Consider the following 57,198-nt stretch of genomic DNA (forward strand, 5'->3'; position numbering starts at 1 on the left):
GACAACCAATTGAGCCGCCCATAGCCCGAAGCGGTGCAAATAACGAACAACCCCTTTAGAACGCAGCTCATAATCTACGTCCCAAACTAGGGGCCGACCGCTCAACAAGGCGCCCATCGCAGCAAAAGCAACACCCTTGCTACTTCGAAACCAAACGACATCGCCGTTGTTGCGTTGGATACAACGCAACACCGACCAATGCTGCCGAACCATTGCCATCATCACGCGGCACCTAAAGACCACGCCCGTGCCAAAAAGTCCTTGCTGTTGCAAAGCGAGCAATCCACTAAGCGGAAACTGAGCCGCGGCATGGCCTTGCGCCTTCGCTGCATCAGAAAGCTCGCTATCAGGATGAGCGACGATACACACACTGACGTGATTTCTGCGCAACGCAGAAGCTAAAGCAAGAAGACGTTTGGGGCCGCCAGTTATGCGGCCAGGCTTTATCATAAATGCGATGAGTTTCACGAAACCCCTATATTCTTTAAGCGCATCTAAGCAGGATCTTGAAAGCGCATGCGGCCATCAACGCGAACCAAGAAAGAGAGCAAGATAAATACTGCTGGCACCGCAGCGTGGAAAAATCCGTATATTGACGGCGTATGTGGCTGCAAATAAAAAAGGACGTATACGAAGAGAACAAGAATAATGGGATGATTCGAATTAGCCCTAAACATTGCTGCAAGAGCCTTTAGAGATGCCCCATAAAGCATAAATACGAAGACGACTCCCACATAAGAAAAGTTCCAGTACGCCTCGCCAACTGCTTTCGGCGGAATAGCGTTTAGCGGATTGCCATAAACTCTAGTCGCATTGAGCTTCCCTGCTGCATCCGGTTTATCACCCCAGACAGCACTGGGCACGAAAACAAATGGAATGGATAGATAGGATTCGCCCAATAGATACGGCACTTGAGTCGGCACTTTGCCGAGCACCGCTAGCTGGCCATTATTTTCACCAGCACCACCCTCCATCTCGTTCACCGCTTGACCCATCCACTGCATAGGGCCGCCTTGCACCGCCACTCCACCGAGATTTTCTGCGTCCATCGTCGCCTGTCGGTACTGTCCCAATCCACCGACGAGCACAAGTGCCACGATGATTCCTGTAAGCACAACGGAATAGGGAATGTTGCGACTCTGGAGAACATAAACCGCGCCGATTATTATCAACGGAACAATGGCCCCCCCACGGGAGCCTGTGGCCGCAAATTTGATTACAAGCGCAGCGGCCAAAATCGCCCAGAACAAAGGATTTCGAACAGCGCGACGATCGCACACGAGCCAAACCAGAGGCGCAACAACGCCCGTTCCTGCGAGAAAACCCCATTGGCCGCCAACTTGCGCGCCAATACGCTGATCAGAAGCGATCCCCCGCTGCATCAACACTTGATCGAGGCCGCCGCCGATCGTTGCCAGCATCACGACGCCAAGGCCAGCGATACCGAGCCAAATAATGCTTTTGACGGCAGGCCATCTCGCTACCGGGACCGCCAGCCGGGGGACCCGGAAGTTCGGCGCCAAGAGATATCCGGTGTACAGAAAAACGAGCGCCGCTGCGTCGAGCAGAAATGATTCAGCGACTAGGGCATTTAAATCCAAGGCCGCGGAGCCACTCAAAGCGCGGTGGTAGTCCAGCCCCGTCACGGGCAGCGCCATTTCTCCGCGCAAAAGCCCTTGGATGCCGACCCATACGACATAAAACACAAGAGGATGGAAGACCCCCGGTGTCCACTGTCGAAAGATGAAAGGGACTGAAAGCGCGAATAGATAGGCAACAAAGCCCCCGTAGAGCAACAGACGACTGCTGGCCTCGGCAGCGATGGCGAACGGCATTGTCATGAACCCCATAAGAGCCAACAGCCCGACAAGCGCCACCCGCTCCGCGACCGTCATCGAAACGAAGGGCGAGATTCGTGAGCGGTGGAGCCAGGATTTCATCCCGACACCCTTGTCAGGGCGTCCAGACGTCGCCTTTCAGCCGCAAAGCTCCGCGCCAACTCGTCGACGAACGCGTCACTCAGCGCCTCTTTAGGCCGAGGCCGCTCGTTGAAGTGCCCAAGGCCGAGACCGCGGTTGATTCCCAAAGCCAGACGTGCTCGTCCACCAATGCGGAGCAGCTTCTGAATCGTGGCACTGCGGTGCCCGCGCGCCTCGTTTGCGGGCGGAAAGGTGCTACGTCGATCGTCCGTCACGCCGAGGAAGTCCTGCACGTGCTGATACGCCCGCCCAGGGTCATGCTGCAAGCGCGACAACGGCACATGCAGAATCCGCTCGGCCGACACCTGTTGATACAAGCGCTCTAACTGAGAGCCAAGACTGCACACCTCCCGGTATTGCAGAAAAGCGGGCTCTCGACAAGAGCGAGGAATGCTGTTCCCGGCCGAGCGTTGTCCTTGCTGCCCCCAGGCCAGCTGGAAACTCGGCTGATCTTCATGCAGCACACGCCGATTGTGGTGATATAACGAATGCGCCATTTCCTTAGGGTCACGCGTCAGCACGATATATAACGCATGCGAATATTCGCGCTCGATCGTCGGGACGGCCTCTCGTGAATACAGGTACCAAGTCGACGCCTCACCTACAGCAAGATGTTCGTCGCCAGCCTCTCTAAACAGGCGTTCGTAACGCCGGCGGCTTGTTACAGAGCCGTTCGCTAGATCCGTTGAATAGAAATGCGGCTCCTTGATTGGCGACATAAAAATTCGCGGATGCTCTGCCAGCCACCGCGCCAACGAGGTCGTGCCGCACTTGGGCGCGCCTATAATGAAGAAATTCGGCAACCTCATTGCTGAGTGTCACGCGTTAGGCGATTGCGTGCGAATTCGCGCAATTTGGATGAAATAAGCCAAGGCACCGAAATTCGCACAATATTCGAAGGGCTCAATCCCTCATTTCGCCGCAGCTCTGGGAGCAGGCGCAACAGCGCGCTCGGCGTGCGATCAAAGGCGGCTTTTCTAGTCAACGGGCCGCAGATAAGTCGAACTCGGCTATGCGTGTCAATCAGTGCCCGATTGCGCAAATACCAGTTCCAGGTGTAGTCAAATCCCCCTGGGCGGCTTAAGCCCTCCCCAGGTCTCATCCACCGTTCGCACACCACGTCTGGCGCGACGATTACAGGTAGCTCACGCCCCGCCTGTAACAGCCACTCCCAATCTTCGTGGCGCTCCGCGTCCTCGTTGAACGGATAACGCCGGAAAGCGGACGTTGGCGCAAGCAAGGCTGACGTATGCACACCTCGCCCACCGAACAACATCTTCACCGCAGCAACAGGCTCGCCGTCCGCCCCAGGCGGACGAAGGTGCGTACGACCATTACTCAGGTGAACGCGCTCCTGTCCGGCAAGAATAGCTTCAGTGTGCCCGGACCCCTCAAGCGTCGAAAACTGAGCTTCCAGTTTTCCCGGAAGCCAGACGTCATCGTCATCCAGGAGCGCTACCCAGTCACCACGCGCATAACGAATACCGTGGTTCCTAGTTGCCGACGCGCTGCCACGACGGACCGCTTCAAGAAACCGTATCCGCTCATCACCCAGCTCTGCCAAAAGCCTAGCTTTTCTGCCATCCGGGCCATCGTTGACTACAATCACCTCCAGCGGTGCAAGCGTCTGGGCCAGGACGCTGCGCGTTGCGCGCACGACCTCGTTATAACGCCTGTAAGACGGGATAACAGCGGAAATAGCGGGCCTTGTTAGCGAACTATAAACGTGAACACCAGCAAGTTGCATCATCCTTGCCTCACGTCTTCACGCTGTTCCGGATCCCAGTGACCCAGATCTCGCCCGGTCAAGTATTCCAGAAGACGAATATCCTCCTCGAAAGAGCTGTACAACTCTCGCCGCAGTTTGTCCGAAAGCGGCTCTCGCGGCACTTCCCGATGAGCGTACCGATTAAGTGCTGCACGAAGTCCCAACCCAGGTAGACCAATTTTTGACCGAAACCGGCCGGCCGCACGCATGGTTCGGTTGATACGTGGAAATCGGTTCTGCTTGGAACGATTCTTCGACGTAAAGTCGGTTCTCTGATCCCCACTCAGATCCAGAAAACCCAGCACATCGCTATATACTCTAGGCGTATCTGTCGCGAGATCCTCAATGAAGATCCAATGAATACGACTTGGCGGCACGTAACTTAATAATCCCTGCAACGCGTGGCCTAACAATGCTTGTTGACGATAATCGAGCATTTTCGGGTTATTACACGCGAGGGGCACACGTCTTCCCCTCTGCCTATCTTCCTGCAATTGCCATGCTTCCCAGAAGGACGGCTTGTTCTCGCTTCCTCCAAAGAGGGACTCTGAATGCAATGAATACGCCAGATCAATAGGATTTCTCAGCATTACAATAAATTTCGCGTCCGAACGATAATTTACGATCTGCTCAATCGCTTCCGGCATCGTGAAGTAGCTTGTGGACGCATCGATACGCGCTTTATGAGCTGGTGAGGCACCAAGAAATAACCTCTCGTATTCACTAAGGCTCATTTTCTTGCGCAGAAAATCGCCAAAATAATGCGGCTCTTTCTTGGGGGATACATAACACTCCGGATGCTGAGAAAGCCAATAAGCCAGTGATGTGGTCCCACATTTTGGCGCCCCAGCCAAAAATACGTTCGGTTTCCGCTCTGAATTCATAAGTCGCTCCATGGCAATGGCCCTGTAGCGAGTGTCTCTAACCCAAGCCGCTTTATGACAGCGCGCCTGAGCAGGATATTCCACCAGATTAGCGTCAATACACTAGCCGCAGCTGCGCCCTCCATCCCGAAAATCGGAATAAGCGCAAAGTTCATCACAACATTGGCAGCCGCTGCCCAGGCGATGCCACGCATTGTGTCCCGCTCGTGTCCTGTCATATTCAGCAGCATGCCGACAGACCCCATGGCAGAATTAAATAATTGTCCTACTGCCAACACTCCAAGGGTTACCGCGCCGGTGCGGAAAGCGTCACCAAAAACCCAAGCGAGAAGGACCTCTCCGGCTATGAGGAATAGCAGGACTGGCGGCAACGCCAGCGCCAGAATGACTCGCGCACTCAGCGTTACGAGTCGCTGCAGGCGATGATAGTCGCCGCGCTGATAGAGCCTGGCAAAGTGCGGTTGCAGCACCTGATTCATGGCTTGCAAGCCAAAAACCACTAGCAGGGTCATCTGGAAGACGGCTCGATAGACGCCTACCTCTTCATCCGCGCGGAAAATACCGAGAACAATAAGATCTGCGTAGTTGTTGATGAGCTGCAAGCCGGTAATCAGCGCCAACGGAATGACGGCCTTAGCCCATGCCCGATGTTGGTATACGGGCCGTGGCGCGGTTGAGAGGACAGACGGCCGGAACCGCCGCAACAGCCAGGCGCCGATGCCGAACGCCAAGATTGATGCGACTGCGTAGAGTGCCATTGCTCGCTCGGGCCGCATCGTGTTGCCGGGTCCAGCCAAGGCGGCCCACGCACCGACCAATGCGAGCAACACGGCTGGACGGATCACGCTTTCAGGGAGCTGCCCCTGCACGACCTTGCGCAGCCCGCGCAGGCTCGCGCCTCGCACCTTGGCCAGCGCGAGCAAGGGAATCACTGCCAAGCCGACCGTAAGCGTTGCCGCTCGGGGGCCGTCGCCGCCGATATCCGTCAATAAAACAACGCCACTCACAGCCAACAACGCAAGTACGGAGAGAATCGCGACAGCGGCGTTGCCCCAGCGCCACAGTCCTCGCATTAGGCCCCAGTCCTCGTCCGCCTGTGCCGTCGCCGTCTCGCGCACGACAAGCTGAGGTACACCAACCTGTGCGGGGATAGCAGTCACCATCAGCAAAGCAAGGGCGAAGGAATAAACGCCGTAGCCCTCCGGACCAAGGACACGAGCCAGCACCACGGCCACGGCGAAACCAAGAATGGCGTTTGCTGACTTGATTGCCAGGCTGCCGATGCCGCCACGCAAGAGCTGGGCCCGTAGGCCGTCTCCGCTCAAGCGTCGGCCTACACGCCGAGATAGTCCGATCACATGTCCACTCATTTAGTGTCTACGGGGAAGGTCATTCCTGTCTTCCCGGTACTTTCCACTGCTTGTTCCCATCACTTACGGCACATCGCCGGCGCAAACGCTCTACACAAAGTTCACCCAAGGGGAGTCGATACGGCTACACGGACTGCTGCTGTAAAAAACAAGACCGGCTCACGGAAATCCTAGAGCTCGTTAATTCACTAACTTGGAACGGACTGGCAGCTATTTTTTGTACTCGTACCGGTAGTAGCTGTAACCACCCGCATAATTCTCATGTTTCTTCTGATAGGCATTGAATACAACACCCGCCACCTTGTGATCGGCGCTGGCCAGCCGTTTTGCGGTTTCTTCCAGTTCGCCCATCGGATGCCGGCCCGCGGCGGCCACCATGAACGTGACAACGCCGGGCAATGACGCTCTGATGATGGCCGCATCCGTAACCGCGAGCACCGGCGGTGCGTCCACCAGCACGATGTCGAACCGCTTCTTCAGACGCTCGAGCAACTGCGGGAATGTCTTGCGCATGAGCATCTCGGAAGGGTTCGGTGGCAACTGCCCCGTGGTTAATACGCTGAACTCGAGATCCTCGGACGTGCGTAGCGCATCGTCCAATTCAACGTGTCCCGTCAGAACCTGCGACAGACCCGGGGCGCGTTGCCGGTCCTTGACGAATTCGTGTATCCGCCCCTTGCGCAGGTCGGCGTCGACAACCACGACGCTCTGGCCGACCTCTGCTAGCAGATAGGCCAGGTTCATGCTAACGAACGACTTGCCGACACCCGGCGTCGGCCCGGTCATGAGGATAACGTTGCTATCGGCCTCCGTCTGGGCGAAATACAGGCTGGTGCGCATACTGCGCAAGGCCTCGACGGCGACTTCCTCGGGATTATCGCGAGCAAGCAAAGGCAAGGGCTGGCGCCTTCTACGGGCCCGTGCCGACTGCTGTTCCAGCCAGTTGCTGAACGGCACAACGGCATATACCGACAGGCCAAGGCGGTTCTCGATTGCCTTCGGGTCGTCCACGCCGCGGCGGACCGCGGCCTGCACGAAAACGAAGGCTACGCCGAGCAGGCCGCCCAGTACGATCGCCAGCGTCAGCACCAGCACGGTTTTCGGGCCGATGGAGCCCATCGGCTGTACGGCGTGGTCGACGATGCGGACATTGCCGACCGTCCCCGCCTTGATCACTCTGAGTTGCTGCGCGCGGTTGAGCAAGGCGGTGTAGAGCTGGGTATTGACCTCGACGTCCCGTCGCAGGCCGAACATTTCTTTCTGGGCGCCCGGCAGGCCGCCGATGCGCTCTTCCAGCTGCCGCTTTTCCTGCGCGAGTTGTTGCATCTGCTCGCGCGCCGCTTCCAGCGCCGGGTGCTGGCCGGTATAGGTCTGGCGCAACTCGGCAACCCTGAGTTCGAGTTGCGAGCGTTTATCCTCGATCGCAACCATCTGGTTCAGCAATGCCTGGCCTTCCTTGCCCAGGTCGATGGTGTCGTTATTCTGCTGATACTGGGTGAGCCTGGCTTCGGCGGCCTCGAGATCGGCCTTGAGTTCGGGCATCTGCTCGTTGAGAAACTCCAGGCTTTTTTCCGCCTCCGCGGAGCGTGCTTCGACGTTCTGGCGCAGATAATTGTTCGCGACCGCGTTGACGATATCGGTGATTCGGGCCTTGTCCTTGCCTTCGAGCGTGACCCGTACGATGCCGCTTTCATCGCCCTCCTCGGCCACACGGAGCTTGTTCTGCAGTTCCTCGACCACGGCGAGCGCGCCCCGACGGGTGAGCCTGAAATCGGTCGGCGGGTCACTGACTGCGATGTCGCTGACAAATACGCCGACGGCCGCGCCCCTCGATGTCTCGCCTTCGGCCACTTCGCCGACGGTCCCTTCCAGGATCCTGTCGCCTTCCGGGCCGAACAACAGATACTGGCCACCGCCCAGCGCACGCAAGGTGAATGCCTGTCCCAGGAGGTCATCCGGTACGTTCATCCGCTCCACGGTCGCGTGTACGGGCTGCCAGGCGTAGCGCCCGAACCATGATTCGGCGTCCGGCGGAACGGCGCTCGAGGCGAGCGGGCCGAGCTCGCGGCGCTCGGCCACGGCCTGGCCGATTACAGGGAAATAAGCCGGTGCGCTCACCGTTTCCAGCCCGAGACCCTCGACCGTATCGCCCAGCACCGTGCGCGACTTGATGATCGGGATTTCCGATTCGGCCAGCGTCGTACCCTTACCCGCAAGCTGCTTGAGGTCGTTGGTGACACCCTGCAGGGGTTGCGAGCCCTCGTCTTCTATCTTGAGCAGTGCGTCGGTCTGATACGTCGGTTGCACCACAAACAGATAGAACACGGCGCACAGCAATGCGACAACGACAAACGCGACGATCTTCCAACGCCCGCCCCACAGCAGGTTCCATAGCTGCGCGAACTCGATCTCGTCATCCCGCCCCACGGCGTTCGATTGACTGGGGTCTGTGCCCCCCTGATGCGATTCGGTCATTGGATGTATCGGTTATGACTGATTGTTGGCGTTGCTCGACCACCCCCAGCGCGGGGCAACCGGGAACAGGATATTCGGCCAGAGCGTGGGCTGTGCCAATGCGCGGTTAGCGCTCCGAAGACAGATAACGGCTCAACCACGACATCCCGCGGCTGGAACTGGAACAGCCTGGCCGGCAACGGGCTATTCACCGAACCGGCATCGGCTTTGCAGACGCAAGCCTGACGGTTATCGGCACATCCTGTTCCAACTTGAGGGTATATTGCTCGCGCCTACCTGCCGGATGGCCTGAAAACGAGCCGGCAATGGGCGTGAGGATCGGCTCGCGGCCGATTTGCGTGCTCGGCGCGCCACCGTCGTTGCCGGCCAGCCCGCTGCCGCCCGCGAACAGAACCCCGGCTCGCGCGTCCGCGCAAGGGGACGGAGAACCCGGCGACACGCCTGCCCTGAAGACAAGCCCACCGGTCAAAATCGCGGCGTACGTTATTGGCGCTGCGCGTGGCGCGGCGGCCACCGGCTTCGCTGCTTTACTCGTCACAGTGCCTCCCCCGGAAGCGATGTCGCCACGCGGCCTCGTCCCGCGTAACGATCTTGAAGGCGAGTGCTTGCTGCACCTCCAAGAAGCTGGCGCACAGTATGCCCCACACTTGGTCCATCTGTCCCAAAATTTTTGTATGGCGTTAAGCGCTTCCGCGATCCTACCAGCGCTTCGACCAGCACCCATTGGTAACGCCCCTGTCCTCGACGGCCTCCGTTACCGGCCGATGCGCGGCTCGAACGGCTTCGCCGATGCTCCGGTGGATCGACGGACCGCTCCATCACGCAACTCGGGCCTGCGACGCGTTTTCCATGTCGCCGGCTCTTGTCTCATCGCTACATGAATCGTGCGACCGAGTGCCCTGCCGCCCGCCGCGGGGTGAGAACCAGGCATATGTATTGAACAGCGGCGCCGCAGCTCCGGGCATCGACGAAGAGCACCCCCTTTGACAGACCGCCCCTCGTCATCGTCACGCCGACAGGCTTTTGTGTACTTCGGCGACCGCGCGTAGGCGGCTGGCGCCTCTGCGGATACATGGCGTCCGCCTGAGCCCTATCGTTCCCGCATGCATGATCGAGCCCGGCGCTACCGTTACCTTACCCCGGGCGTTCACAGGCACTTGCCGGTGGCCTCGCCGCATTTCGTCATCCTGTGGCCGCGGATTCGATGTCGCTACGGGCTTGTCCCGAGGCCACGACGCCCGTTGTCGGTCTGACTGCTGCCGTACCGTACTCTCGCCCAACGAGGCCCGGCGACGACACGATGCGATGAGCGCCCGATCGGCTGACCGCCGCAGGGACACGCGGCGTGGTATCGGTACAGATCCATACCGCTCAAGCGCGGATTGTTCGACGCGCCGATTCTCGCGGTCCAGCTGAACGCCGAAGTGGCCTGCCCTGCCAGCCGACCCAGTCGGCGCACCATGAACGCGTCCGGTCGGTTATAACGACCGGACGGCCGGCCTGTCATCCGCATGCCCGGCGCGCGCGTACACGGCCCACTTCGCACACGCATTGATAGGCGAACTTCGATGAAAAAACGCGCAATCGTATGGTTTCGGCGTGATCTGCGGCTGGCCGACAATCCGGCTCTGTGCGCCGCCCTCGACGGCGATTTCGATACCGTCCTCCCCGTATTCATCGAAGCGCCCGACGAGCTCGGCGACGAGGCCCCGGGCGGCGCGCAACGCGTATGGCAGCACTTTTCGCTCGCCGCACTCGCGGCCGATCTGGAGGCCCTGTGCTCGCGTCTGATCATCCGCGGGGGGCCGAGCGCCGACGCGCTCGATCGGCTCATCGAGGAAAGCGGCGCCACGGCGGTCTACTGGAATCGGCTCTACGATCCGCACACGATCGAACGGGACAAGCGCGTCAAGGCCCATCTGGACGACCAGGGCATCGAGACCGCCAGTTTTCCCGCGCATCTGCTCTACGAACCCTGGACGGTCTCGACGCGGCAGAATGCCCCCTACAAGGTGTTCACCCCCTTCTGGAAAGCCGTGCGGGACCGGCCGGTCGCCACGCCGCTGGCCGCGCCGTCCGAACTGCCGGCGGTCTGGGACCGCATCGGCTCGGAATCGCTCGACGCGCTCGGCCTGTTGCCCGAAATCCGCTGGGACGACGGCATTCGCGAGGCCTGGACGCCCGGCGAGGCCGGCGCGCACGACCGGCTCGATCACTTCGTGGACGATGTCCTCGGGCGTTACGCCACCGACCGCGATCGGCCGGCGGTCCTCGGCACCTCGTATCTGTCGCCGCATCTGCACTGGGGCGAGATCGGGCCGCGCCAGGTCGTGCATCGCGTCGAGGAATGGCTGGCCGAACACGGCCGGGACGGGGATCGCGCGGACGCGAATACGTTTCTGAGCGAGATCGGCTGGCGCGAGTTCGCCCACCACGTGCTCTATCACTTCCCGGAGACGCCCGAGCGACCGCTGGATACGCGGTTCGAGTCGTTCCCCTGGTCGGGCGACGACGAGGGCCTGGCGCGCTGGCAACGCGGCACCACCGGCATACCGATGGTGGACGCCGGCATGCGCGAACTCTGGGCGACCGGCTATATGCACAATCGCCTGCGGATGACCGTGGCGTCCTTTCTGACCAAGAACCTGCGCGTGGCCTGGCAGCATGGTGAGCGCTGGTTCTGGGACACGCTGGTGGACGCCGATCTGGCGAACAATACGCTCGGCTGGCAGTGGGCCGCCGGCTGCGGCGCGGATGCGGCGCCCTTCTTCCGCATTTTCAACCCCGCCCGTCAGGGCGAGCGCTTCGACCCCGACGGCCATTATGTGCGCCGCTGGGTGCCGGAGCTGGCGAACCTCGACGCGAAGCATATCCACGCGCCGTGGGCCGCGCCGGGCAAGGCGCTGGCAGATGCCGGCGTGGTACTCGGCGACACGTATCCGGAGCCCATCGTGGACCTGAAGGCCTCGCGGCGCGAAGCTCTGGCGGCGTTCGATCAGGTCAAGAAGTAGCCGATCATTCCGGCCACGAACCCGGAACGCCGCTCAAAAAAAAGGCTCCGTGAGGAGCCTTCAACTGCGTTCCCGTGCTTGTTGTTTTTGGTCGCCACCTAAGGTGGACATCGCGGGAAGCTCATCTTTTAACCGGCCTGCGCCGGTTCCTCCGAAAGGCCTCGCCTGTTGATCGGTCGAGAGCCACAGCGCCCTTGTTGTTCTTTGTGCTGCAGTATCGTTTTTAGCACGCCCCAGCGGGACCGTCAATTAACCGACGCCCCAGCACGCCGCCCGGATCAGACCTGGAGCAGTGTATTCCGATAGTAGGACAGCTCCTCGATCGAGTCGCGGATGTCGTCCATCGCCAGATGACTGGACTGCTTGGTGTAGCCCGAGGCCACCTCCGGCGCCCAGCGCCGCGCGAGCTCCTTGAGCGTGCTGACATCGATATGCCGGTAATGGAAGTAGGCTTCCAGCTTCGGCATGTAGAGCGCGAGAAAACGGCGGTCCTGGCAGATGCTGTTGCCGCACATCGGCGAGGTCTGCGCGGGCACGTGCTCGGCCAGAAAGGCCAGCGTCCGCGCCTCGGCCGCGGCCTCGTCGATGTCGCTATCGCGCACTCGCTCGACCAGCCCGGAGCCGGTGTGCTGACGGGTGTTCCAGGCGTCCATGCCGGCCAGACGATGCTCCGGCTGATGAACGGCCATGACCGGGCCTTCGGCGAGCACCTGCAGATTCTTGTCGGTCACCATCGTGGCGATCTCGATGATCCGGTCCTCCGTGGGGCTCAGGCCCGTCATCTCGAGATCGATCCAGATGAGATTGTCGTCGGCGTAACTCATGGCATTGCTTCGTGGATGAGGCCGCATTGTGCGACGCCGCGGCCGATCGCGCAAAAGCGCGACGACTGTTAATACCGTCGCGTACGGGTGTTATCGTCGAGTGGTCATTTACCTACAGGACACCGCCATGACCGAACTAGCCGAGCGCCATTGCGCGCCCTGCGAAGGCGGAACCCAGCCCATGAACGCATCCGATGTATCGGGCCGGCTTGGCCAGCTCTCCGACCGCTGGACGAGCGATGGCGACGCGAAGATCGTGGGGCAGTTCAAGTTCAAGAACTACTATCACACGCAGGCCTTCGTGAACGCCGTGGCCTATATCGCGCACTGCGAGGACCACCATCCGGACATTACCTTCGGCTACAACCAGTGCACGATCGAACTCACCACGCACGCCATCAACGGCCTGTCCGACAACGACTTCATCAGTGCGGCCAAGATCGACCGGCTGGTCGACTGACCCGGCTGCGGCTGCACCGCGGGGCCTCGACGCCCCGCGGCAAACGGCTGCTGCCCCGCGCCGATCGACTGTCGCATCGGTTGGTGAGCGATCTCCCGCGGCTACGCGGACCGGGGCGCCGATCGGCAGAGCCTAGAGATATTGCGGCACGCGGCTCGTACCGGGTCGCGATCGGTGTCGGTCGTCCCTCGGAGCCACCGAAGACGCGATGCGCTGTACCCGATCTCGTTCAGACCGGCCGCCGACCGGAAAACGCCTGACTGAGGGTGCCGGCGTCGACATATTCCAGCTCGCCGCCCACCGGCACGCCGTGGGCGATCCGCGATATGCGGGCGCCGTTCTGGCGCGCCAGGTCGCCGACGTATTGGGCGGTGGCCTCGCCTTCGACCGTCGCGCCCATGGCGAGAATCAGTTCCTCGACCGCGCCCGCCGCCAGGCGCTCGCGCAGAATGCCGAGGCCGAGCTCCTCCGGGCCCACGCCGTCCAGCGGCGACAGTTTGCCCATGAGCACGAAATAACGACCGCGATAGTCGGTGTTCTGCTCGATGGCCATCACATCGGCCGGGCTCTCCACGACACAGACGAGCGCGGGATCGCGGCGTTCGTTGGCGCAGATCTCGCAGCGTTCGCCCTCGGTGAACATGCGGCATTCGCTGCAATGGCGCACGGTGGCGATGGCGTGTTCCAGCGTGGTCGCCAGATGCCGCCCGCCCTGGCGCTCCCGCTGCAGCAGATGAAACGCCATGCGCTGGGCGCTCTTGGCGCCCACGCCGGGCAGGACCCGCAGGGCGTCGATGAGCTGGGTCAGGGCCGGTGAAAACGCCACGGTCAGCCCGACGCCATCCGCCGCGCGGCGCCTGTGTCCAGATACCGAAGGGTGCGTGCCATCGCGCTCAGAACGGCAGGTTCATGCCCGGCGGCAGGTCCATGCCGCCCGTGAGCTCCGACATCTTCTCCTTGCTGGCGGCATCCACGCGCTGGACGGCGTCGTTGATCGCCGCCGCCATCAGATCCTCCGCGAATTCGCGATCCTCCTCGAAGACGCTCGGATCGATGATCACGTTCTTGACCTCGTGCTTGCCGGTCATGACGACCTTGACCAGGCCGGCGCCGGACTCGCCCGTGATCTCCATCTTGGCGAGCTCTTCCTGCGCCTCCTGCATCTTGCCCTGCATCGCCTGGGCCTGCTGCATGATCTTGCCTATGGAACCTTTCATCGCTCTTCTCGCTGTTGCGCCGCCGCGCTGCGGCGGTTGGGCTTGATGGTATCGGCGCGGAGCTGCGCGCCCAGCCGATCGCGCAGCCGATGCACGAACGGATCGTTCTCGATCGAGGCGATCGCGTCCCGCTGCCGCGCCTCGGCGTCCTGCTCCTGACGCTGGGCGGGCGTGTCCCGGGCCTCGTCCACGAACTCGACCGACAGCTTCGGTGCCGGCTGCGGCGCCCAGTACGCGGCGAGCGCGGCCTCCAGCTTTCGCTTGGCGCCGGCTGTCGCGAGGAACTCGTTGCTGCGCGCCAACTCGAGCACCACCTGTTTCTCATCGAGATGGCGACAGACCCCGTTGTTTGCAAGCTGCGCACCGAATCCCGACACCTCCAGCCGCGGGACCAGCGCGTGCCAGTCCTCGGGGTGATCGCGGCCCGCGGCGTCGTCACCGGTCGACGATTGCTCGACGTTGCTGCCGGCGGGCTCGGCCGGTGTCGCTTCAGTGGCTGGAGCGGGCTCGGCCGCTGGCGCCGCTTCAGATTCCGTTTCGCGTTCCGGCTTCGGTTCGGCAACCGGCGTAGCCTCTGTCGGCGTCGGCGTCGGCGTCGGCGTCGGCGACGGTGCAGTAGCCGCATCCGGTTTCGACTCGGTTCGCGGTACCGCTGTACCCGGCTCGGCGTCCTCCGCCGGCGGTTTACTCGAAACGGCCGGGGGCGGCGTCTCCGGCGCCGGCTCCGGCGGCTCGGGCGGCGAGGAATCGGCGGCGGGCACCGTCGACGTTTCCTGCGGGGATGAAGGCCGCGCAGCGGGCTGCCCGTTCGGTTCGCCCGCCTGTCCGTTCGCCACCGGCTCTTCGGCCGTGGCCTGCGGCGTCGCGGGCGTGTCGGCTTGATGTGATCCGGTCGCGGTCGAGCGCCCCAGCTGCTCGCGCAGCGCGGCGGGGCCGCTGCGGGCGGGCTCGGCGCGAGGCTTTGCCGGGCGCTCCGATCCGCCGGGTGCGTTCGAATGACCGGTGGCCGCGCCGGCCGGCACGAAGGCCAGCATCCTCAGCACCGTCATCTTGACGCCCACCAGCGGATCCGGCGCGTGCGCGAGATCGCGCACACCGGCCAGCGTGATGTCGTACAGCACCTGAACCGTCGCCGCGTCCGCCCGGGCCGCGGTCTCGCGCCAGGGCTCGGCTTCCTCGTCGACCACGTCACCGACGATCTGAATCGTGGCGATGTGCTGCCAGGCGGTGGCCAGCGCATCCAGCAGATAGCGCATGTCGATGCCCTGGGCGTAGAGCGCGGCGAGTGCCTCGAGTGCCGTCGCGGCGTCCGCGTCCACGATCGCCGTGACCAGTTCGGCGACGCGGGCCTGGCCGAGCGTGCCCAGCATCTCGCGCACGGCTTCGGACTCGAGCCGGCCGCCGCCGAAGGCGATCGCCTGGTCCAGTAGCGACAAGCCGTCGCGCATGCTGCCGTCGGCCGCGCGGGCGATTTCGGTCAGTGCGCCCTCTTCCACGCTCAGCGATTCGGCGTCGACGACGGTCTGCAGCTGGGCGCTGATCTCGGCCACCGGCAGCCGCTTGAGCGGGAACTGCAGACAGCGGGACAGGATGGTGACCGGGATCTTTTCCGGTTCCGTCGTGGCGAGCAGGAACTGCACGCGCGGCGGCGGCTCCTCGAGCGTCTTCAGCAACGCGTTGAAGGAATGCTTGGACAGCATGTGCACCTCGTCGATGAGATACACCTTGCTGCGGCCGCGCGTGGGCGCGTACTGGACGTTGTCCATGAGGTCGCGGGTGTCGTCGACACCGGTACGCGAGGCGGCATCGACCTCGATCAGGTCGACGAAGCGCCCTTCGTCGATCTCACGGCAGGTGCCGCAGGCGTCGTCGCCCCGACACGGATGCGCGGTGACGCCGTGCTCGCAGTTCAGGCACTTGGCGATGATGCGCGCCAGCGTCGTCTTGCCGACGCCGCGCGTGCCCGAAAACAGCAGCGCGTGGTGGAGCTGGTCCTGTTCGAGCGCGTGGGTGAGCGCACGCACCACGTGCGTCTGCCCCACGAGCTCGTCGAAGCGCCGCGGGCGCCAGGTTCGGGCGAGCGCCTGGAAACTCATGCGGCTGGGCCAGAGCGTGCCGTGTCGGCCGCGAGGATATGCACCATGATCTGCCTGATGGCCGGGCGGTCGATTGATCCGCGAACACACACTATCGCGGCCCGCCGGTGGAGTTTCAAGCCGCCCGATCGCCCCATCCCGATTCGCGCGATGGCCCGGCCTGCGCGTGCCACGAGGCCGCGCCGCGCAAGAACAAGGGTGGCGGCCCGCACCAGCGACACCCCGGCGCCCGAGTCCGCCGCTACCGCTGCTCCCTTCCGGGCCTGACGGGATTTGCGGCATGTCGTCGCGGGGGCACCGACACGGGCCACCATTGATTGGTCGGCGCGCGGCCAGGGCCGCCGCGCCATGTCTGGCGGAGAGGGAGGGATTCGAACCCTCGGTACGGGGTTACCGCACACACGCTTTCCAGGCGTGCTCCTTCGACCGCTCGGACACCTCTCCGTAGAGCGCGGCATTGTAACGCATGTGATCGGCCTCCGGGGATGCGGGAAACAATCCGCCCCGCGACCGAAGCTGGCGAACCCCGAAATCGCCGCGCCCGGATGACAAGCGGCATCCCATAAGCGCCTTCACCTGGGGCCCGGTGTCCGATGCGGCAAGTAATCGTCTCGCGCGCTCGATGGCCTCGGCGCCCAACGCCAGGCCCGACACTCGCGATCGGGCGGCCAGCCCACACACGGCATACTTATAGAGACAGCGGCATCGGCGGACGGCAGTCCACGCCCCGCCCCAAGATTTGGACGACGGTTGACCATGCCGGCGGCATCAAGCGCGTCGATTCAACACGTTAGCCAAGCCGCCAACGGCGGTCATGGCAGGCGGCGTCGCAACGCGGGACGTTAGCGCCGCGCGTGTAGCCACCCAACCCGTGGACTGCCCGAGATCAAATCGCGCCATCCATCAACCGCCGCATTGCGACGGCACCCACTGAACCGCGTTCAGATCATGCGTCCACGAAACGCACAGCAGCGAGCGACCGGCGCTCTCAGCGTCGAGCCATCGCCGGGGGCGCAGTGAGACAACGTGCTGCGGGATCGTCAGCATCCGCGCCCCGCGGCGTCTCGGCATAGGTGCCGACCGGCCCATCGCCGACCTCTGGTATCGTCATTGCCGAGTCCGGCTCGGGCACTTCGAGTCCGGGCGGACTTTTCAGCGGCGGGAAGCTCTGCGCATCCATATACGCCTGGTGATCCAGGCAGTCGGGCGTTGTACTGCAGCCCGAGACGATGGCTGCGGCCACCGCGATACCCAATAGTCGTATTCGCATCCGTCACCCGTATCGTCGGAGTTGGCTCACGCGAGGCGGACGGCGCCTCACGTACCGCGCTAGCGCCTGCGTTGGAATCAGCGCCGACCGTTCGTGAAGTTGTCCCAGTAGCGCTCCGGCTCGCGGTCGCTGGTCAGATCGTAGAGCTGGTAGCGCCGATCGAGCATCTGCCCACCGTCACGCGTGAGCGGCCGCCACAATATACCAGTGCGGTCACGCGTGGAGGTCGTGTAGAACACATCCAGCGGCATCGATAGATAGATGCCCTTGTCGAAACTGCCCTCGCCGAAGGAGTCGCCCGCGTCGGTAAGCGTCGCGAACGCACCGATGCGCACCCCCGAGTCGAACGTGCGTGACAGATCCAGCGTCGCGCCCACATCCTTGGCCAGATAGCGTCCGACGCTGAACTTCGCGAGCACGTCCTTGATGCCGGTATCCACGTAGGCCGTGGCGTGGCCGGTCCAGGTCGAGTAATCGCGCAGGCCGAACTGGGTATCGAATTCGCGTTTCTTGACCCAGTTGGCATTGAAGCCCAGCGCCAGCGGGCTGTTGAAGGGTCGATACAACACCTCACCGCCGGCGCCCGCGAACATGCGCTCGAGATAGCCCGCATAGCCCATGGCGAACCAGTTGCGGCCCAGCCGGGCCGTGCGCGTGTACTGCAGATTGTAGATGCCGAGCTCGGTCTGCTCGATGTAATCCACCGTATTGGTGCGAACACGCGGCAACTCCGAGGGCCCGACGTAGTCGAAGTTGTCGAGATTATCGAACAGGCCGTAACCCAGCGTGCCGGACAGCCATCCGTTCTCATCGGTCTTGAACTCGGTGTCCAGGCGCGCGTAGACCTCGTACAGGAAGCCGTCCGGTCCGCCGTAGTTGTAGTTGAGCGCCGGCGACAGGTTCCACGAGAATCGATTGTTCAACGCGGAGTGGAGCACTTCGGCGTCGGCGCCATCGGCCGGCTTGTCCTGACCCGTCACCGCGATATCGTCGCGATAGTCGTCCTCGATAAAGGGATCGTCGAGCTCGAGGAACCTCGGGTTCTCGGGCAAGGGCGCACGCGGCAGACTGTCCTGCCGGAGATAGAAACCACGATTCTTCCAGCGGTAACGGAACGTCGTTATATCCGCACCCGCGACGTTATGGAGAATCCGATTGCCTCTGAGCTCGGCTTCCGGCAGATCGCTGTAACGCTCGGATGTGCCCTCGACGATCAGCGCGTCATCCTCGCGCTTGATCGAATTCACGCTGATACCCGCGTTGCGCGCGAGCGTACCGGCCACACCGTTCCAGCTGATCTCACGGTCGCGGGTGGCATCCTCGAAGGAGCGGACCGGTACCGGCGGCTGATCGGATTTCGGCTGCGTGATATCCGCCAGGTTCACGCTCAGCGTGGCCCCGACCATTGCGGTATTGCCGCGCTGCCAGGCGGCGGACAGTGTGAAATAGTCGTTGACCCGATACCGCGCGCCGATGTTGACCGGCAGATCCTGCTCCTGGTCGTTGCCCAGCGGCTCGCTCTCGTAGTCGTTGCCGTCGTACTCGAGCTGCAGCGTCAGCGGTTTGAACGGCGTGCGGTACTGAATGCCACCGAACAGGGCGGGACGACCGGTGAACAGGCCCTTGAAGTCGAATTCGCCGCCCTGATCGCCGCCGCCTTCTTCCCGGCGCTCGTCGAAACGCTCGCCCAGTGCACTCAGCGGGTTCGATATGTTCTCGCTGGAGCCCAGATAGCCCCAGGCGATACCGAGACTGAAGTCGAAATCGAACCAGCGCTTGTTGGCGACCACGTACTCGCTGCTGAAAAGCCCCGTGCCACCCACGTCGCGAAAGCCCAGCGATACCTTCGGCAGAACACGGGTCTCGTCCAGCAGTGCGAATTTCATGTCGATACCCTTGTCCAGGTAATCGAGCTCGCCTTCGGACGCAATAAACGGCTGGCCATCGATCTTGGTGTACCGAAGCCCCAGCTCGAACCAGTCCAGCGGCTGCAGACTGAACGCGTAATGCCGGTAGGGATCGGTCTGATCGTAGGTGAAGGAGAACTCACCGACGTCCACCATTCGCGCCGTGGGCGTCTGCAACAGTCCCACGCCGCCGTAGTCCGACTGGAAGCGCGGGAGGCTGTAGTTGTCCTCGGCCCGAATCCGAGGGGCGTTGAACTGGAGGGCGACACCAGCCCCGACAGCGAGCAGTATCACGCCACGTGCATGCATACGAGTCATGTTCCTAGTTCGCCCCGGCCGCGGGCTCGGCGACGATCTCGCGGCAGTCGTCGCCGGGCTTCGAATGGGCGAGGAAATTGGCGATGGCCGACCGCAACCACGGGACGACCTGGCCGTCGAGCGGCAGTTCCGCCACGATGCGTGCGCCCGGCGGAAGCTCCGCATCCGAGAAGTTCCACGCCTGAACACCGTACTCGGTCACCTCGCCGTAAAGGCCGACGACGCTGACCCGGGCGGCGCCCCCGGTATCGACGGCCTGCTCGCCGTGTCTCAGATCCGACAGGGCGAGCCCGCCCTGCCACGGGATCCGCCGAATGCCGGCGCGGTCCCATATCTCGATCCAATCCGGCACTTCACAGGCGCCGAGCGCCTCGACGTGTCCGACCTCGGGACGACTCGCGGGATGCGCCATGAGCCAAGCGGGCGAGAAATCACCGGGCACTCTGACCTCGGTGGTCTGGGCGACACGTTCGTGCCAGGCGGCCACGGTCTCGTGCAGTGCCGTGTAGTTGGCGTCGTCGAGCCGCCAGCGAAGCGCCTCGAGCTCATCGAGCAATTCGCCGCGATCCGCGGTGCTCACGATGTCCCCCGGATGCGCGCGGATGTATGCGTAAGGCCAGGCCACACGCGACAGCCCGGGAAAGTCCAGCCACCAGCCGATCAGCGAATCGGGCGCGCCCTGAGATTCGGCCGCCCGCGCGGACGATGCGCCCGCGGACGCCGCGAGCAACGCCGCCAGAACGAGACAGCCCCGAGCCACTCGCATCGGCCCGGCAGACCGGCGGGCGCCACCGATTGCGATCATTCTTGATTCATCCGTGTCATCCAAAGGCGTGGCTACCACCAGCGGCGCGCCACGTCCCACTCGACCTCCGGCCCGTCCGGCCAGGCGGTCGTCCGTGCCTTCCATATCCTGCGCTTAGCGGGCGAGCGCCAGTAGGTCGAGTAGGTGGTCGCGCCGTCGGCCCACGACAGGCGTTCGTCGCATCGTTGCAGACCGAGTGTACGCAGCGTCAATTCCTGTGACTCGATCTCGGCATGGCAGACCATCGTCGCATCGGCCGCGGCGCTTTGCGTTGAGCCGTCCTCCAGTGTCCACGCACGCGTCACGCGGTAATCGCGCGTCACGCCGGCCTCGGCTTCCCATGGCATGGTATCCGCGGCCGAAGATGGCAGGGTCAACTCCGTCATCTCCAGCGCGTTCGGCATGCCGTTGGTCGAGACGAAATACCCATCACGCAGAACCACGGTCTCGCGCTGGCCCGATTGCCAGAACGTCACCCCGTCGGACTGTTCGGCGAGCACGATCAGACCGCCCCGCCCGGCAATCGAAAACCGGAGCGACGCGTAGGGAATACGCTCAGCCTCCGCGGAGACGTCGCCCGTGCCCGGTATCAAAGCGCCGACCGTGTCGATCAACGGGTTATTGTTGTATGCGAACTCGCACCCCGTGAGGAGCAGCAGCATACAGGCGAGGGATACAGGACAAAGAAAAGCCGCCCCGAGGCGGCTTTTCTTCGACCCGGGTGAAACGCCGGGACTCTTCATGTAACCAGCGCGCCGTTAGGTGCCGGTGGCAGTGCCCGTACCGGTACCAGTACCCGTGCCCGTGCCGGTACCCGTTCCAGTACCGGTGCCGGTGCCAGTACCCGTGCCACCATCGCCGTTACCGTCGTCTCCAGTGCCGGTACCCGTACCGGTGCCGGTTCCGCCGCCCAGATTGACGTCGGCGCCGCCACCGCCGGCGGCGGCGAGCGCGCCGCCGATAACGGCCGCGGCACCGGCCGCAGCGAGCGCGGTATGCGTGTTCACGGCGGCGCTGTCAGCGCCAGCCGCCGGCGCAGCGCCCGCCGCATCGTCGTTATCGTTGCTGCTGTTCTGCGCGAACGCCATCGGCGTAAGCACATACAGCGCGATGCTGGTGGCTGCGAGGAATTTTTTCATAGCTGTCTCCCTGAATGGGCGCATGCGTCAGATTAGACCTGATCCTATAACGCGCCCGCACGACTTGCAAGCACCAATGATGCTGAGTGATGCCGTCTAATCAATCAATTCCAGCGTTCTCAGCGCCTCCCGCACCGGCTCGTGGAAATGCTCGGCCAGTGGCGTCATCGGCAGGCGGATGCCGGGCCCGATATAGCCCATCTCACCGAGCGCCCACTTGACCGCGATCGGATTGGGTTCGAGAAACAGTGCGTTGTGCAGCGGCAGCAGCTCGGCGTCGAGTGCCTCCGCCCGCTCGCGGTCGCCGGCGACCGCGGCCTCGCACATGTCGTGCATCAGGCGCGGCGCGACGTTCGCGGTGACCGAAATGTCGCCCTTGCCGCCGACGAGCATGGTCTCCATGGCCGTGCCGTCGTCGCCGGAAAAGATGCGGATGTTGTCGCCGACCTCCTCGATCAGCGCATGGATCCGTTCGATGGAGCCCTTGGCCTCCTTGAGCGCGACGATGTTGTCGATCTCGGCCAGGCGCCCGACCGTCTCGGGCAGCATGTCCACGCCCGTGCGGCTCGGCACGTTGTAGAGCACCTGCGGAATGTCCACGGCCATGGCGATGGCATGGAAGTGCCGGTACAGGCCTTCCTGCGTGGGCTTGTTGTAATACGGACAGACGAGCAGACAGGCATCGGCACCCACGCGCTTGGCGTGGCGCGTCAGACGGATGGCTTCGTCGGTGGCGTTGCCGCCCGTGCCGGCGATCACCGGAACACGCTTGTCCACGATCTCGACCGCGCGCTCGATGACCTCATCATGCTCGCGAAAGCCGAGCGTCGAGGATTCGCCGGTGGTGCCGACCGCGACGATGCCGTCGGTGCCCTCGCTGATGTGCCAGTCGATGAGCCGTTCGAAACTCTCCCAGTCGACACTGCCGTCGGCGTGCATGGGCGTGACGATGGCGACCATGCTGCCGCCCAGTTCCTGATTGCCTTGTACCACGTTGTCTCCTGTCGTACCCGTGCACGGGCCGCGGATTGTAACCGCGTGTGCGCGTGCCTTGTAGTGCTAACATAGCCGGCTTTTCCAGTCGCCGACGTTCTTCGAGCCGAGCTCTGCCCATGCCGGAAATCAAGAAGTATCTTTCGATCGTGGCAGTAGGCGCGAGTCGCGACAAGCTCGCGCGCGATCTCGTCGACGCCGTCGTGCAGCGCGGCTGCGAGATTTCGGAATGCCGCATCACCCCGCTGGGGGATCAATTCTCGGCCGCGCTGCTGCTGTCGGGCAACTGGAGCGCCATGGGCAAGATGGAGAGCGCCCTGCCCGGTCTGGCCGAACAACTCGGTCTGGCGATCCAGTCCCGGCACAGCCGGCCTGCGGCACCGGAGACCGCGTACCGCCCCTATGCCGCCGAGGTCGTCGCGCCGCAGCAGACACGGCTGCTCGGCGAGCTGCTGGATTTCTTCGCCGAGCAGGAGACCCGCGTGGTCGAGATCAGCGCCCAGGCGTACGAATCCGGGCTGACCGGCGCGCCGATGTGCACGCTGCATATCGCGCTGCAGGTGCCGCTGAACCATCATCCGCAGACGCTGCGCGATGCCTTCATGGATATGTGCGACGACCTGCATGCCGACGGCCTGCTCGACCCGGTCAAGACCTGACGGCCCAATCGCGACAGCCACCATCGCGACATCCAGAGGAGACCCGCCGATGACCGCCGAAACCGGGGCGCAAGCGCCCGATTTCTCCGCTCCCGCGACGGGCGACAAGACACTGTCGCTGTCGGACTTCGCCGGCCGCACCCTGGTGCTGTATTTCTATCCGCGCGACAACACGCCCGGCTGCACCCAGGAAGGCGAAGCGTTTCGCGATGCCTACGACGACTTTCGCGCCGCGGGTGCCGATATCGTGGGCGTCTCCCGCGACTCGCTGCGCAAGCACGAGAATTTCCGCCGCAAGTATGACTTCCCCTTCGATCTCGTCAGCGACCCGGACGAAAAGCTCTGCCGCGCCTACGATGTCCTCAAGGAGAAGAACATGTACGGGCGCCGGCACATCGGCATCGAGCGCAGCACCTTCGTGATCGACGGTGACGGCGTCATTCGCCACGTCTGGCGCGGGGTCAAGGTCGCCGACCACGCGCAGGAAGTGCTCGACGCGGTGCGCGCCCTGGCCGCTTAGCGGCGCAAATCGCTGCTCTGTCGCGACAAAGGCGGCATCGGCCGACGCCGTCTTCCGATAACACGGCCCGGCCGAGCCCGGGTTCCACTCGTCCGACCGGATCGCTCCATGTCCAAACGAGTCTTTGTTCTCGACACCAACGTGCTCATGCACGACCCGACGGCGCTGTTTCGCTTCCAGGAGCACGACATCTTCATCCCGATGGTCGTGCTCGAAGAGCTCGACGCCGGCAAGAAGGGCGTGTCCGAAGTCGCGCGCAACGTGCGCCAGGTCAGCCGTTTTCTCGACACGCTGATGGCGCGCCACACGCACGCCGAGATCGACGCCGGCCTGGCACTCGACCAGGGCGTCGAATTCGCGGCCAGCGCCGACGAGGACGCCCCGCGGGCCAGCGGCCGGCTGTACTTCGAGACCCGCCCGGCCGAGGGCAGCCTGCCGACCATGCTGCCGGGCAACAAAGCCGACAACTCGATCCTGCTGTCGGCGCTGTCGCTACGCGGCGTGTTCACCGGCGCCGAGGTCGTGCTGGTGTCCAAGGACATCAACCTGCGGATCAAGGCGTCGGTGATCGGCATCGAGGCCGAGGATTACATCAACGACAAGGTGCTCGAGGACCTCGACCTGCTCTACACCGGCTACGCCGAGCTGCCGGGCGATTTCTGGAGCACGCACGGCCAGAACATGGATTCCTGGCAGGAGGCCGGGCGCACCTTCTACCAGCTCAGCGGCCCGGAAGTCACCGACTGGCATCTCAACGAGCTGCTCTATTTCGGCCGCGAGAACGACATCGAGCTCATCACCCGCGAGCTCGACGGCGACGCCGCCACCCTCGAACTCGCCGACGACTACCGCACCGGCAAGGGCTCGGTCTGGGGGGTGAACGCGCGCAACCGCGAACAGAACTTCGCGCTCAACCTGCTCATGGACCCGGAGATCGATTTCGTCACCCTGCTCGGCGCCGCGGGCACCGGCAAGACGCTGCTCACGCTCGCCGCGGCGCTGGCGCAGACGCTGGACGAATCACGCTATCGCGAGATCATCATGACCCGCGTGACCGTGCCGGTCGGCGACGACATCGGCTTTCTGCCCGGCACCGAGGAAGAGAAGATGACGCCCTGGATGGGCGCGCTCATGGACAACCTCGAGGTGCTCACCGGCAACGGCGGCGGCTCCGACTGGGAGCGCGCGGCCACCAACGAGCTGCTGTCCAAGCGCATCAAGATCCGTTCGGTCAACTTCATGCGCGGTCGCACCTTCCTCGAGCGCTTCATCATCCTGGACGAGGCCCAGAATCTGACCCCCAAGCAGATGAAGACGCTGATCACCCGCGCCGGGCCGGGCACCAAGTTCGTCTGCCTGGGCAACCTGGCCCAGATCGACACGCCCTATCTCACCGAGACCACCTCGGGCCTGACCAACGTGGTGGACCGGTTCCGGAACTGGCGTCATGCCGGCCATGTGACGCTCGCACGCGGCGAACGCTCGCGTCTGGCCGACTACGCCTCTGATAAACTCTGAATCGAATCAGGCTTCAAGAACCGCTTGCAGCGCTCACAGCGCGCGCAGGCGCCAGGAGTTTCCATGGCCCATGCCGATCTTGCCGCGTCGACCGAGCAGGCGCTCGGTGGCGCGCCCCGGAAACAGCAGCTCATCGAGCGGCTCACGGCGGAGTTGCCCGCCGATATCGTGCTGCACGCGGACGAGGATCTGCGCCCGTTCGAATGCGACGGCCTGTCGGCTTATCGCCAGGTGCCGATGATCGTGGTGCTGCCGTCGACCATCGCCCAGGTCCAGACAACCATGCGCATCTGCCACGCCAACGACGTGCCGGTGGTCGCCCGCGGCGCCGGCACCGGCCTGTCGGGCGGCGCGCTGCCGCTGGACGACGGCGTCCTGCTGTCGCTGGCCAAGTTCAACCGCATCCTGGACATCGACACCGACAACCGACGGGCCACGGTCCAGCCCGGCGTGCGCAACCTCGCGATCTCCGAGGCGGTATCGCATCTCGGGCTCTACTATGCGCCCGACCCGTCCTCCCAGATCGCCTGTTCGATCGGCGGCAACGTGGCCGAGAATTCGGGCGGCGTTCACTGTCTGAAATACGGCCTGACCACCCACAACATCGTCCAGATCGAGATCGTGACCGTGGAGGGCGAGCGCCTGACCATCGGCAGCAGCGCGCTGGACAGCCCCGGTTTCGACCTGCTCGCGCTGATGACCGGTTCCGAGGGCCTGCTCGGGGTGATCGTCGAGGTCACGGTCAAGCTGCTGGCCAAGCCGGAGCTGGCGCGGGTCGCCCTGGTGGCCTTCGACGACGTCCGCAAGGCCGGCGACGCCGTGGCCGCGATCATCCAGGCCGGCATCGTGCCTGCGGGCCTGGAGATGCTGGACAACCCGGCGATCGTGGCCACCGAGGAATTCGTCCACGCGGGCTACCCCAAGGACGCCGCCGCCATCCTGCTCTGCGAGGTCGACGGTACCGAAGCCGAGGTGGAGGAGGACATCGAACGCGTGCGCGAGGTCGTCGAGCGCGAGGGCGCGACCGAGGTCCGCATCTCGCGCGACGACGCCGAGCGCGCCCTGTTCTGGGCCGGACGCAAGGCCGCCTTCCCGGCCATGGGCCGCATCTCGCCGGACTACTACTGCATGGACGGCACGATCCCGCGCAAGGCTCTCGCTGAGGTGCTGATCGGCATCGGCGAGCTGTCGGAAGAATACGGCCAGCGCGTGGCCAACGTCTTCCACGCCGGCGACGGCAATCTGCATCCGCTGATCCTCTACGACGCCAATCAGGAAGGCGAGCTGGAGCGCACGGAAGCCTTCGGCGGCGCGATCTGCCGGCTGTGCCTGGAGCACGGCGGCTCGATCACCGGCGAGCACGGCGTCGGGGTCGAGAAGATCGACCAGATGTGCGTGCAGTTCCCCTCGGCCGAGCTGACCCAGTTCCATGCGGTCAAGGAAGCCTTCGATCCGAAGGGCCTGCTCAATCCGGGCAAGGCCGTGCCCACCCTGCACCGCTGCGCCGAATTCGGCGCCATGCATGTCCACAACGGCGAACTGCCCCACCCCGAACTGGAGCGACTGTGAGCGAGCACGCCGATCTGAGCCGGGAGCTGAGCGAACGCGTCGCCGACGCCGCGGCCCGCGAGGCGCCGCTGGCGATCCGCGGCGGCGGCACCAAGGCGTTTCTGGGCGAGCGCGCCGAGGGTGAGGCGCTGGACGTGACCGGGCACCGCGGCATCGTGTCCTACGAGCCGGGCGAGCTGGTGCTCACCGCGCGCGCCGGCACGCCGCTGACCAAGATCGAGGCCGCGCTCGCCGACGCCGGTCAGATGCTGCCCTTCGAGCCGCCACACCACGGTGCGAACGCGACCCTGGGCGGGACCATCGCCGCCGGCATGTCCGGGCCCGGCCGGCCATTCTTCGGCGCCGCCCGCGATCTCGTGCTGGGCACGCGCATCGTCAACGGCCGAGGCGAGGATCTGCGTTTCGGTGGCGAGGTCATGAAGAACGTCGCCGGCTACGATCTGTCGCGGCTGATGGCCGGCGCCCACGGCACGCTCGGCGTGCTGCTGGAGATCAGCCTCAAGGTACTGCCGGCCCCACGTGCGCGCGCCACGCGGGTGTTCGAGCACGACGCCGCCACGGCCATCGAGCAGATCAACGCCTGGCAGCGCAAGCCGTGGCCGATCACCGCCGCCTACTGGGAGGACGGCCGCACCTATCTGCGGCTGGCCGGCGCACAGTCCTCGGTGGACTCGGCCATCCGGGCGCTCGGCGGCGAAGCGCTGACCGACGACGGCACCTTCTGGCAGAGCGTGCGCGAGCAGACGCGCGAATTCTTCGAAGGCGACGACCCGCTGTGGCGCTTGTCCGTGGCCCCGGCCACACCCATGATGGATCTTGAGGGGCCGACGGCGCTCGACTGGGCCGGCGCCCAGCGCTGGCTGCGATCGGCCGCACCCGCGGAGACGGTCCGCGCGGCGGTATCGAGCCACAGCGGCCACGCCAGCATTCATCGCGGTGACGCGTCGCCGCGTTTTCATCCATTGCCCAAGGCGCTGATGGCGCTGCATCGGCGCATCAAGCAATCCGTCGATCCGGCCGGTATTCTCAACCGCGGCCGGCTCTACCCGGACTTCTGATATGCAGACATCGATCATCCCGCAACTGCGCGACACCGCCGACGGCCAGGAGGCCGACCGCATCCTGCGCGCCTGCACCCACTGCGGCTTCTGTACCGCCACCTGCCCGACCTACCAGCTGGTCGGCGACGAGCGGGACGGCCCGCGCGGGCGCATCTACATGATCAAGCAGGTGCTGGAAGGCGAAGAGCCGACCGAGAAGACCCAGCGTCATCTCGACCGCTGCCTGACCTGCCGCGCCTGCGAGACCACCTGCCCGTCGGGCGTGGAGTACGCCAAGCTCGCCGACATCGGCCGCGAACTGGTCGATCAGAAGGTGCAGCGGCCGCTGCCGCAGCGGGTCGTGCGCTGGCTGCTGCGTCATATCGTGGCCTACCGAAACCGTTTCGGTTTCGTCTTCGCGCTCGGCCATTTCTTCAAGCCGCTGCTGGTGGGGCCGCTGGCGCCGCTGCGCCAGAAGATGCCACCGAAACAGGAGCGCATCGACTGGCCGCAGGCGGACAACACCCAACGCACCATGCTCGTCCATGACGGCTGCGTGCAGCCGGTGGCCGCGCCCAACACCAACGCACACGCCGCGCGCATTCTCTCGAAGCTCGGCGTGCGCCTGATCGCGCCGAAGGCCAGCGGCTGCTGCGGCGCGCTGTCCCAGCATCTGAGCCACCGCGAGGAGGCGCTGGATTTCGCGCGCGCCAACATCGATGCCTGGTGGCCGCATATCGAGGCCGGCGCCGAGGCGATCGTGATCACCGCCAGCGGCTGCGGCGCCTCGGTGGCCGAGTACGGCTACATGCTGCGCAACGACCCGGTGTACGCGGACAAGGCCGCGCGGGTATCGGAACTCACACGCGATCTAAGCGACGTGCTGGCGCAGGAGGACCTGACCGCGCTCGGCGACATCGGCGACGGCCGCAAGGTCGCCTATCATCCGCCGTGCACGCTGCAGAACGCCCCCGGCCTGCACGACAACGTCGCCGAGATCCTCACCCAGGCGGGCTATCAGCTCACCCACGTGCAGGATCCGCATCTGTGCTGCGGCTCCGCGGGGACCTATTCGATCCTGCAGCCGACCATGGCCAACGAGCTGCGCGAGAACAAGCTCGCCTCGCTCAATGCCGGTGCCCCGGACGTGATCGTGACCGCCAACATCGGCTGCCAGCTGCATCTGGAAGCCGCCGCCGGCATCCCGGTGCGGCACTGGATCGAGCTGCTGGAACCGCGGATGGCCCAGCCCGCGGCGGCCTGAGGCCGCCGCGTCTCAGCCGGCCCGCAGGCCGCGCGTCTCGGCCTCGGGCGGCACGTATGTTCGCGGCCACGCCTTGATCACGGCGTGGACGACGGTCGCCAGTGGAATGGCGAAGAACACGCCCCAGAAGCCCCACACGCCGCCGAAGAAGAGCACTGCGGTGATGATGGCAACGGGGTGGAGGTCCACCGCCTCCGAGAACAGCACCGGCACCAGCACGTTGCCGTCGAGCATCTGGAGCACGATATAGGCGACCAGCACGTACAGCGTCTGGGCCTCCATGCCCCACTGCGCATAGGCGACCAGCATCACCGGCACGGTCATGCCGAACGCGCCGATGTAGGGTACGAGCACCGAGAACCCGACCAGGGCGGACAGCAGCATCGCGTACTTGAGCCCGAGCAGCGTGAACGTCGCGTAGGCGGCCACCCAGACTATGGCGATCTCCACTGCCTTGCCGCGGATGTAGTTGCCGAGCTGGGCGTTGACATCCCACCAGACCGACTGCACCAGCCCGCGATTGCGCGGCACGAAACCCGCGATCCAGATCAGGATCTGGTGCTTGTCGCGCAGCATGAAGAACACCATCAGCGGCACGAGCAGAATATAGACGCCGAGATACAGCAGCCCCACCCCGACCACCAGCGACCGCGTGACCAGCGACTGGCGCCAGGAGGCGACGTCGATCGTGGTGGTGTTCAGCAGCGCATCGATCTGCTCGCCGGTGATCAGCGCCGGATAGCGCGAGGGCAGCGACGCGATCCACGTCTGGATACGATCGATCAACGCCGGCAGTTCCTGCACGATCTGGCCCGCCTGACGGGTGAGCAGCGGCAGCAGCGCAAAGCTCACCCAGACCACGCTCAGCAGCAGAGCCGTCGAGAGCAGCGCGGCGCCCACCCAGCGCGGCACCCGCAGCCGCTCGAGCCGACAGACCGGCCCGTCGAGCAGATAGGCGACCACCACCGAGGCCAGCACGGGCGTGAGCAGCCGGCCGAAGAGCATGAGCAGGACGAGGCCGCTGAGCAGAATCAGCGCGAGCGCGACCACCTGCGGATCGGAGAAATGCCGGGCGAACCAGGAGCGGATGATGTTCATGCCGCGAGCCCGTCGACGAGACGCGGTCCGCCGGGGCCACCCCCCGGATGACGCGGTCCGCCGGGGCCACCCCCCGGATGGTGCCTGTTGTGCTGTTGAACCACTCTGTCTCCTTGTCTCGCATCGATGCAGGCGCTTCGCGGGCAGTTTAATGGAATGAACGAATCACGCTAACCTGAGTCTCACTGGGACCGATGTCGGAAAGACTCTTCGTGCGCGCGACCCCCATCCTCGTCCGCTGGCTCGCGGGCTGCCTGGCGTGTTTCATTGTCATGGCGACCGCCAGCGCGGCACGCGACTATCAGCTGCCGACCATCGGTCAGCCCGCCGATGCGTATATGTCGCCGGCCAAGGAGGACAAGCTGGGGCGGCAGGTCGTTTCCGAACTGCTCGGCCGCGGCATGATCATCGAGGACACGCTGCTGTCCGAATACGTCAATCAGGTCGGCCGCCGGCTGGTCAGTCACACCTCGGGCGACGCGGGCGACTTCCAGTTCTACGTCATCGACAGCGCACAGGTGAACGCCTTCGCACTGCCGGGCGGCTATGTGGGCATCAATGCCGGCCTGCTCACCGAGACCGACAACGAGAGCGAACTCGCCGGCGTCATGAGCCACGAGATCGCGCACGTCACCCAGCGCCACATCGCCCGCCAGATCGAGGCGACGTCGGGCATGGGCTGGGCGACCGCCGCAGCGGTCCTGCTCGCGGCCGTCGCCGGCGGCGGCGACCCCGACGCCATCTCGGCCGCCGTGGCCGCCGGTGTGTCCAACCTCGGCCAGCAGCAGACCAACTACACCCGCTCGCACGAATACGAGGCCGATCGCCTGGGCATCCGTACGCTGGCCGCGGCCGGCTACGACCCCGATGCCATGTCGAGCTTCTTCGCGAAGATGCAGCGTCGTGCCCGTCTTTACGGCACCCAACTGCCACAGATTCTGCTCTCGCATCCGGTGAGCAACACGCGCATGGCCGAGGCCGAATCCCGAGCCGCCGACTACGGCGCGATCGACGTTCGCGAGTCGCCCGAATACGCCCTGATGAAGGAGCGCGCGCGCGTGCTCGCCGGGCGTCAGCTGGGTGATCTCGCGCGTTACTACGAGGATCGGCGCGACGACGGCCGCCCGGCACCCGCGCTGGACTACGGCTACGCCCTGGTGCTGAACCGACTCGGCCGCAACCAGAAGGCGGCCGAGCTGCTGCAGCCGCTGGCGCGGGCCCATCCCGACATGCTCGCCTATCGACTGGCCCTGGCGCACACCTATTCGCGCGCCGGCCAGCTCGCCACGGCACGGCGCCAGCTCGACGCCATCCGGGCGGATTTTCCCGACAGCGCGGCCGCCAAGCTGGATTACGCACGCACACTCATCGAGGCCGGCGAGGCCGACGCAGCGCGCGATTACCTGCTCGGCGAAACCGAACTGCTGACCAGTGCCTCGGAAGCACAGGAGATGCTCGCGCGCGCCGCCGGCAAGGAGGGGCGACTCGGCGAGGCCTACTATCGCCAGGCCCGGTTCCATGCGATGCGCGGCGCCTACGCACCGGCCATCAACCAGCTGCGCGCCGCGCTGCAGACCGCCGATCTGAACGCCTTCGACGAAAGCCGCCTGCGCGCACAGCTCGATCAGATCGTGCGCGCCTGTCACGACGCTTGGTCCGAGCGCGAATGTCGCGAGCGCGTCAATGAAGACGCACGGCCCGGCTCGACGCGCCGCGGTTCCGCGCGATGATTCAGCACGCAGCGCACGGCGGGCACTTCTAGAGCCCCCGTTGACACCTCATGCGAACGCCGCGTTGGAGACCGCCTATCGTGGGCGGCAAGACGCGATTCGCCGATCGCGGCGAGCGACGATCAATACTCGCAACGCCGCAGAGGGCCCGTGATTGTTTCATGCGCGTCCCGACCCGTAGGGCCGAGCGCTGTCGTACAGCAATCCAGCGTTGTCGCGCGCTTGCGCCGACCTACTGCGCGGCGCTTACTGCGCCTTGTCTTGCCGCACGACAGCGCTTGGCGCGGGCTCATGAGTGTCAACAGGCCCTAGAGCAGGCGGGCACTCCGGGTCGGCGCTGTCTCGCCGGGACGCACATCCCGCACGGGCGTGACCGTATTCCACTGCCGGCAGCTCGGACACTGCCAATGCAGGTAGCGCCCCGCGAATCCGCACTGCCCGCAGTGATAGAGCGGCTGACGTTCGATGATGCGGCCAAGCGACTGCCGCAGACTGTCGAGCGGGCCGGTGAGATTGCTGCGCGTCTGCGACCAGGTCAGGTCGAGCAGATGATAGAAGCCGATCCAGTTCGGTTCGGATTGCAGATACTGCGAGATGTGCGCGATCGCTTCGTCGACGCGACCCTGGCGCTCCAGCAGGCGCGCATAGGCCACATGCGGGTGCGCCCCATCGCATAGCGGCATCAGCTCGCGCAGGAACTGGGCGTAGCCGCGCTCGTCATGCAGTGCCGCATGACAGCGCCGCATCGGCTCGACGATTTCGGAGACGAATGCTGCGTCCTGGCGCAGGATCTGGCGGCAGGCGCGAATCGCGGCCCGGTGTTCGCCGCCCTGCTCCGCGACCGCGCCCGCGATCAGGCTCGCCCGGGCACAGTCCCGAAAGGAATGGCGCGCGGCCTTGAGATGGCGTTGCAGCGCCTCGTGCGCGCCTTCACTGCGGGCCTGCTCCGCCAGCTCGCAGAAATACTGCGCGATCACCGGGCGCAGCGAGGTTCCGCGTACCGTCTCGAGGCGACGCGTCGTCTCGATGGCCTGTGACCAGTCCCGCTCCTGCTCGTAGATCGCGATCAGCCCGGTCAGGGACCGGTCCAGAAACAGGTTCTGGTCGGCAAGCTCGCGGAACAGATTCTCCGCCCGATCGAGCACGCCCGCCCGCAGATAATCCTGGGCCAGTTCGTAACGCGCCTGATTGCGATGCGCCGCTTTCAGATTCGGACGCGCCACCAGATTCTGGTGAACACGCAGTGCCCGATCGACCTCGCCCTGGCGACGAAAGAGATTGCCGAGCGCGATATGGGTCTCGGCGGTATCGTTGTCGACGTCGAGCAGGCGCACGAAGGCGGCGATCGCGCGATCCGCATCGTCGTTGACCAGATGGCTGATGCCGCGCAGATAGTCGGCGTTGACCGGTGCCGGCGGCTCGTCCGGATCCCGGCTTCGGCCCCGCGCATACCACCCCGATGCCGCCGCGACCGGCAGCAGGAGCAGCAGCACCCAGATGCCGTCAAGCATCGTGGATAGGCAGGCTCCGCAGGTTGGATATTTCGGACCGGGCGTCCTTCAGCTTGCGCTGAGCGCTCGACAGCTGACTCCGCAACCGTGCGATGCGCACGCCGCAGACGAGCAGCGCGATGAGAAAACCGATCACGAATGCCACGGCCAGCAGCACGACGAGCGGCGCCTCGGTCGTCGTCCAGAGCAGATCGACGCTGGCCAGGTCATAGTTGAAGAAGCCGAATGCGACGCCGAGCACCAGAGCGACAATCACAACCAGGTTACGTATCAGGCGCAGCATTGAGACACCGTATTATTGCCATGGTCGAGCGGCGTCTGAAAGGCGCGCCACCGCTCGGCTATGAGTGGTTCGTATTGACGCGCTCGCGCAGTTCCTTGCCAGGCTTGAAGTGCGGCACGTACTTTTCCGGAATGTCCACGGATTCCCCGGTCTTGGGGTTGCGCCCCCGCCGCGCCGGCCGATGGTGTACGGAAAAGCTGCCGAACCCGCGGATCTCGACCCGGCCGCCGTCGGCCAGTTCTCCGATCACGTTGTCCAGCAACAGCTTGACGGCCAGTTCCACGTCCCGGTGCGACATATGCGCCTGACGTTGGACCAACCGCTCGATCAATTCCGATTTAGTCATCCAGCGCTCTCCCTCGAAACGCCGACCCCCGATCATGCGCCGCAATGACGCACCCCTAGCGAGAGGCTATTTAAAACGCGGGGCGCGCGCAAGCGCCCCGCGTCGCCGCAGCGGGCGAAACCCGACTAATCGGTGCGATCGTTGGCGTCGATCTGCTCTTTGAGCAGCTCGCCCAGGCTGGTCGTGCCGGTCGAAGCGTCGGTATCCGCGTATTCGCGCATCGCCTGCTGCTCGTCCTTCTCTTCCTTGGCACGAATCGACAGGCTGATGGTGCGATTGCGGCGATCGACGCCGACGAAGCGGGCCTCGACCTGCTCGCCCTCGGAGAGCACCGAACGCGCATCCTCGACGCGGTCGCGCGAGATATCCGACGCGCGGATGTAGCCGGAGACGTCGTTGCCGAGGTCGACCACCGCCCCGCGCGCGTCCACGCTCGAGATGGTGCCGGTGACGATGCTGCCCTTGGAATGATCGGCGACGAAGCTGCCGAGCGGATCCTGCGCCAGCTGCTTGATGCCCAGCGAGATGCGCTCGCGATCGGCGTCGATCGACAGCACCACGGCCTCGACCTCTTCGCCCTTCGAGTAGTTGCGCACCACTTCCTCGCCGGCCTCGTTCCAGGACAGGTCGGACAGGTGAACGAGACCATCGATGTTGCCCGGCAGGCCGACGAAGATGCCGAAATCGGTGATCGACTTGATCTGGCCGGAGACCTGATCGCCGCGCTGGTGGTTGGCGGCGAAGTCCTCCCACGGGTTCGACTGGCACTGCTTCATGCCCAGCGAGATGCGGCGGCGCTCCTCGTCGATCTCCAGCACCATGACCTCGACCTCGTCGCCCACCGACACGAGCTGGCCGGGATTGACGTTCTTGTTGGTCCAGTCCATCTCCGAGACGTGCACCAGACCTTCGACACCGGATTCGATCTCGACGAAGGCGCCGTAGTCGGTGATGTTGGTCACGTTGCCGAACAGGCGCGTGTTCTCGGGATAGCGGCGCGCGATGTTGACCCACGGGTCGTCGCCGAGCTGCTTGAGGCCGAGCGAGACACGGGTGCGCTCACGATCGAACTTGAGCACCTTGACCTCGATCTCCTCGCCGACGTTGACGACATCGGTCGGGTCCTTGATGCGCTTCCAGGACATGTCCGTGATGTGCAGCAGGCCGTCGATGCCGCCCAGATCCACGAAGGCGCCGTAATCGACCAGGTTCTTGACGATGCCCTTGAGCACGATGCCTTCCTGGAGCGTGTCGAGCAGCTGCTTGCGCTCTTCGCTGTACTCTTCCTTGAGCACGTCGCGGCGCGACACGACCACGTTGTTGCGCAGACGGTCGAGCTTGATGACACGGAATTCGAGCGGCTTGCCTTCCAGATACGTGGTGTCGCGCACCGGGCGCACGTCGACCAGCGAACCCGGCAGGAAGGCGCGGATGTTGCCGACATCGACCGTGTAGCCGCCCTTGACCTTGCCCGAGATGTGGCCGACCACGGATTCGCTGTTCTCGTAGGCGCTGGTGAGGAAGTCCCAGGTGCGGATCCGCTGGGCCTTTTCCTTCGACAGCCGGGTGGCGCCGAAACCGTCCTCGACGGCCTCCAGCGCAACTTCGACCTTGTCGCCCTCCGAGACCGACAGTTCGCCGTTCTCGTCGTAGAATTCATCGACCGGGATCACGCCTTCGGACTTGAGGCCCGCGTCGACGATCACGACGTCGTTCTTGACTTCCAGCACCTCGGCGTTGATGAGGGAACCGGGCTGCATGGTGCGACCCTGCAGACTTTGCTCGAATAGCTCGGCGAAACTTTCAGACATGGGTGGGACTTGATCCTGCGGCGCACGAGAAAGGCGCCATCGGTGGTTGAAAAAACAATCCGTGAAACGGCCTTGCGCCGCCTCCGGCCCTGAGTTTGCGCGACTGGACCCTATAGATTAAAGCCAGCCCTTTTCGCGCACAAGACCGCGGACGCGCTCGATCGAGGCGGCCACGGTCTCGCCGGTGGTATCGATGACGTGGGCATCGACCGCCGGCTTGAGAGGCGCAACGGCACGCGATGCATCGCGCGCGTCCCGCTCCACAATCTCCTGATATATTCGATCAAGGTTAGCATCGGCGTGCAACTCGGACAACTGCGCGTGGCGCCGCGCGGCGCGTTCGGCCGCCGAGGCGGTCACGAACAGCTTCAGGTCGGCCTCGGGAAAGATCACGGTCCCCATGTCACGACCGTCGGCGATCAGTCCCGGCGGAACCGCGAATGCGCGCTGGCGCTCCAGCAGCGCCTCGCGCACGGCGGCCTGTACGGCCCACTGCGATGCCGCCTCCGAGACGAGGTCGCTGCGGATCGCCTCGGTGACGTCCTCGCCGGCCAGATGGACGCGCTGCCCGTCGCCGCTGTCGGGCTCGAAATACAGCTCGAGATGCCGCGCCGCCTCGGCGCCCCGTTCCCGATCCGTCTCGGCCGCCGGGTCCAGGCCGCGGCGCAGGGCCGTCAGGCCCACGAGACGATACAGCGCCCCGCTGTCGAGCAGATACCAGCCCAGCTCCCGCGCCAGGGCCGAGGCCAGCGTGCCCTTGCCGGCGCCGCCGGGCCCGTCGAGCGTCATCACCGGCGAGGAATTCACGACGCCGCCCGCTCGCTGCGGATCGCCAACCCGGCCGCCGCGGCCACCGACACGAACCCAGGAAACGAGGTGTCGACGTAGTCGCAGTCATCGATCGTGATCGCGGCGTCCGCGCGCAGCGCGGCGATCGCGAACGCCATGGCGATGCGATGATCGGCGTGGCTGGCGACATGTCCTCCGCCGAAGCTCGGCGCCTGCGGCCGGCCGACGATCGTGAGCCCGTCCTCGGCCACGGTCACGTCGACACCCAGCGTGGCCAGGCCGTCGGCCATGACCGCGATCCGATCCGATTCCTTGACCCGCAACTCGGCGGCGCCGGTCAGGCGCGTGGTCCCCTCGGCGCAGGCCGCGGCGATGAAGATCGCCGGGAATTCGTCGATCGCCAGCTCGACCTGATCGCCGCCGATGGCGATGCCTTTAAGGGGCGCGCTGCGCACCCGGATGTCGGCCACCGGTTCGCCGGCCTGCTCGCGCTCGTTGTCGAGGACGATGTCCGCCCCCATCGCCAGAAGGATGTCGATCACCCCGCGGCGGGTGGGATTGATGCCCACCGCCGGCAGCCACAGCTCGCTGTCCGCGGCGATGCTGGCCGCCACCATGAAGAAGGCCGCCGACGAGAGATCGGCGGGCACGGCGACATCGGCGGCGCGCAGCCGCTCGACCGGCTGCAGTGACACCCGGCGATCGCCGCGTCGCAGCGGCACGCCGAAGGCGGCGAGCATGCGTTCGGTATGGTCGCGACTGACGCCGGGCTCCTCGATGCGCGTCTCACCGTCGGCGTAGAGACCGGCCAGCAGCACGCAGGACTTGATCTGGGCACTGGCCACGGGCGGACGGTAGGTGATGCCGCGCAGGGGCCGACCGCCCCGGATGTGCAGCGGCGCGCGACCGGCCGCGTCGCCGCGGATATCGGCACCCATCCGGGTCAGCGGCTCGATGACCCGCGCCATCGGCCGGCGCGACAGACTGGCATCGCCGGTGAGCACGCTGTCGAACGCCTGCCCGGCCATCAGGCCGGACAGCAGTCGCATGGAGGTACCCGCGTTGCCGAGATCCAACGGTGCATCGGGCGCCTGAAGCCCGTGCAGGCCGACGCCGTCGATGACCAGGGCATTGCCCTCGCGTCGATGTGCCACGCCCATCGCGGCGAAGGCCGCCAGGGTCGCCAGGCAGTCCGCACTCTCCAGGAAGCCGGTCACGCGGGTCGTGCCCGAGGCGAGCGCCGCGAACATCACCGCCCGGTGGGAGACGGACTTGTCGCCGGGCACCTGCACCTCACCCTGCAGATGGCCGCCGGGCTCGATCCGGAAACGACGCACGACTCAGCCGCCCCGCGCGGCGGTGAAGCGGTCCCGCGCCTGCTTGGCGCGGCCGAAACAATCCATCAACGGCGCCCGCTCGCCCTGTTCGATGGCCGCCCGCAGGGTCTCCAGATCGCCGATGTAGCGCGAGAGCACCGGCAGGATCGCGTCCCGGTTGGCACCGACGATATCGCTCCACAGCGTGGGATCGCTGGAGGCGATGCGGGTGAAGTCGGCGAAGCCGCCGGCCGCGTAGTCGAAGATTTCGGTGCGCTCGGCCATGCGCGCGAGGCTGTCGACCAGCGCGAAGGCCAGCACGTGCGGCAGATGGCTGGTGGCCGCCAGCACCTCGTCGTGGTGGGCAGCGCCCATCTCGGTGACACGGGCGCCGAGGCCGTGCCACAGCCCGGTCACCGTCGCCAGCGCGTCGGCGTCGGTCTCCGCCGTCGGCGTGAGAATCACGCGGCGACCCGCGTAGAGTTCCGCAAAGCCGGCCTCCAGCCCGCTGTGCTCGGTGCCGGCGATCGGATGACCCGGCACGAAACGGGCAAAGCGCTCGCCGAGCCAGGCGCGGGCCTCGGCGATCACGCTCAGCTTGGTGCTGCCGACATCTGTGACCGCGGCCGCCGGCGCCAGGGCCGGCGCGATCGTCGCGAGCGTATCCGCCATCGCCCCGATCGGCACCGCCACGACCACCAGATCCGCCCCGGCCACGGCGACGGCGGCGTCGGTTCCGGCTTCGTCGACCAGCCCCAGCGCCAGCGCCCGATCGGCGTCGGCGGGGGTGCGCACGCAGCCGACCAGCACGCCCTCGTGACCGCGGGCGCGCAGACCGCGCGCGACCGAGCCGCCGATCAGCCCGAGGCCGATGATGGCGATGCGCTCGGGCAATGCCGGCGTGGGCTCAGCCACGGTCCCGCACCGCATCGAGCGCGGCCAGAAAACGCGCGTTGTCCTCGGCCGCGCCAACGGTCACCCGCAGATGTTCGGGCATGTCGTAACTGGCCAGCGGGCGCACGATCACGCCCTCGCGCAGCATCGCCTGGAACAGCGGCGTCGAAGCCTCGCCGCAGTCGAAGGTGATGAAGTTGGCCTGCGACGGCAGGCAGGACAGCCCGCGCGCCTGCAGCTCCGCGGCGAGCGCGGCCCGCTGCACGGTGTTGGTCCCGATCGACCGGTCGATGAAGGCTTCGTCGTCGAGGGCGGCCTCGGCGCAGTGCAGGCCGATGGTGCTGACGTTGAAGGGCTGACGCACCCGGTTGATGTAGTCCGCGACCTCGGGCGACGACAGCCCGTAGCCGACCCGAAGCCCGGCCATGCCGTAGATCTTGGAGAAGGTCCGCGTGACGATCAGGTTGGGATAGCGCTCCAGCCAGGCGCGGCTGTCCGGCCGCTGGTCGCGGTCTTGGTACTCGAGATAGGCCTCGTCGAGCACGACCACAACATGGGCGGGCAGCGCGTCCAGAAAGGCTTCGATCGCCGCCGGCGCGAGCCAGGTCCCGGTCGGGTTGTTCGGGCTGGCGATGAACACCACGCCGGTGTTGTCGTCGACGTGATCCATGAAGGCGTCGAGATCGTGTCCGCGCGGCATTTCGGCGCTGGGGCCGAGCGCCGGCACCACGCGGGTCTCGGCGTTGACCGCGCGAGCGACGATCGGATAGACGGCGAAGGCGTACTCGGAGAACACGGCGTTCTTGCCCGGCCCGAGAAACACGCGGGCGGTGAGCTCGAGCACGTCGTTGGACCCGTTGCCGAGGGTGATCCGGCCAGGCTCGATGGCGTGCCGCGCGGCCAGCTTCTGCTTCAGCGCGAAGCCGTTGCCGTCCGGGTAGCGATGCAGCTCACCGGCGAACTCGGCCAGCGCTCGCGTCGCCGCCGGCGCGGTGCCGAGCGGATTCTCGTTCGACGCCAGCTTGATGATCGAGGACAGGCCGAGCTCTCGCTTGAGGTCCTCGATCGGCTTGCCGGGCTCGTAGGCGTGCAGGCTGCGAATCCCGGCATGCGCCTGATCGGTCAGCGTAAGACTCATGGCATCAACCGCTTGCGTGTCGTATTCAAAGTCGTTTCGAGATTGCGTCAGGGGCTGCCGGCGCCGAAACCGACCGAACGTGGATAGGAGCCCAGGACCTTGAGGAAAGCCGCCTCGGATTCGATTGCATCCAGCACCTGGCGCACGCGCGGCTCGTCCACGTGGCCCTCGATGTCGATGAAGAAATTGTAATCCCAGGCCTGGCGCCGCGACGGCCGCGACTCGATGCGGGCCAGGTCGACGCCCGCCTCGGCCGCCGGTGTGAGCAGCCGGTGCAGCATGCCCGGCCGGTTGCGGATGGCCACGAGTATGGACGTCATATCGGCCCCGGTGGCGGGCACCGACTGCCGGCCCAGGACCAGAAAGCGCGTGGTGTTGTTGGGCTCGTCCTCGATGTTGGAGGCGAGCATCGGCAGCGAGTAGAACTCGGAGGCCGCGCGCCCGGCGATCGCCGCCGCACTGTCCTCGCGCGCGACCATCCGCGCCGCCTCGCCGTTGCTGGACACGCCTTCCCGAACGACGCCGGGCAGATGCGCATCCAGCCATTTGCGGCACTGTGCCAGCGACTGCGCATGGGCGACCACGCGGCGCACGCCGTCCAGGGTTCCGGCGTTGGACAGCAGATGATGATGCACCGCGAGCGCGACCTCGCCGCAGATCGACAGCGAACTGCCCACGAGCTGGTCCAGTGTGTGGCTGACCACGCCCTCGGTGGAGTTCTCCACCGGCACGACGCCGAAATCGGCGTTGCCGGCCTCCACCTCGCGGAAGATCTCGTCGATGGCCGCCCGCGGCAGCGCGTCCACGGCGTGCCCGAAGTGACGGTACACCGCCGCCTGCGTGTAGGTGCCCTCGGGACCGAGGTAGGCGACCTTCAGCGGCGATTCGAGCGCCAGACAGGCCGACATCACCTCGCGCATGAGGCGGGTGAGCGTGGCGTCGTCCAGCGGGCCGGCGTTGCGCTCGGCGACCCGGCGCAGCACTTCGGCCTCGCGCTCGGGGCGATAGAAATCCGAACGCCCCTGCGCCTGCTTGATGCGGGCGACCTCGAGCGCGATCTCCGCCCGCTCGCCGATCAGCGCCTGGATGCGCGCATCCAGCGCGTCGATGCGCTCGCGCGCGCCGGCCAGGGCGTCGCTGTCCGATGAATTGCTCATGCCGATCCTGTCCTCACGCTCGCCGCCATGCGCCGGCCGGGCCGCCGGTCAGGCGGCCTCGCTGCCGACGGCCCCGAGATAGCGCACGCACAGCACGCCGTCGATGCCCTCGATCTCGGCCACCGCATCCTCGGCGATGGGCGCATCCACGTCCACCAGCGTGTAGGCGACGTCGCCCTTGGACTTGTTGAGCAGGTCGGCGATGTTGTGGCCGTGGCGCGCCAGCGCCGAGGAGATCTGCCCGACCATGTTCGGCACGTTGTTGTTGACCACCGCCATGCGGTGCGCCCGGGCTGTGGGCGGCATGATCGCTTCCGGGAAGTTCACCGAATTGCGGATGTTGCCCACTTCCAGGTAGTCGCGCAGCTGATCGGCGACCATGACCGCGCTGTTGTCCTCGGCCTCGTCGGTGGACGCGCCCAGATGCGGCAGCGTGACCACGCGCGCGTGGCCGCGCAGTTTCTCGGAGGGGAAATCGCAGATGTAATAGCTCAGCTTGCCGGCATCCAACGCCGCCAGCACCGCGTCCTCGTCCACGATCTCGGCGCGCGAGAAGTTCAGCAGCACGGCGTTCTTGCGCATGAGCTTGAGCCGCTTGGCGTCGATCAGCCCGCGGGTGTCCTCGACCAGCGGCACGTGCAGGGTGACGAAGTCGGAACGCGAGAGCAGCTCGTCGATCGACAGCGCCTCCGACACGCCCGCATGCAGCCGCCAGGCGTTGTTGACGGTGATGCCCGGGTCGAAGCCGAGCACGCTCATGCCCAGCGACTGCGCGGCGTTGGCCACGTTGACGCCGATCGCCCCCAGGCCGGCGATGCCGAGCGTGCGCCCGGGCAGCTCGATGCCCTTGAAGCGTTTCTTGCCGGCTTCGACCTCTTTCTTGAGATCCTCGCCGCTGCTGGTCAACTCCTCGACGTAGCGCCAGGCGCCCATCAGATTGCGCGATGAGAGCAGCAGACCGGAGAGCACCAGCTCCTTGACCGCGTTGGCGTTGGCGCCGGGCGCGTTGAACACGGGCACGCCGCGCTTGCTCATGTCCGCGACCGGGATGTTGTTCACGCCGGCGCCGGCGCGGCCGATCGCGCGCACCGAAGCGGGAATCTCCATCTCGTGCATGTTCGCCGAACGCAGGATGATCGCGTCGGGGCGCGACAGTTCGGAGGCGATCTCGTAGAGCTCGCGCGGGAGGCGATCCAGGCCCTTGCTGGAAATGTTGTTGAGCGTCTGTACCTTGTACGTCATCGAAAACCTTTATCGATCAAACCGATTGAAAATGCATCCGGGTGCGCGCGGCCGCCGGGCCGAGGCGACGGCGTCGCCCGCCCGCAGCGGCGGCGCGCGGCCGAGCATGCACCGGCCGTCGTGTCATCGTGGCGACAGCCGGTGCCGCTCGTGGCGGCGTCCCCGTCAGCCGTTGTCCTTCTCGAAGCCGCGCATGAAGTCGATCAGCGCGTCCACGCCCTCTTCGGGCATCGCGTTGTAGATCGATGCGCGCATGCCGCCGACCGAGCGGTGACCCTTGAGCGTCGACAGGCCGGCTTCCTCGGCCTGTGCCAGGAAGGTCTTGTCGAGGCTGTCGTCGGCGAGCAGAAACGGCACGTTCATGCGCGAGCGCGCCTCGGGCGCCACCGGGTTGCGGTAGAAGTCCGAGCCGTCGATGAAGTCGTAGAGCTTGCGCGCCTTGCGCGCGTTGCGCTCGGCCATGCCCTCGACGCCGCCGTTGGCCAGGATCCACTCGAAGGTCAGCCCGCACATGTACCAGGCGAAGCACGGCGGCGTGTTGAGCATGGAATCGGCGTCGGCCTGCTGCTTGTAGTCCAGCACCATGGGCGTCTGCGCGTTCGCGCGGCCCATCAGCTCGTCGCGCACGATGACCATGGTCACGCCCGCCGGCCCGGCGTTCTTCTGCGCACCGGCATAGATGACGCCGAACTTCGACACGTCCACCGGCTGCGACAGGAACGACGAGGACATGTCCGCCACCAGCGGCGTATCGCCGACGTCGGGCACCTCGGGGAACTCGACGCCCTGAATGGTTTCGTTGGGCGTGTAATGGACATAGGCGGCGTCATCGCGCAGCTGCCAGTCGGCGCGCGGCGGGATACGCGTGAAGGCGTCGGCCTCGCCGGTCGCCGCCACCTGCGCGTCGCCGTACTTGCCGGCCTCCTTGACCGCCTTCTTGCCCCAGTTGCCGGTGACGATGTAGTCGGCGCGACCGGCATCGCCCATCAGGTTGAGCGGCACGCCGGCGAACTGGCCGGCCGCCCCACCCTGCAGGAACAGGACGCTGTAGCCCTCCGGCACGTCGAGCAGCTTGCGCAGGTCCGCCGTGGCCTTCTCCGCGATCGAGACGAAGGCATCGCCGCGGTGGCTCATCTCCATCACCGACATGCCCGTGCCGTGCCAGTCCAGTAGATCGGCCTGGGCGGTTTCGAGCACTTCGACCGGCAGCGTTCCCGGTCCGGCGCTGAAGTTGTAGACACGTGCCATATAGCTCTATCTCCGGTTCAAGAAATCGTTGAAGGCGGCGCGCGCGGACCGGTTCAGTCGATCGCGTCGTCGTCCGCAGCCTCCGGATCATCCGCGGCGTCGTCGGCATCGTCGGCATCGTCGGTGGCGATGCGATCCACGCCGACCAGGCGCTGATCGTCGGCGACGCGGATGATGCGCACGCCCTGGGTGTTGCGCCCCAGCACCGAGACTTCGGCGACCGCCGTGCGGATGAGCGTGCCCATGTTGGATATCAGCATGATCTCGTCGTCGCCCAGCACCTGGGTCGCGCCGACGACGGCGCCGGTCTTGTCCGACTGCTTGAGGGCGAGCACGCCCTGCCCGCCGCGGCCGCGCAGCGGATAGTCGGTCGCCGGCGTGCGCTTGCCGTAGCCGTGTTCGGTCACGGTCAGGATCTCGCCCTCGCGCACGACGATCAGCGCGATCACCGCCGCGTTCTCGCCCTCGGGCAGACGGATGCCGCGTACGCCGGCGGCGTTGCGGCCCATCAGGCGCACGTCGGCCTCGGCGAATCGGATCACCTTGCCGCTGGAGGCGAACAGCATCACCTGATCGTTGCCGGCGGTGCGGTCGACGCCCACCAGGGCGTCGTCCTCGCGCAGGTCGATGGCGATGATGCCGTTGGAACGCGGGCGCGAGAACTGTTCCAGCGCGGTCTTCTTGACCGTGCCGTTGCGGGTGGCGAAGAACACGTTCTCGTTGGTGTTGAAGTCCTTGACCGGCAGCACCTGCGAGATGCGCTCGTCGGACTCCAGCGGGAGCAGGTTGACGATCGGCTTGCCTCGGGCCCCGCGGCCCGCGCTGGGCAGCTCGTAGACCTTGAGCCAGTACGCCTTGCCCGCGGACGAGAAGCACAGCAGCGTGTCGTGGGTGTGGGTCACCCACAGTTTGTCGATGAAGTCGGCGTCCTTGGTGGTCGTGGCCGACTTGCCGCGGCCGCCGCGGCGCTGGGCACGATAGGCGTCCAGCGGCTGCGACTTCACATAGCCCTCGTGGGTGAGCGTGACCACCACGTCCTCGGGCGTGATCAGATCGGCGGTGGTCAGATCCAGATGGTCGCCGATGATCTCGGTCGCACGCGCATCGCCGTACTCGCGCTTGATCGCCTCGAGCTCCTCGCGGATGACCTCGAACAGCCGATCCATGCTCGACAGGATCTCGATGTAGTCGGCGATCCGGTCGAGCAGCTGCTCGAACTCCTCGATGATCTTGTCCTGCTCGAGCCCGGTGAGCCGGTGCAGGCGCAGATCGAGAATCGCCTGGGCCTGGGTCTCGGTCAGGCGATAGACGCCGCCCTCCTGGAGGCCGTAGGCGCGCGACAGATCGGCCGGGCGCGAGGCCTCGGCGCCGGCCCGCTCGAGCATGTCCACCACCTGCCCCGGCGGCCACTCGCGGCCGATCAGCGCCTCGCGCGCCTCCGACGGCCCGCTGGAGGCCTTGATCAGTGCGATCACCTCGTCGATGTTGGCCAGCGCGATGGTCAGGCCCTCGAGCACGTGCGCCCGGGCGCGGGCCTTGGCGAGATCGTACTGGGTGCGCCGGGTGACGACCTCGCGCCGGTGGCGGATGAACGCCTCCAGCATCTGCTTGAGATCGAGGGTGCGCGGCTGGCCGTCGTCGAGCGCGACCATGTTGATGCCGAACACGGTCTGCATCTGCGAATGGCGATACAGATTGTTGAGCACCACCTCGGGGGTCTCCCCGCGGCGCAGCTCGATCACCATGCGCATGCCGTCCTTGTCGGACTCGTCGCGCAGCTCGGTGATGCCCTCGATGCGCTTGTCCTTGACCAGTTCGGCGATCTTTTCCAGCAGGCGGGCCTTGTTGACCTGGTAGGGCAGCTCGGTGACCACGATCGCCTGCTTGCCGCGCTCGTCCACATCCTCGAAGTGTGCCCGCGCCCGGATATAGATGCGCCCGCGCCCGGTCTCGTAGGCCTCGCGGATGCCGTCGGCGCCGTTGATCACGCCGGCCGTGGGGAAATCCGGGCCCGGCACGTAGGCCATGAGATCGGCGACGGTGACGGTCTCGTCGTCGATGACCGCCAGACAGGCGTCGATGATCTCGCCGATGTTGTGCGGCGGGATGTTGGTCGCCATGCCCACCGCGATGCCGGTGCCGCCGTTGACCAGCAGGTTCGGCAGCTTCGTCGGCAGCACGGCCGGCTCGGATTCCGACTCGTCGTAGTTCGGAATGAAGTCGACCGTGTCCTTGCCGATGTCGGCCAGCATCTCGTGGGCCAGCTTGGCCATGCGCACCTCGGTGTAGCGCATGGCCGCCGGCGCGTCGCCGTCGATGGAGCCGAAATTGCCCTGACCGTCGACCAGCACATAGCGCATGGAGAAGTCCTGCGCCATGCGGACGATGGTGTCGTAGACCGCCGAGTCGCCGTGCGGGTGGTACTTACCGATGACGTCGCCGACCACGCGCGCCGATTTCTTGTACGGCCGGTTCCAGTCGTTGGACAACTCGTGCATGGCGTAGAGCACGCGTCGGTGCACGGGCTTGAGCCCGTCCCGCACGTCGGGCAGCGCACGGCCGACGATCACGCTCATCGCATAGTCGAGATACGACTGGCGCATCTCGTCCTCGAGGTTGATCGACAGAATCTCTTTTGCGACGTCGGCCATAGGCGTTTTCTGGTGGTGCGCTTTCCGGCCCCGACCACGGTCTTCGACTGCAGCGGAGCGTCAGCACACGGGCTGGCATCCGACCGCCGCGGCACCGGCTGAAACCGGCGCGGGGGCCGTCGCGTAAAGCATGCGATGTTACCACAGCCGGTGTGCCAAAACGCCCCGACTACGCTAGAGTGGCCGCCGTCATCGCCCCGCGCAGTCAACCGTTTCATGACCCCGATCGACACACTCATCCTCGCCCGCCGGGTCGTGCCCGTGGCCGGGCCGACGCGGGTTCTCGAGGACCACGCCGTGGCCGTGCACCACGGCCACATCGAGGCCGTGGTGCCGGCGGCCGAGGCCCGCGAGCGCTTCGAGCCCGCCGAAGTCGTCGAGCTCGACGACCACGTGCTGCTGCCCGGCTTCATCAACGCCCACACCCATGCGGCGATGAACCTGATGCGCGGCATCGCCAACGACATGCCGCTCATGCCGTGGCTGACCGAACACATCTGGCCCATCGAGAGCGCGTTCATGTCGCCGGGCTTCGTCGCCGAGGGCACCGACCTGGCGATGGCCGAGATGCTGCGCAGCGGCACGACCTGCTTCAACGACATGTACTTCTTCCCCGACGTCGTCGCCGAACGCGTCGACGCCGCCGGCATGCGCGCCGCCGTGGGCATGATCGTGATCGATTTCCCCACCGTCTGGGCCGCCAACGCCGCGGAGTATCTCGACAAGGGGCTGGCCGTGCGCGACGCCTGGCGCGGTCACGAACGCATCACGCCGGTGTTCGCCCCGCACGCGCCCTACACCGTCTCCGACGAACCGCTGGAAAAGATCCGGACCTACGCCGACGAGATGGATCTGCGCGTGCACATGCACGTCCACGAGACCGCCTTCGAGGTGAACGACGCGCTCGAAAAGACCGGCGAGCGCCCGCTGGCGCGGCTCGACCGCCTGGGCCTGCTCACCCCGAATTTCCTCGCGGTGCACATGACCCAGCTGACCGACGACGAGATCGATCACTGCGCCCACACCGGGGTGCATGTGCTGCACTCGCCGGAATCCAACCTCAAGCTCGCCAGCGGGCTGTGCCCGGTGCAGCGGCTCATCGACGCCGGCGTCAACGTGGCGCTGGGCACCGACGGCGCGGCCTCCAACAACGACCTCGACATGATCGGCGAGATGCGCACCGCCGCCTTCAGCGGCAAGCTCGCCGGCGCCCGGCCGGATGCGGCCGCGGTCTCCGCCGACACCGCACTGGAAATGGCTACACTCGGCGGCGCCCGCGCGCTGGGCCTCGACGAGATCACCGGCTCGATCGAACCCGGCAAGGCCGCGGACCTGTGCGCCGTCGACCTGTCCGCCATCGAGACCGCACCGATGTTCGATCCGGTCGCGGCCGTGGTCTACAACGCCTCGCGCGAGCGCGTGACCGACACCTGGGTGGCCGGCCGCCGCCTGCTCGCCGACCGCCGGCTGACCACCCTCGACGAGGCGCAGCTGCTCGACACCGCCGCGCGCTGGCGCGACACCCTCGCCGGACATGCCCGGCAGCCCGCCGCACGGAGATCCGCCGAATGAGTCCGACCGACCAGAACGCCGAACTCGCCAAGTTCGCCCGCCTGGCCGAGCGCTGGTGGGATCCCGACGGCGAGATGCGCCCGCTGCACGACATCAACGGTCTGCGGACCGACTACATCGACCAACGCGCGCCGCTGTCCGGAAAACGCGTGCTCGACGTCGGCTGCGGCGCCGGCCTGCTCGCCGAGGCCATGGCCGCGCGCGGCGCCGAGGTCACCGGGCTGGATCTGTCCCCCGAGCTGATCGAGGCCGCGCGCGCCCACGCGGCCGAGTCCGGCCTGTCGATCGACTACCGCTGCGTGGCCACGCGCGAGCTGGCCGCCGACATGGCCGGGGCCTTCGATATCGTGGTCGCCTACGAGATGCTGGAGCACGTCGACACGCCGGCCTACGTGGTCGACGACTGCGCGCTGCTGACCCGACCCGGCGGCGGCCTGTTCTTCTCGACCATCAACCGCAGCCCCAAGGCCTGGGCGCTGGCCATCGGCGGCGCGGAATACGTCCTCGGCCTGCTGCCGCGCGGCACGCACGACTACGCCAAGCTCATCCGCCCGGGCGAGCTCGCGCGCTGGTGCCGCGACGCTGGCCTGACCGTGGCCGCCGTCGACGGCATGCACTACAACCCGCTGACGCGGCGTGGACGGCTGGCCGCACGTCCGGACGTGAACTACTTCCTGCACGCGACGCGCCCGGACAGCGACCGATGAGCGCACGCCCCGATCGCGCGGTGCTGTTCGACCTGGACGGCACCCTGCTGCACACGGCGCCGGATCTGGCCGGCGCGGTCAACGACATGCGCGTCGAACGCGGCCTGGAGCCGCTGCCGCTGTCCGAGCTCGAGCCACTGTGCTCCTACGGCGGCCGTGGCATGCTCGGCCGCGGCCTGGACCTGACCCCGGACGACGCCGAGTACGCGGCCACGTTCGATGCCTTCATCGAGCGCTATCGCGCCCGCATGACCCGGGATACGCACCCCTACGAGGGCATCCGCGAGCTGGTGCGCGCCATCGTCGGCGACGGCTGCGCCTGGGGCGTGGTCACCAACAAGATCGAAGCCCTGGCGACGCCGCTGATGGATCACATGGCCTTCGACCCCGCGCCCGGCTGCGTGGTCGGCGGCGACTCCGCCGGGGTCCCCAAACCGGACCCGGCGCCGCTCTATCTGGCCTGCGAGCGCATCGGCGTGGCGCCCGCGCGTTGCATCTACATCGGCGATTCGGATCGCGACATCGATGCCGGCCGGGCCGCGGGCATGGCCACCATCGGCGTCGCCTACGGCTATATCCCGCCCGGCGACGACATCCACGGCTGGCAGGCGGACCGCGTCGGCGCCCGCGTGGCCGACCTCGCCGGCCTCATCCGCGAACTCAAGGACCACGGAAGCGCATGACCGGAACGAGCACCGACACCACCACGCCCGGCCCGCTGGCCGGACGCGTGATCCTGATCACGGGGGCCGGCGGCGGCATCGGCGCGGCGGTCGCACGCGCCGCGGCTGCGGCCGGCGCCGAGTGCATTCTGCTCGGGCGTCGCGAACGCACCCTGACGCCGGTCTTCGACGCCATCCGGGCCGACGGCGGCCCCGAGCCGGCACTGTTCCCGATGGACGTGACCAAGGCCGGGGAGGACGACTATCAGCGCCTGGTGGACGGCATCGCCGCGGACTGCGGCCGTCTCGACGGCGTGGTGCATACTGCGGCCCGCTTCGACGGTCTGATGCCGCTGGCCACGCATCCGATCGACGGCTGGCAGCGGATCATGCACGTCAATCTCACCGCGGCGTTCGCGCTGACCCAGGCCTGCCTGCCCCTGCTGCAGGCCGCCGAGGATGCCTCCGTCGTGTTCACGCTGGACGAGACCGCAGCGGCACCGAAGGCGTTCTGGGGCGCCTACGCCGTGAGCAAGGCAGCTCTGGAATCGATGCTGCGGCTGTTCGCGGTCGAACACGAACAGAGCGACGCGCTGCGTTTCAACGGCGTCGATCCGGGCGCGCGGGCCACCGGACTGCGCCGCAAGGCCTTTCCCGCCGACGATCCGGCCGCCGCCCCGGCCGAGGACATCGCCGGGCAGTACATCCACCTGCTCTCGCGCGCCGCACGCGGCACCACCGGCACCGTTCAGCGCTGAAGCGTCGCCCGCCCGTGGTCGCAGCGATCGCGGAGCGCGCAGTCGGCGCAGTCGGGGCGACGCTTGTGGCAGCGCCCTCGGGCGTGCGCCACGATCAGCGCGTGCAGCTCGTCGTAGAACGCGGCCGTCGCCGGGCCGACGGCCTCGACCGCCTGCCGCAGCCTCTCGTAGCGGCGCGGTCCGGACCACCAGCCGTAGCGCTCGAACAGACGAAAGGCATAGGCATCGGCCACGAACTGCGGCCGGCCGAAGGCATAGAGCAGAATCGCGTCGGCGGTCTCGGCGCCCACGCCGCGCACCGAGAGCAGATCGCGCCGCAGCGCCGGCGTCTGCCAGGCGTCGAGCACCGCGAGGCCGCCGTGGGCGAGCAGCCATCGGCACAGCGCGCGCAGCCGTTCGGCCTTGACGTGATGCGGCCCGGCGCGTCGGATCAGGGTGGGCAGATCCGCATGCGCCAGCAGCGCATCCGGCGTGAGCGGCCCCGCCGCACGCAGATTCGCGATCGCAATCTCGACGTTGGTCCAGGCCGTGTGCTGGGTCAGCACGGCGCCGACGAGCACCTCGAATCGCGGCTGCTCGGCGTCCTGAGTCGGCCACCAATGCTGGGGTCCGTAGGCGCGCAGCAGGGTGTCGTGAAAATACTGCAGCCCGCGCGCGGTGGGCGCGCCCCGACCGTCCACGTCAGCGTTTGAGATCGACCGTCGCGGCCAGTTCGCGGATCTGCTTGCGATCGAGCTCCCGATAGCCGCCGGCCTTGACGCCGCCGGGCAGCGCCACCGGACCGAAGCCGGTGCGCATCAGCCGGGATACGGTCACCCCCTGCGAGGCCCAGAGTCGGCGGACCACGCGATTGCGGCCCTGACGGACGGTCACCTCGAACCAGCGGTTGGCACGCTGGGCATCGTCGCTCACGCGGATCGAATCGAAGCGGGCCACGCCGTCGTCGAGCATCACGCCGTCCATCAGCCGCTCCAGCATGGCGTCGTCGACCGCGCCACGCACCCGCACCGCGTAGGTCCGCACGATCTCGTAGCTGGGATGCTCCAGACGGCGCTTGAGCTCGCCGTCGGTGGTCATCAGCAGCAGACCGGAGGTGTTGACGTCCAGACGGCCGACCGCCAGCCAGCGGCCGGCCTTCATGCGCGGCAGGCCCTTGAACACCGTGGGCCGGCCGTCCGGATCGCGGCGGCTCACGACCTGGTCGACGTGTTTCTTGTAGGCCAGCACGCGACACGGCGCCTTGAGGCGTTCGCCGAGATTCAGCCGCTTGCCGTCCATGCGGATCTCATCGCGCGGGTCGGCCTTGTCGCCGAGCGTGGCCACGCGGTTGTTCACGCGGATCCGCCCGGCCTCGATGACCTGCTCGAGCTGTCGCCGCGAACCGTAACCGGCGCGGGCGAGCAGTTTCTGGAGACGTTCGGACATGATCGCTTCCGGGCGGTGGGCGGGGCGGTGCTACTTGGCCACGAAGGCGCGCTCGATGACGTAGTCGCCGGGCGCGCCGATATGCGGCGAGACCTCGAAGCCGCGTGCGTCCAGCAACGCCGCGGTGTCGTCGAGCATGGCCGGGCTGCCGCAGATCATGGCCCGGTCGTGTTCCGGGTCCATCGGCGGCAGATCGAGATCCGAAAACAGCCGACCACTGTCGATGGCGTCGGTCAGGCGGCCCTCGTTGCGGAACGGCTCCCGGCTCACGATCGGGTAATAGAACAGCCGATCGGCGATCAATTCGCCGAGCAGATCGTCGTTGGGCAGATTCTCGGTGAGCAGCGCGTCGTAGGCCAGATCGTCGACGTAGCGCACGCCGTGGACCACGATCACGCGCTCGAAGCGCTCGTAGGTCTCCGGATCGCGCGCGACCGACAAAAACGGCGCCAGACCGGTGCCGGTGGACAGCAGATACAGATTGCGGCCCGGATGCACGTCGCTGATCAGCAGCGTGCCCGTCGGCTTGGTGCTGACCAGCACCTCGTCGCCCTCCTTCAGATGCTGCAGCCGCGACGTGAGCGGGCCGTCCGGCACCTTGATGGAGAAGAATTCGAGATATTCCTCGTAGTTCGCCGAGACGATGCTGTACGCCCGCATCAGCGGCTTGCCACCGTTATCGCCGGGCAGGCCGATCATCACGAACTGGCCGTTGTCGAAACGCAGGGCGCGGTCGCGCGTGGTGGTGAACGAAAAGAGCGAATCGTTCCAGTGATGCACGCTGAGCACGCGCTCGGTATTCAAAGCTGCCATGGTCTCCGTCGAAATTCGGCGCGGGCCGGCGCCTGCGAGGGCCCGCCCGCGGATGAATCAGGATGACGCAAGGCTACATGGGTTCGCGGGCAATGCAATCCAAGGCCCGCCGCCCGGCGCCAGCCTCAGCGCGATGGCGACCCGGTCCCGGACGACGCCGCGTCGCCGTCGGCGCCCCGGTCGGGGTCAGCCGCAGCGGGCGTGCCCGGCGCGTCGGGCGACGGCTCCATCTCGGCGTCGCCGACATTCCGGCTCGGGGGGTTGTGATCCGCGTCGGCGACCGGTGTCTCCGCCTCCGTCGACGGCGCCGCCTCGCCGCCCTGCAGCCGCGCCACGGCCGCATCCAGCGCATCGAGATCCTGCAGCTCCGGCAGGCTCGGCAGCTCCGACAGCCGCCGGACGCCGAAGTCGTCGAGAAACGCCGGCGTGGTGCCGAACAGCGCCGGGCGGCCCGGCACCTCGCGATGGCCGACGACCTTGATCCAGTCGAACTCCTGAAGCGTCTTGATGATGTTGGACGACACCGACACGCCGCGCACGGCCTCGATGTCCGAGCGTGCGATCGGCTGGCGGTAACAAATCAGCGCCAGCGTCTCCAGCATCGCCCGCGAAAGCCGGGGTGGACGCTCCTCCCAGAGTCGGGAGACCAGTCCGGCGTAGTCGGGCCCGACCTGGAACCGCCAGCCGCCGGCCACCTCCACGAGATTCACCGCCGCGTCGGCATAGCGGGCGGCGAGCGCGTCCAGGGCCAGGCGCACGTCCTTGCGCTCGACCGCCTGGGTCGTCTCCAGAAGCTGCACCAGGCGATCCGCCGACAGCGGCCCGTCCGCGGCCATGAGCAGCGCCTCGACGCAGCGCAGCAGCGCCTCGGCCACCAGCGGCTCGTCGGCTTCACCTCCGGCGGCCACCCGGTCGTCCGGCTCGTGTTCCTGTTCGCTCACCCCGGCCTCCGTCAGTTGTCGCCGGACGCGGCCGCCAGCCGCAGCGCGACCGGCGCGCGCGGATCGGCCTGTTCGATCACGATCAGCGCCTCGCGCGCCAGCTCCAGAATCGCGAGGAATGAGACCACCACGCCCAGCCGCCCCTCACCGGTATCCACGAGCGTCAGGAAGGCCGTCGCCGCGCCGCCGCCCAGCCGCTCCAGGATGCGGCTCATGTGTTCGCGCACGGATAGCGGCTCCCGCTCGATGCGATGTTCGGAGAACAGCTCGGCGCGGGAGAACACGTCGCGCAGCGCGGCCAGCAGCGCGCGCAGATCGGCCTCGGGCTCAGGGCGGACGATATCCAGCCGGGCCGGCGGATGCTGGACGGGCACGAGATCGCGCCCGGCCCGCGGCCAGGCATCGAGGTGCTCGGCCGCCGCCTTGAAGCGTTCGTATTCCTGCAGCCGGCGCACGAGTTCGGCGCGCGGGTCCTCGCCCTCATCGGCCTCGTCCGCCGCCGGGCTGGGCAGGAGCATGCGCGACTTGATCTCGGCCAGCATCGCGGCCATGAGCAGATATTCGCCGGCCAGTTCGATGGCCATGTCCTCCATCAGTTCGATGTAGGCCATGTACTGCTGGGTGATCGTGAACACCGGGATGTCGAGAATGTCGAGATTCTGGCGCCGGATGAGATAGAGCAGCAGGTCGAGCGGTCCCTCGAAGGCCTCGAGGAACACGCGCATGGCGTCCGGCGGGATGTACAGGTCGTCCGGGAGCGCTTCGAGCGGTTCGCCCGCCACGCGTATCGACTGCGCCTGCGGTTCACCGCCCTCGGCCGGCTCGGCCGCCGCGGGGCTCATGCACGCGCCCCCGGACGGCCGCGGCGGGCGGCTGCAGCCTTCATGCCGAGGGCAGGAAACCGGTCAGTGCGAACGCGCGCTCAAGCGTCGGTTCGGCGCGCTGGCGCGCCGCCGCGGCCCCGCGCGCGAGGATCGCGTCGAGGCCTTCGGGATCGGCACGAAAATCCGCGTAGCGGGCCTGCAGCGGCTCCAGAAAGGCCACCACCGCATCGGCCAGATCGCCCTTGAGGGCGCCGTAGCCCTGGCCGGCGTAGCGCGACTCCAGGGTCGCGATGGACTCGTCGGTGACCGCCGAATAGATCGACAACAGATTGGCTACGCCGGGTTTGTTCTCCTCGTCGAAGCGGATCTCGGCGTCGGAGTCGGTCACCGCCCGCTTGATCTTCTTGGCCACCTTCTTCGGCTCGTCGAGCAGTTTGATGACGTTGGCCTCGACGTCGTCCGACTTGGACATCTTCGCAGTCGGATCGCCCAGGCTCATGATGCGCGCGCCGACCTCCGGAATGAACGGTTCGGGCACGGTGAACACGTCCTCGCCAACGCGCGCGTTGAAACGCTCGGCCAGATTGCGGGCCAGCTCCAGATGCTGTTTCTGATCGTGGCCGACGGGCACCGCGTCGGCCTGGTAGAGCAGGATGTCGGCGGCCATGAGCACCGGATAGTCGAACAGGCCGGCGTTGATATTGTCCGCGTTCTTCGCCGACTTGTCCTTGAACTGGGTCATCCGGTTCAGTTCGCCCATGGAGGTGTGGCAGTTGAGCAGCCACGCCAGCTGAGCGTGCGCGGGCACGTGCGACTGCACGAACAGGGTCGCCCGCTCCGGGTCGATGCCGGCGGCGAGATACAGGCACAGGAACTCGTGGCAGCGCTCGCGCAGCGCGGCCGGGTCCTGGCGAACGGTGATCGCGTGCATGTCCACCAGCGCGAACAGGCAGTCGTGGCTGGCCTGCATGGACACCCAGTGCTTGAGCGCGCCGATGTAATTGCCGAGCGTCAGCGCGCCCGACGGCTGGATGCCGGACAGGACGACGGGTTTCGCGATCTCCGAACTCACGCGGTGCAGCCCCTGGTCAACGGATGTTCAAGCGCGACAGTATACGCAAGCGCCTGCCGGGCGTGGCCACAGGCCGCTACGCCTCGGCGGGGTCCAGTCCCAGCGCTTCGGCGCTGCCCTTGCCGGCTCGCAGGATCTTCGGCACCACATCGGTGAGATCGACCACCGTGGTCGGCTCGACGCCGGTCGCCCCCGCGTCGACGATGTAGTCCAGCTGGCGATCGAAGGCGTCGCGCACGTCCAGCGCCTCGGACAGCGGCATATCCTCGCCCGGGGCCAGGGCGGTCACCGACATCATCGGCGCGTCGAGCGCCTCGGCGATCGCGCGCGCCACCGGATGCCCGGGCACGCGGATGCCGATGGTCTTGCGCTTGGGATGCGCGAGCCAGGCCGGCACCTCCTTGGTCGCCGGCAACACGAAGGTGTAGGCACCGGGAGTCGCGGCCTTGAGCAGCCTGAAGCTCGTGTTCTCGACTCGGGCGTAGGTCGAGATCTCCGACAGGTCGCGACAGACCAGGGTGAAGAAATGATCTCGCCCGAGGCCGCGCATCGCGCAGATCCGCTCGATCGCGTCCTTGTCGCCCATGGCGCAGGCCAGGCCGTAGGAGGAGTCGGTCGGATAGGCGATCACCCGGCCCGCGCGCAGCGCCTCGGCGATCTGGGTGATGCGCCGCGGCTGCGGCGTCTCGGCGTGTACGTGGATCATGTCTGCCATGATCCGATTATGGATCGCCTGGCACGTGCAGGCAAAGCGCCGGCGGCGCTGTGGCCGCGGTCCGGCCGGATACGGCACACTGACGGACACTGAACGAACGTCGATTCACCAGCCAGGACGCAACGCCCATGGACTATTTCGCAATCGTTTCCTTCGACGTGGCCGAGAGCGCGGAAGCCCGTGCCAAGGCGGTCGAGGAGCATCGCGCCCGTCTCACCGAGCTCGACGCGGAGGGCCGCCTGCTCACCGCCGGTCCGCTGCCGCGCACCGACGCCTACGGCCGCGTCACCGAAGGGTTTCAGGGCAGCATCATCATCGCCCAGTTCGAAAGCCTCGAGCAGGCGCGGGCCTGGGCCCAGGTCGACCCGTACAACGCCCAGGGCGTGTACATGGAAACCAACGTCTATCCCTACAAGAAGGTGTTCGGATGAGCGACCGGGTCCTGCGCATCCGCGAAGCCCTGGCGGAGGGGCTCGACACCGACGACATCGCCATCCGCGACGACAGTCACCTGCACCGCGGTCACGAAGGCGCCAAGACCGGCCTCGGCCATTTCCACGTGACCATCCGCTCGCCGCGCTTCACCGGCACGTCGCCGATCGAGCGCCATCGGCTGGTCTACGAAGCCCTGGGCAGCCTCATGCAGACCGACATCCACGCGGTCCAGATCCGCGCGCTCGCACCCGAGGAATAGCGCGGCCCGCGCGCGACACCGGGCGCGCGCAACCGATACAGGCCGGCCCGGGCGTCGCGTCCGGGCCGGCCGCAGAACGACAACGATACGGCGCCGCGACCGGCGCACCGCGAGGGGGACAATCGAGATGAACCGAATCCACGTACTGCGCTGCGCGGCCGTCAGCGGACTGCTGGCATCGAGCCCCGCCTGGGCCCAGGCGGACACGGCGGCAGGTAGCGAGACGCTCGCGCCGATCGAGGTCGAGAGCGTGCGTCTGAACACCGAGGTGCTCGAGACCCCGGCCGCCGTCGACGTGATCGAGGGCGAAGACGTGACCCGCGGCCGCCGCAAGACCCAGCTCGACGACGCTCTCAACCGCACGCCGGGCGTCTACGCCAACAACGGCTCCAATTTCGCCCAGAACCTGCGCGTGTCGATCCGCGGCTTCGGCGCGCGCTCGGCCTTCGGCGTGCGCGGCGTGCGGGTTCGCGTCGACGGCATCCCGGAAACCCTGCCCGACGGCCAGGCCCAGACCGACAGCATCGACCTCGGCGCCATCGAACGCCTGGAGGTGGTGCGCGGGCCGTTCTCCGCGCTCTACGGCAACGCCACCGGCGGCGTCATCGACGTCACCACGACCGCACCCTCGGACGGGCCGCTCGATCGCGGTGAACTCGCCGCCGGCAGCAACGGCTATCGTCGCGCCAGCGTGTCCTCCGCCCGCCAGCTCGAC

52 protein-coding genes, 1 tRNA gene and 1 other RNA gene (2 of these 54 running past the window's edge) are annotated in these 57,198 nt (G+C 66.4%); 16 read left to right on the forward strand and 38 right to left on the reverse strand.

Annotation, left to right across the window (positions count from 1 at the left end):
* From SAHL_RS05005 to SAHL_RS05035, 7 genes are all read right to left on the reverse strand, one after another.
* Positions 1-468, reverse strand: partial view of a glycosyltransferase family 4 protein gene (locus SAHL_RS05005; RefSeq protein WP_148045494.1) — the 5' end (the start) only. It extends 714 nt beyond the left edge of the window; only the first 468 of its 1,182 coding nucleotides appear in the window; the start codon lies at positions 466-468; its stop codon lies beyond the left edge, outside the window.
* A 26-nt stretch (positions 469-494) separates the two neighbouring features.
* The gene (locus SAHL_RS05010; RefSeq protein ID WP_148045495.1) at positions 495-1,940 is read right to left on the reverse strand and encodes an O-antigen polymerase; all 1,446 of its coding nucleotides are present in this window, start codon (positions 1,938-1,940) and stop codon (positions 495-497) included.
* Positions 1,937-2,788 carry a sulfotransferase domain-containing protein gene (locus SAHL_RS05015; RefSeq protein ID WP_123590304.1) on the reverse strand — a complete coding sequence of 284 codons (852 nt, stop codon included), beginning with the start codon at positions 2,786-2,788 and terminating at the stop codon, positions 1,937-1,939. The genes SAHL_RS05010 and SAHL_RS05015 overlap by 4 nt, the downstream gene beginning before the upstream one ends.
* Entirely contained in the window at positions 2,785-3,729 is a 945-nt protein-coding gene (locus SAHL_RS05020; RefSeq protein WP_123590305.1) for a glycosyltransferase, read from the reverse strand. The genes SAHL_RS05015 and SAHL_RS05020 overlap by 4 nt, the downstream gene beginning before the upstream one ends.
* Complete coding sequence (locus SAHL_RS05025) at positions 3,726-4,643, reverse strand: sulfotransferase domain-containing protein (protein ID WP_123590306.1); 918 nt, start codon at positions 4,641-4,643, stop codon at positions 3,726-3,728. Before SAHL_RS05025 ends, SAHL_RS05020 begins: the two co-directional genes overlap by 4 nt.
* Entirely contained in the window at positions 4,628-5,926 is a 1,299-nt protein-coding gene (locus SAHL_RS05030) for a flippase (protein ID WP_221177839.1), read from the reverse strand. Before SAHL_RS05030 ends, SAHL_RS05025 begins: the two co-directional genes overlap by 16 nt.
* Before the next feature lie 285 nt (positions 5,927-6,211).
* Positions 6,212-8,476, reverse strand: a complete 2,265-nt coding sequence (locus tag SAHL_RS05035) for a polysaccharide biosynthesis tyrosine autokinase (protein WP_123590308.1) — start codon at positions 8,474-8,476, stop codon at positions 6,212-6,214.
* 1,568 nt (positions 8,477-10,044) lie between these two features.
* Between SAHL_RS05035 and SAHL_RS05040 the strand changes: the two genes are divergently transcribed.
* The gene (locus SAHL_RS05040) at positions 10,045-11,487 is read left to right on the forward strand and encodes a cryptochrome/photolyase family protein (protein ID WP_123590309.1); all 1,443 of its coding nucleotides are present in this window, start codon (positions 10,045-10,047) and stop codon (positions 11,485-11,487) included.
* Positions 11,488-11,765: 278 nt separating this feature from the next.
* Here SAHL_RS05040 and orn read toward each other — a convergent pair whose 3' ends face one another.
* Entirely contained in the window at positions 11,766-12,311 is a 546-nt protein-coding gene (orn, locus tag SAHL_RS05045) for an oligoribonuclease (RefSeq protein ID WP_123590310.1), read from the reverse strand.
* 127 nt (positions 12,312-12,438) lie between these two features.
* Here orn and SAHL_RS05050 point away from each other — a divergent pair, with 127 nt between their 5' ends.
* Positions 12,439-12,771: a 4a-hydroxytetrahydrobiopterin dehydratase gene (locus SAHL_RS05050; protein ID WP_123590311.1), complete on the forward strand. Its 333-nt coding sequence runs from the start codon at positions 12,439-12,441 to the stop codon at positions 12,769-12,771.
* 229 nt (positions 12,772-13,000) lie between these two features.
* Here the strand turns inward: SAHL_RS05050 and recR are convergent, their stop codons facing one another.
* The 10 genes from recR to dapA all read right to left on the reverse strand — a co-directional run bounded on the left by recR (position 13,001) and on the right by dapA (position 22,516).
* A complete protein-coding gene (gene recR, locus SAHL_RS05055) occupies positions 13,001-13,597 on the reverse strand; it encodes a recombination mediator RecR (protein WP_123590312.1) in 597 nt (198 codons plus the stop codon).
* A 67-nt stretch (positions 13,598-13,664) separates the two neighbouring features.
* On the reverse strand, positions 13,665-13,988 hold the full coding sequence (locus SAHL_RS05060; RefSeq protein ID WP_123590313.1) for a YbaB/EbfC family nucleoid-associated protein: 324 nt from the start codon (positions 13,986-13,988) through the stop codon (positions 13,665-13,667).
* Positions 13,985-16,084, reverse strand: coding sequence for a DNA polymerase III subunit gamma/tau (gene dnaX / locus SAHL_RS05065; RefSeq protein WP_123590314.1), 2,100 nt, complete (start codon positions 16,082-16,084; stop codon positions 13,985-13,987). Before dnaX ends, SAHL_RS05060 begins: the two co-directional genes overlap by 4 nt.
* Positions 16,085-16,290: 206 nt before the next feature.
* An RNA gene (ffs, locus tag SAHL_RS05070) (signal recognition particle sRNA small type) lies at positions 16,291-16,387 on the reverse strand.
* Positions 16,388-16,437: 50 nt separating this feature from the next.
* A tRNA-Ser gene (locus SAHL_RS05075) sits at positions 16,438-16,528 on the reverse strand.
* A gap of 903 nt (positions 16,529-17,431) precedes the next feature.
* Positions 17,432-19,579, reverse strand: coding sequence for a YjbH domain-containing protein (locus SAHL_RS05080; RefSeq protein WP_221177840.1), 2,148 nt, complete (start codon positions 19,577-19,579; stop codon positions 17,432-17,434).
* 4 nt (positions 19,580-19,583) lie between these two features.
* Positions 19,584-20,345, reverse strand: coding sequence for a hypothetical protein (locus SAHL_RS05085; protein WP_123590316.1), 762 nt, complete (start codon positions 20,343-20,345; stop codon positions 19,584-19,586).
* Positions 20,346-20,416: 71 nt separating this feature from the next.
* A complete protein-coding gene (locus tag SAHL_RS05090; RefSeq protein ID WP_184947391.1) occupies positions 20,417-21,046 on the reverse strand; it encodes a YjbF family lipoprotein in 630 nt (209 codons plus the stop codon).
* A 96-nt stretch (positions 21,047-21,142) separates the two neighbouring features.
* Complete coding sequence (locus SAHL_RS05095) at positions 21,143-21,523, reverse strand: hypothetical protein (RefSeq protein ID WP_123590318.1); 381 nt, start codon at positions 21,521-21,523, stop codon at positions 21,143-21,145.
* Between the two features lie 96 nt (positions 21,524-21,619).
* Complete coding sequence (gene dapA, locus SAHL_RS05100; RefSeq protein ID WP_123590319.1) at positions 21,620-22,516, reverse strand: 4-hydroxy-tetrahydrodipicolinate synthase; 897 nt, start codon at positions 22,514-22,516, stop codon at positions 21,620-21,622.
* Between the two features lie 119 nt (positions 22,517-22,635).
* On the opposite strand from dapA, the gene SAHL_RS05105 reads away from it, so the two are divergent.
* From SAHL_RS05105 to glcF, 6 genes are all read left to right on the forward strand, one after another.
* Positions 22,636-23,175 carry a glycine cleavage system transcriptional repressor gene (locus tag SAHL_RS05105; RefSeq protein ID WP_123590320.1) on the forward strand — a complete coding sequence of 180 codons (540 nt, stop codon included), beginning with the start codon at positions 22,636-22,638 and terminating at the stop codon, positions 23,173-23,175.
* 49 nt (positions 23,176-23,224) lie between these two features.
* On the forward strand, positions 23,225-23,695 hold the full coding sequence (locus SAHL_RS05110; RefSeq protein WP_123590321.1) for a peroxiredoxin: 471 nt from the start codon (positions 23,225-23,227) through the stop codon (positions 23,693-23,695).
* 108 nt (positions 23,696-23,803) lie between these two features.
* Positions 23,804-25,213 carry a PhoH family protein gene (locus SAHL_RS05115; RefSeq protein ID WP_123590322.1) on the forward strand — a complete coding sequence of 470 codons (1,410 nt, stop codon included), beginning with the start codon at positions 23,804-23,806 and terminating at the stop codon, positions 25,211-25,213.
* Positions 25,214-25,276: 63 nt separating this feature from the next.
* Positions 25,277-26,782, forward strand: coding sequence for an FAD-linked oxidase C-terminal domain-containing protein (locus tag SAHL_RS05120; protein WP_123590323.1), 1,506 nt, complete (start codon positions 25,277-25,279; stop codon positions 26,780-26,782).
* Positions 26,779-27,840: a glycolate oxidase subunit GlcE gene (gene glcE / locus SAHL_RS05125; protein ID WP_123590324.1), complete on the forward strand. Its 1,062-nt coding sequence runs from the start codon at positions 26,779-26,781 to the stop codon at positions 27,838-27,840. Before SAHL_RS05120 ends, glcE begins: the two co-directional genes overlap by 4 nt.
* A gap of 1 nt (position 27,841) precedes the next feature.
* Complete coding sequence (gene glcF / locus SAHL_RS05130) at positions 27,842-29,086, forward strand: glycolate oxidase subunit GlcF (protein ID WP_123590325.1); 1,245 nt, start codon at positions 27,842-27,844, stop codon at positions 29,084-29,086.
* 12 nt (positions 29,087-29,098) lie between these two features.
* Here glcF and SAHL_RS05135 read toward each other — a convergent pair whose 3' ends face one another.
* Positions 29,099-30,184, reverse strand: coding sequence for an AI-2E family transporter (locus tag SAHL_RS05135; protein ID WP_123590326.1), 1,086 nt, complete (start codon positions 30,182-30,184; stop codon positions 29,099-29,101).
* 194 nt (positions 30,185-30,378) lie between these two features.
* On the opposite strand from SAHL_RS05135, the gene SAHL_RS05140 reads away from it, so the two are divergent.
* On the forward strand, positions 30,379-31,914 hold the full coding sequence (locus SAHL_RS05140) for a M48 family metalloprotease (RefSeq protein WP_123590327.1): 1,536 nt from the start codon (positions 30,379-30,381) through the stop codon (positions 31,912-31,914).
* 308 nt (positions 31,915-32,222) lie between these two features.
* Here the strand turns inward: SAHL_RS05140 and lapB are convergent, their stop codons facing one another.
* The 12 genes from lapB to gyrA form a co-directional block, all read right to left on the reverse strand.
* Positions 32,223-33,425, reverse strand: a complete 1,203-nt coding sequence (gene lapB, locus SAHL_RS05145; RefSeq protein WP_123590328.1) for a lipopolysaccharide assembly protein LapB — start codon at positions 33,423-33,425, stop codon at positions 32,223-32,225.
* A complete protein-coding gene (locus SAHL_RS05150; RefSeq protein ID WP_123590329.1) occupies positions 33,418-33,708 on the reverse strand; it encodes a LapA family protein in 291 nt (96 codons plus the stop codon). Before SAHL_RS05150 ends, lapB begins: the two co-directional genes overlap by 8 nt.
* Positions 33,709-33,766: 58 nt before the next feature.
* Positions 33,767-34,054 (reverse strand): integration host factor subunit beta, encoded by a 288-nt coding sequence (locus tag SAHL_RS05155; RefSeq protein WP_123590330.1) that lies wholly within the window; start codon positions 34,052-34,054, stop codon positions 33,767-33,769.
* A gap of 125 nt (positions 34,055-34,179) precedes the next feature.
* Positions 34,180-35,865, reverse strand: coding sequence for a 30S ribosomal protein S1 (rpsA, locus tag SAHL_RS05160; protein ID WP_123590331.1), 1,686 nt, complete (start codon positions 35,863-35,865; stop codon positions 34,180-34,182).
* A 117-nt stretch (positions 35,866-35,982) separates the two neighbouring features.
* Positions 35,983-36,654, reverse strand: coding sequence for a (d)CMP kinase (gene cmk / locus SAHL_RS05165; protein WP_184947405.1), 672 nt, complete (start codon positions 36,652-36,654; stop codon positions 35,983-35,985).
* A 14-nt stretch (positions 36,655-36,668) separates the two neighbouring features.
* Entirely contained in the window at positions 36,669-37,991 is a 1,323-nt protein-coding gene (aroA, locus tag SAHL_RS05170) for a 3-phosphoshikimate 1-carboxyvinyltransferase (protein ID WP_123590333.1), read from the reverse strand.
* A 3-nt stretch (positions 37,992-37,994) separates the two neighbouring features.
* Complete coding sequence (locus tag SAHL_RS05175; protein ID WP_221177841.1) at positions 37,995-38,900, reverse strand: prephenate dehydrogenase; 906 nt, start codon at positions 38,898-38,900, stop codon at positions 37,995-37,997.
* Positions 38,878-40,002 carry a histidinol-phosphate transaminase gene (hisC, locus tag SAHL_RS05180; RefSeq protein WP_123590335.1) on the reverse strand — a complete coding sequence of 375 codons (1,125 nt, stop codon included), beginning with the start codon at positions 40,000-40,002 and terminating at the stop codon, positions 38,878-38,880. Before hisC ends, SAHL_RS05175 begins: the two co-directional genes overlap by 23 nt.
* Positions 40,003-40,049: 47 nt before the next feature.
* A complete protein-coding gene (pheA, locus tag SAHL_RS05185; protein ID WP_123590336.1) occupies positions 40,050-41,159 on the reverse strand; it encodes a prephenate dehydratase in 1,110 nt (369 codons plus the stop codon).
* Positions 41,160-41,207: 48 nt separating this feature from the next.
* On the reverse strand, positions 41,208-42,401 hold the full coding sequence (locus SAHL_RS05190; protein WP_123590337.1) for a 3-phosphoglycerate dehydrogenase family protein: 1,194 nt from the start codon (positions 42,399-42,401) through the stop codon (positions 41,208-41,210).
* 165 nt (positions 42,402-42,566) lie between these two features.
* On the reverse strand, positions 42,567-43,649 hold the full coding sequence (gene serC, locus SAHL_RS05195) for a 3-phosphoserine/phosphohydroxythreonine transaminase (RefSeq protein WP_123590338.1): 1,083 nt from the start codon (positions 43,647-43,649) through the stop codon (positions 42,567-42,569).
* A gap of 53 nt (positions 43,650-43,702) precedes the next feature.
* Positions 43,703-46,300, reverse strand: a complete 2,598-nt coding sequence (gyrA, locus tag SAHL_RS05200; protein ID WP_123590339.1) for a DNA gyrase subunit A — start codon at positions 46,298-46,300, stop codon at positions 43,703-43,705.
* A 216-nt stretch (positions 46,301-46,516) separates the two neighbouring features.
* Between gyrA and SAHL_RS05205 the strand changes: the two genes are divergently transcribed.
* The 4 genes from SAHL_RS05205 to SAHL_RS05220 are packed head-to-tail and all read left to right on the forward strand — an operon-like array spanning position 46,517 to position 49,999.
* Entirely contained in the window at positions 46,517-47,872 is a 1,356-nt protein-coding gene (locus SAHL_RS05205) for a TRZ/ATZ family hydrolase (RefSeq protein WP_123590340.1), read from the forward strand.
* On the forward strand, positions 47,869-48,579 hold the full coding sequence (ubiG, locus tag SAHL_RS05210) for a bifunctional 2-polyprenyl-6-hydroxyphenol methylase/3-demethylubiquinol 3-O-methyltransferase UbiG (RefSeq protein ID WP_123590341.1): 711 nt from the start codon (positions 47,869-47,871) through the stop codon (positions 48,577-48,579). The genes SAHL_RS05205 and ubiG overlap by 4 nt, the downstream gene beginning before the upstream one ends.
* A complete protein-coding gene (locus tag SAHL_RS05215) occupies positions 48,576-49,262 on the forward strand; it encodes an HAD family hydrolase (protein WP_123590342.1) in 687 nt (228 codons plus the stop codon). Before ubiG ends, SAHL_RS05215 begins: the two co-directional genes overlap by 4 nt.
* Positions 49,259-49,999: an SDR family NAD(P)-dependent oxidoreductase gene (locus SAHL_RS05220; protein ID WP_123590343.1), complete on the forward strand. Its 741-nt coding sequence runs from the start codon at positions 49,259-49,261 to the stop codon at positions 49,997-49,999. Before SAHL_RS05215 ends, SAHL_RS05220 begins: the two co-directional genes overlap by 4 nt.
* On the opposite strand, the gene SAHL_RS05225 is transcribed toward SAHL_RS05220, so the two are convergent.
* From SAHL_RS05225 to SAHL_RS05255, 7 genes are all read right to left on the reverse strand, one after another.
* Entirely contained in the window at positions 49,990-50,679 is a 690-nt protein-coding gene (locus tag SAHL_RS05225) for an endonuclease III domain-containing protein (RefSeq protein ID WP_221177842.1), read from the reverse strand. The genes SAHL_RS05220 and SAHL_RS05225 overlap by 10 nt on opposite strands.
* Position 50,680: 1 nt before the next feature.
* Positions 50,681-51,424 (reverse strand): pseudouridine synthase, encoded by a 744-nt coding sequence (locus SAHL_RS05230; RefSeq protein WP_123590344.1) that lies wholly within the window; start codon positions 51,422-51,424, stop codon positions 50,681-50,683.
* Between the two features lie 30 nt (positions 51,425-51,454).
* Positions 51,455-52,237, reverse strand: a complete 783-nt coding sequence (locus SAHL_RS05235) for a ferredoxin--NADP reductase (protein WP_123590345.1) — start codon at positions 52,235-52,237, stop codon at positions 51,455-51,457.
* Positions 52,238-52,362: 125 nt separating this feature from the next.
* Positions 52,363-53,178 (reverse strand): SMC-Scp complex subunit ScpB, encoded by an 816-nt coding sequence (scpB, locus tag SAHL_RS05240; protein ID WP_221177843.1) that lies wholly within the window; start codon positions 53,176-53,178, stop codon positions 52,363-52,365.
* Positions 53,179-53,189: 11 nt separating this feature from the next.
* A complete protein-coding gene (locus tag SAHL_RS05245; protein ID WP_123590346.1) occupies positions 53,190-54,020 on the reverse strand; it encodes a segregation and condensation protein A in 831 nt (276 codons plus the stop codon).
* Between the two features lie 40 nt (positions 54,021-54,060).
* Positions 54,061-55,062: a tryptophan--tRNA ligase gene (gene trpS, locus SAHL_RS05250; RefSeq protein WP_184947407.1), complete on the reverse strand. Its 1,002-nt coding sequence runs from the start codon at positions 55,060-55,062 to the stop codon at positions 54,061-54,063.
* 88 nt (positions 55,063-55,150) lie between these two features.
* Entirely contained in the window at positions 55,151-55,789 is a 639-nt protein-coding gene (locus SAHL_RS05255; RefSeq protein WP_123590348.1) for an L-threonylcarbamoyladenylate synthase, read from the reverse strand.
* Positions 55,790-55,917: 128 nt separating this feature from the next.
* On the opposite strand from SAHL_RS05255, the gene SAHL_RS05260 reads away from it, so the two are divergent.
* From SAHL_RS05260 to SAHL_RS05270, 3 genes are all read left to right on the forward strand, one after another.
* Positions 55,918-56,220 carry a YciI family protein gene (locus tag SAHL_RS05260; RefSeq protein WP_123590349.1) on the forward strand — a complete coding sequence of 101 codons (303 nt, stop codon included), beginning with the start codon at positions 55,918-55,920 and terminating at the stop codon, positions 56,218-56,220.
* A complete protein-coding gene (locus SAHL_RS05265; protein WP_123590350.1) occupies positions 56,217-56,483 on the forward strand; it encodes a BolA family protein in 267 nt (88 codons plus the stop codon). The genes SAHL_RS05260 and SAHL_RS05265 overlap by 4 nt, the downstream gene beginning before the upstream one ends.
* 127 nt (positions 56,484-56,610) lie before the next feature.
* Positions 56,611-57,198, forward strand: the 5' end (the start) of a protein-coding gene (locus tag SAHL_RS05270) for a TonB-dependent receptor family protein (protein ID WP_123590351.1). Its footprint extends 1,473 nt past the window's final position; the window shows 588 of its 2,061 coding nt (coding positions 1-588); the start codon lies at positions 56,611-56,613; its stop codon lies off the right edge, out of view.

This window comes from Salinisphaera orenii subsp. halophila YIM 95161 (assembly GCF_003732545.1).
GTDB lineage: Bacteria > Pseudomonadota > Gammaproteobacteria > Nevskiales > Salinisphaeraceae > Salinisphaera > Salinisphaera orenii_A.

Bases quoted from the DNA above. Each gene is read 5' to 3' on its own strand.
- SAHL_RS05010 (WP_148045495.1), bottom strand. From the start codon at position 1,940: ATGAAATCCTGGCTCCACCGCTCACGAATCTCGCCCTTCGTTTCGATG.
- SAHL_RS05015 (WP_123590304.1), bottom strand. From the start codon at position 2,788: ATGAGGTTGCCGAATTTCTTCATTATAGGCGCGCCCAAGTGCGGCACG.
- SAHL_RS05020 (WP_123590305.1), bottom strand. From the start codon at position 3,729: ATGATGCAACTTGCTGGTGTTCACGTTTATAGTTCGCTAACAAGGCCC.
- SAHL_RS05025 (WP_123590306.1), bottom strand. From the start codon at position 4,643: ATGGAGCGACTTATGAATTCAGAGCGGAAACCGAACGTATTTTTGGCT.
- SAHL_RS05035 (WP_123590308.1), bottom strand. From the start codon at position 8,476: ATGACCGAATCGCATCAGGGGGGCACAGACCCCAGTCAATCGAACGCC.
- SAHL_RS05040 (WP_123590309.1), top strand. From the start codon at position 10,045: ATGAAAAAACGCGCAATCGTATGGTTTCGGCGTGATCTGCGGCTGGCC.
- orn (WP_123590310.1), bottom strand. From the start codon at position 12,311: ATGAGTTACGCCGACGACAATCTCATCTGGATCGATCTCGAGATGACG.
- SAHL_RS05050 (WP_123590311.1), top strand. From the start codon at position 12,439: ATGACCGAACTAGCCGAGCGCCATTGCGCGCCCTGCGAAGGCGGAACC.
- SAHL_RS05060 (WP_123590313.1), bottom strand. From the start codon at position 13,988: ATGAAAGGTTCCATAGGCAAGATCATGCAGCAGGCCCAGGCGATGCAG.
- dnaX (WP_123590314.1), bottom strand. From the start codon at position 16,084: ATGAGTTTCCAGGCGCTCGCCCGAACCTGGCGCCCGCGGCGCTTCGAC.
- SAHL_RS05080 (WP_221177840.1), bottom strand. From the start codon at position 19,579: ATGACTCGTATGCATGCACGTGGCGTGATACTGCTCGCTGTCGGGGCT.
- SAHL_RS05085 (WP_123590316.1), bottom strand. From the start codon at position 20,345: ATGCGAGTGGCTCGGGGCTGTCTCGTTCTGGCGGCGTTGCTCGCGGCG.
- SAHL_RS05090 (WP_184947391.1), bottom strand. From the start codon at position 21,046: ATGCTGCTGCTCCTCACGGGGTGCGAGTTCGCATACAACAATAACCCG.
- SAHL_RS05095 (WP_123590318.1), bottom strand. From the start codon at position 21,523: ATGAAAAAATTCCTCGCAGCCACCAGCATCGCGCTGTATGTGCTTACG.
- SAHL_RS05105 (WP_123590320.1), top strand. From the start codon at position 22,636: ATGCCGGAAATCAAGAAGTATCTTTCGATCGTGGCAGTAGGCGCGAGT.
- SAHL_RS05110 (WP_123590321.1), top strand. From the start codon at position 23,225: ATGACCGCCGAAACCGGGGCGCAAGCGCCCGATTTCTCCGCTCCCGCG.
- SAHL_RS05115 (WP_123590322.1), top strand. From the start codon at position 23,804: ATGTCCAAACGAGTCTTTGTTCTCGACACCAACGTGCTCATGCACGAC.
- SAHL_RS05120 (WP_123590323.1), top strand. From the start codon at position 25,277: ATGGCCCATGCCGATCTTGCCGCGTCGACCGAGCAGGCGCTCGGTGGC.
- glcF (WP_123590325.1), top strand. From the start codon at position 27,842: ATGCAGACATCGATCATCCCGCAACTGCGCGACACCGCCGACGGCCAG.
- SAHL_RS05135 (WP_123590326.1), bottom strand. From the start codon at position 30,184: ATGAACATCATCCGCTCCTGGTTCGCCCGGCATTTCTCCGATCCGCAG.
- SAHL_RS05140 (WP_123590327.1), top strand. From the start codon at position 30,379: ATGTCGGAAAGACTCTTCGTGCGCGCGACCCCCATCCTCGTCCGCTGG.
- lapB (WP_123590328.1), bottom strand. From the start codon at position 33,425: ATGCTTGACGGCATCTGGGTGCTGCTGCTCCTGCTGCCGGTCGCGGCG.
- SAHL_RS05150 (WP_123590329.1), bottom strand. From the start codon at position 33,708: ATGCTGCGCCTGATACGTAACCTGGTTGTGATTGTCGCTCTGGTGCTC.
- SAHL_RS05155 (WP_123590330.1), bottom strand. From the start codon at position 34,054: ATGACTAAATCGGAATTGATCGAGCGGTTGGTCCAACGTCAGGCGCAT.
- rpsA (WP_123590331.1), bottom strand. From the start codon at position 35,865: ATGTCTGAAAGTTTCGCCGAGCTATTCGAGCAAAGTCTGCAGGGTCGC.
- cmk (WP_184947405.1), bottom strand. From the start codon at position 36,654: ATGACGCTCGACGGGCCCGGCGGCGCCGGCAAGGGCACGCTGGCCTCG.
- SAHL_RS05175 (WP_221177841.1), bottom strand. From the start codon at position 38,900: ATGCGGTGCGGGACCGTGGCTGAGCCCACGCCGGCATTGCCCGAGCGC.
- hisC (WP_123590335.1), bottom strand. From the start codon at position 40,002: ATGAGTCTTACGCTGACCGATCAGGCGCATGCCGGGATTCGCAGCCTG.
- pheA (WP_123590336.1), bottom strand. From the start codon at position 41,159: ATGAGCAATTCATCGGACAGCGACGCCCTGGCCGGCGCGCGCGAGCGC.
- SAHL_RS05190 (WP_123590337.1), bottom strand. From the start codon at position 42,401: ATGACGTACAAGGTACAGACGCTCAACAACATTTCCAGCAAGGGCCTG.
- serC (WP_123590338.1), bottom strand. From the start codon at position 43,649: ATGGCACGTGTCTACAACTTCAGCGCCGGACCGGGAACGCTGCCGGTC.
- gyrA (WP_123590339.1), bottom strand. From the start codon at position 46,300: ATGGCCGACGTCGCAAAAGAGATTCTGTCGATCAACCTCGAGGACGAG.
- SAHL_RS05205 (WP_123590340.1), top strand. From the start codon at position 46,517: ATGACCCCGATCGACACACTCATCCTCGCCCGCCGGGTCGTGCCCGTG.
- ubiG (WP_123590341.1), top strand. From the start codon at position 47,869: ATGAGTCCGACCGACCAGAACGCCGAACTCGCCAAGTTCGCCCGCCTG.
- SAHL_RS05215 (WP_123590342.1), top strand. From the start codon at position 48,576: ATGAGCGCACGCCCCGATCGCGCGGTGCTGTTCGACCTGGACGGCACC.
- SAHL_RS05220 (WP_123590343.1), top strand. From the start codon at position 49,259: ATGACCGGAACGAGCACCGACACCACCACGCCCGGCCCGCTGGCCGGA.
- SAHL_RS05230 (WP_123590344.1), bottom strand. From the start codon at position 51,424: ATGTCCGAACGTCTCCAGAAACTGCTCGCCCGCGCCGGTTACGGTTCG.
- SAHL_RS05235 (WP_123590345.1), bottom strand. From the start codon at position 52,237: ATGGCAGCTTTGAATACCGAGCGCGTGCTCAGCGTGCATCACTGGAAC.
- SAHL_RS05245 (WP_123590346.1), bottom strand. From the start codon at position 54,020: ATGAGCCCCGCGGCGGCCGAGCCGGCCGAGGGCGGTGAACCGCAGGCG.
- SAHL_RS05255 (WP_123590348.1), bottom strand. From the start codon at position 55,789: ATGGCAGACATGATCCACGTACACGCCGAGACGCCGCAGCCGCGGCGC.
- SAHL_RS05260 (WP_123590349.1), top strand. From the start codon at position 55,918: ATGGACTATTTCGCAATCGTTTCCTTCGACGTGGCCGAGAGCGCGGAA.
- SAHL_RS05265 (WP_123590350.1), top strand. From the start codon at position 56,217: ATGAGCGACCGGGTCCTGCGCATCCGCGAAGCCCTGGCGGAGGGGCTC.